Below are 42,936 nucleotides of genomic sequence, written 5' to 3'. Positions count from 1 at the left end.
CTGCGGAGCGAATGGTCTTCGACAACCACGTGCGTTCCGCAGAGGCGCCCCCATGTCAACACTCAGTTGCTGCGAGCAACCCACATAACGCGCCTGAGGGGTCCCGATAGGTCCCCTCCGACTCGACGCCCGACCGTCGCCGGCCGCCGGTGAGCGCGTCAGGGTCGGAAGCGTGTGCGTATGTTGCGAGTCGCCCCTCGGACACCGGGTTGACTCCCCGGGCCTCTCGGTCGGCGGGGGTTCTCCTGTTCCTGGGGTCGGCCTCGTGGGCAAGGCACGTGTCATGCTCCGGGGATCCTGCTTACCGAGGATCTTCGGGTGTTGGATGCAGCGATGCGTGTGCACGACCGGCTCCGGGACCTCGGCCTGCCCCTGCCAGCGTCGCCGGCGATGCCGGTCACCACGTCCTTCAGCTGGGTGCGGGTGCTCGGCAACCGGGTCCTGGTCTCCGGCCACGGCGCGCAGCAGCCGGACGGCGCTCCTGCCGGGCCCTTCGGCCGGGTCCCGGACGCTGTGTCGCTGGAGCAGGCCCAACAGTCGGCTCGACTGGCGGCCCTCGCGGTGATCGCCAGTGTCGAGCAAGCCGTCGGGGACCTCGACCGCATCGACGCCTGGCTCACCGTGACGGGCTTCGTCCAGGCCGAGGCGGGCTACCCGAAGACCACCGCCGTGCTCAACAGCTTCTCAGAGGTGGTGCTGGACGTCTTCGGGCCCTCGATCGGGCAGCACGCCCGTACGGCCATCGGCGCGGCCGCCCTTCCCCTGGACCTCCCCGTCATCGTCGCCGCCGAACTGCACCTCGCCGATCGTTGACCGAGCCGCCACCCGCAGGCGCCGTGTGGCCGGTCAAACGGCCGGTTCACTCTTGGGTTCGTGCAGCGCGTCGCGCCTCGGACACCGATGACGGCTCACCGGCACCCGACGAGTCGTGTGCGTATGTAGCGAGTCGCCCCTCGGACACAGGATCGCCCCAGTGTTCCTGCAGGCCAGGAGCCCGGGGCGGTCCTGCATCCGACCCTCGTGATGCCTGTTCGATACCTGTTCCTGGTCTCGGCCCTCGAGCAGGGCAGCGGAGCGGTCGGCGGCCTGGCAGCCCGTGTCGGAGTGCACGTGCTCGTAGATGGTGAGCCTGCGCGCGCCGTCAGGCGAGGATGCGGTGCGCGTCCGCGACCTCGGCTTTGAGCAGGATGCGCCGTGCCGGGAGATACCGGCCCTCGCGGAGGCTGCGGGCCTTGTCCGGGTCGGTCCCGGCCAGGACCAGCGTCTCGTCGAGGCAGCGCTTGTTGTTCAGCAGTGCGACCAAGCGGCCGAGCCGGTCCGCGGCGGAGCGCTGGATGACGCCGCCGAGGAAGCGTTCGCCAGGACGCTGGGTGACCGCGTCGACGGCTCGGACGACCTCCTCGGGCACGTCGAGGGCGCGCAGCCGCGCGAGGTCGTAGCGGCGGGTGATGTCGGGGTGGTCGCGGGTGTCCTCGACGATGCGGTGCAGGACCGCAGCCATCTCGGCGAGCGCTCCGTACGGCCGGGCCAATTCGGCGAGCGGGACGAGGTAGTGCAGGTAGAAGTCACCCTCCTGCGGCTGGACCTGGCCTGCGTGCGCCTCCATGGCGAGGAGGTGGGCCGAGGCCACCGTGAACAGCACGGGTCAAGGCTAGGTCGCGCAGCAGTCCGGGATCAGCCGCGATCCGGAGGACCGGGCCGACCGCTGCAGACGGCGCAGCCCGCGGCACAGCAGGCCGGCCACGACTGCGTGCCCGGAGGGCAGCGACCCGGCAGGGTCCGGGTCGCAGCGCCAGCGCGCCCACGCTGGCGCCTCGTGCGCTTGCGGGGTCAGGTACAGGCTGCCGGACAGGTGGTCCTCCCCAGCCGTGCGGTCGCGCGGTGACGGGGGCGGACAGGGTCGCGACCGACGCACCGGACGCCAGCACTCCTGCCGCCGACGCCGGGAGGCTCCACAGAGCGGCGAGTCACCGCAGCAGGTCAGGCTCCAGCGCGACCAACGCCGGGGCCGGGAACGCCAGGCCGGTGTACCGGTCGAGCGCCACCACCAGGAGGTCCGCACACGCACCTCCACCAGCGCGTCGAGGACCGCGCCGGGGGATCGCGTGACGGTGAGCCCGTCGGGTTCCTATCCGGGGGCGCGCCACGAGCGACGCGTTGCTGCGGCGGGATCACCAGCAGGCTTCCGCGGTCCGAGCGCCCAGCCCAGTCCCTCGCTCGCGGGGACAAGCAGTGGGGCGGACGCCTGCCCACCGGCCACAGCCCCGTGCGGTTGCACCGGTGGAACCCAGCAGGTCCTCGACGCGTGCCTCGCCCGCTCAGCAGAGGACTTGCCCGCGGATCGGCCGGTCGGTCGTTGGCCGCCCACCTCCCGCGCAGGGCGGCGTGCCGGACCGTGTCGGCGGCGACCGGCCGGCGGACGCGGTCGTGACCGGCCGGGTCAGGCCGGAGGCGGCCTCACCGGACTGCCGGGCGGCCGGACGACGGAGGGAGCTCCGCCCTCGCCAGCCGGGGGGCGAGGAACCGGGCGGTCTGGCTCCCCGGCGCGGTGGCCACCTGTTCCGGCGTGCCGGCGGCCACGATCCTGCCGCCCTGGTCACCGGCTCCAGGACCCAGGTCGATGACCCAGTCGGCGTCGGCGACGACGTCCATGTCGTGTTCCACCACCACCACGGTGTTGCCCGCGTCGACGAGCTGGTGGAGCTGGCGCACCAGCAGTTCCACGTCAGCGGGGTGCAGCCCGGTGGTCGGCTCGTCGAGGACGTACAGCGTGTGCCCCCGTCGGGCCCGTTGCAGCTCGCTGGCCAGCTTCACCCGCTGCGCCTCGCCGCCGGACAGCTCCGTCGCCGGTTGGCCGAGGCGCAGGTAGCCCAGACCGACCTCCTGCAGCACGCGCAGGCTCTTGGCCACCGGCGCGAGGTCGGCGAGGAAGTCCGTGGCCGCGTCGACGGTCAGGTCGAGCACCTCGGCGATGTTCTTGCCGCGGTGCGTGATCTCCAGCGTCTCGGGGTCGTACCGCGCACCGTGGCAGGTCGGGCAGGGCGAGTACGTCCCGGGGAGGAAGAGCAGCTCCACGGTCACGAAGCCCTCGCCCTGGCACGTCGGGCAGCGCCCCTCGGCCACGTTGAAGGAGAACCGTCCGGCGCCGTAGCCGCGCCTGCGGGCCTCGTCGGTGGCCGCGAAGAGCCTGCGCACCGCGTCGAAGAGCCCGGTGTAGGTGGCCAGGTTGGACCGGGGGGTCCGGCCGATGGCCTTCTGGTCGACACGCACGAGACGGTCGACGGCCGCAGGCCCCTCGACCTGCACCGTCACCCCCGCGGTGTCCTGGACGACGTCGTCCGGGTCGGCGGTCGGGTCGTCACCGGCGTCGTCGGGGCCGTCCGTGGCCGTCGCGGGTGAGCCGAGCCGCCGGGAGACGACATCGGCCAGCACCTGGCTGACCAGCGTCGACTTGCCCGAGCCCGAGACGCCGGTGACCGCGGTGAGGACCCCGAGCGGGAACCCCGCCACGACGTCGCGCAGGTTGTGCCGGTCGATGCCACCCAGGCGCAGCTGCCCCGCGGGCTGTCGCCGCGGCCGACCGATCGGCGGCTCCCGGTCGAAGAGGAAGCGCCGGGTCACCGATGTCTCCACGTGGGACAGGCCGGCGACGGGCCCGCTGTAGAGGACGCGGCCGCCCCGCTCCCCTGCCAGCGGGCCGACGTCGACGATCCAGTCGGCGCGGTGCGCCAGCGCCATGTCGTGCTCGATGACGAACAACGAGTTGCCGGCCGCGGTCAGCTGGTCCAGCACCCTCAGCAGCGGTTCGGCGTCGGCCGGGTGCAACCCCGCGGACGGCTCGTCCAGGACGTACACCACGCCGAACAGCCCCGACCGCAGCTGGGTCGCGATCCGCAGCCGTTGCAGCTCGCCCGGCGACAGGGTCGGGGTCGTCCGGTCCAGGCTGAGGTAACCGAGGCCCAACGCGGTGAGCACCTCGATCCGGCCGAGGAGGTCCGTCGTGATCCGCGCCGCGACGTCGGTCGCCTGCGGTACCTGGCGGAGCGTCTCGACGAGCGCGGTCAGCGGCTGGGCGGCCAGTTCGGCGATGTTCCGGCCGCCGACGGTGACGGCCAGGGACTCGGGCCGCAGCCGGCTGCCCGAGCAGACGGGGCAGATCGAGGTCTGCACGAACCGCAGGACCCGCTGCCGCATGGTCGGGCTCTTGGTGTTGGCCAGGGTGTGCAGCACGTAGGCCCGTGCGCCGGTGTACCGGCCCTGGTAGTCCCGCTGGACCTGACCCACCCCGCGGACGGGTCGCACGGTGACCTCGGGCTGCTCGTCGGTGAACAGGATCCAGTCGCGCTCGGCTTGCGGCAGGTCCCGCCACGGCCGGTCGATGTCGTGGCCGAGCTCGACCAGGATGTCGCGCAGGTTCTTGCCGTGCCAGGCGCCCGGCCAGGCGGCGATCGCGCCGTCCCGGATGCTGAGCGATGCGTCGGGGACCAGGCTGTCCTCGGTCACCAGGTGCACCCTGCCCAGACCGGAGCACTCGGGGCAGGCGCCGGCGGCGGTGTTGGGCGAGAAGGCGTCGGAGTCCAGCCGGCCGGACGACCCCGGCGGGTGGGTGCCGGTGCGCGAGAACAGCATCCGCAGCGAGTTGGACAGTGTCGTCACGGTGCCGACGGTGGACCGGCTGCTGGGGGTGCCCCGGCTCTGCTGCAGCGCCACCGCCGGCGGCAGCCCGGTGATCTCGTCGACGACGGGTGCGCCGACCTGGTGGATGAGCCGCCGGGCGTACGGGGCCACGGACTCGAAGTACCGGCGCTGCGCCTCCGCGTAGATCGTGCCGAAGGCCAACGAGGACTTCCCGGATCCGGAGACGCCGGTGAAGACGACCAGGGCGTCCCGCGGCACCTGGACGTCGACGTTGCGCAGGTTGTGCTCGCGGGCGCCGCGCACCCGGACGAACCGGTCCCTCGGCGAGGACGCGCGGCCCGGTTCGTCGATCACGGCTCCAGCCTGACCCGTGCCCGGGCCGGAGGGGTACGCGGGGCACACACCCGGTCACGCCGGCGTTGCCCGGACCGTCGATGCGGGCACCGAGCGGGACCCCACCCGAGTCAGCGTCGCCGGCCGGGCAGCGCGGGGTCACCCGCCGGCTCCTCACCCGTCGCTGGGAGCCGACCGCAGGATGGTGGAGGTGGCGCACCGTCCGGGGTGGGAGTCCGCCTGCGCCGTCCGCCCGGCCGGTCGCCTCCGGCTTGCGCATCCAGGTGTCGACCACCGGGCCGGTGGGTCGTGCGGACCGATGCGCTCCGAGGTACGGGTCGATGTGCAGCCGGGTGTCCTCCACGTACGACGCCCGCGGGGAAGGACCCAGACGTCGGGTGTGCACCCACTCGGCGAGGTAGGCGTCCAGGCGCTGCCGGCCGTGACGTGCCCTCCGGCCCGGCTGCGCCGGCGACCCGGTGACGGTCGGAGACCGCGAGCGGCCGGTCGGCCCGGACCCCCGCCCGGGGAGCGCCGGCTCTAGGGTGGCCGACGCGGGGCGCGAACCCCCGCGCGGCCGAACGCCCTCCGGCTGCCCGCCGACGACGTCGTGCCGCACCCCTCGACCCCGGGGAGCTGGTTCCGGTGCCGGCAGAGACGGCCGTCGTACGGGTCCTCGTGCTCGACGAGCAGGAGGTGGTCCGCCGCGGCGTGATCCAGGTGCTCGCGGGCGACCCGGGCATCACGGTCGTCGCCGAGGCGGCCTCGGTCGACCAGGCGCTGGTCCGCGGCCGGGCGGTGCGGCCGGACGTGGCCGTGCTCGGCATGCGGCTGCCCGACGGCACCGGGGCCGAGGCCTGCACCCGGCTGCGCGCGGACGTGCCCGGGGTGCGCTGCCTGGTGCTCAGCCAGTACGCCGACCCGCAGACGGTGGCAGCAGCCGTGCGGGCGGGGGTGTCCGGCTACCTGGTCAAGCACGTGCGCGGCCCGGCGCTGCGGGCGGCCGTGCGCCGGGTGGCCGCGGGCGGCACCGTGTTCGCGCCCGAGGTCACCGCGGTGCTCGACGCCGGCGACGCCAGCGGGCGGCCGGATCCGCTGGCCGGCCTCACCGAGCGGGAGCGCGCCGTGCTGCAACTGATCGGGGACGGGCTCACCAACCGCCAGATCGGCGACCGGCTCGGCCTGGCGGAGAAGACGGTGAAGAACTACGTCAGCAACCTGCTGCCCAAACTGGGCCTGCAACGCCGCACCCAGGTCGCCGTCCTCGTCACGAAGTTGCGCGGCCGCCGGGCCGACGGGATCCCGCCGTCCAGCGACGACAGGACTCCCTCCCGCACCCCGGCGAGCGGACAGCGCCCGACAGGTCCGCCCGACACCCACCGCGCCGCGACCGGGGGTCGTCGAACGAGCCGCTCAGGGACATCGACAGCGGGCACGGCGAGCATGGACCTGCCAGTCGATCTCGACGGTGTCGGCAGCGGCTGATCGGTGACGAACGGCCAGGTCAGCACACGTTCACGCGAGCGACCGGCGTCGGTCGTGGTCGGGGGTCGAGAGGGGGGCGTTGGTCGTGAGCTGGTTGCGTCGCCGCCGCCCTCCACTGCAGATCTGGCCCACGGGGGTCACGTCAGTCCTCGCGCAGAGCCGAGCCGTTGCAGGACGGCAGCCAGCCCGATGGGCGTTCGACGACCCAGCGGTGCCGGCTCGACCGACCCGACGAGGACGTGGCGCAGCCGGCACTGATCACGCCGTGGTCCGACCCGCAGGACCTCCGCGTGCTGCGAGCGACACCACCGGGCGGGACGTCATGCAGTGGACCCGCCCGATGCCGGCGCCGACGCGCTGCTCACACCCAGCCGCGCGGGAACCATCTGCACGCCGGCGAGCGGTTCGTCCGCCGGCCCATCGCCGGGCACCGCACCGACGACGTCGAGCTCGGCAGGTACGTCCGCGATCAGCAATCGGTTCTGCCGCCTCATCGAGTCCGGCCGGGTCTCCCGGACACCTCACGCCCGCTGACTGGTCGAACCCACCGGCGGAGAGGCCGGACGGTCACCGCCCTCGGGAGCCGCTTCGTCCCGGCGCCGGGTCGGCCGATCCCGTGCCCACTGGACCGGCACGACGTGGGGGGCGAGGATCGGACGGGACGAGAGGGGTGGCGCCGTGGACGGTCAGCAGCCGATCGAGCCGAGCGAGGTCTACCGGGCGGACGGGAGTCTGGTGCCCCAGCGGCGTACGGCCCTGGGCACGGTGCCGGCCGCGGTGCGGTCCCTGCTCCCGGTCCTGCTCCGCGGCACGACCGCCGGGCCGCTGATCACCGCCTCGGCGTTCGCCGTGGCGGCGGCGGTCACCGCTCGGGCCGCCGAGGCGGCACGCCAGGTGGCGGAGCAGGCGGTCCGGGAGGCGCTCGTCACGCGTCCCACCGGCTCGTGGATCGAGGTCTCGGTCACCCGGATCGAGGTGCGCTGGCCTCGCTGAGCGGCGTCCCGGAGCCGGAAGGGGCTCGACGGCCCACGTCCGCACCGTCTCCGGAGGAGCAGAACGCAGCTCGCCCTCGCTCCTGAGGAGCCGCCGCGGCCGGACGGCACGGACGGTGCCGGGAGGCGATGGCGGCGGCGTCGACAGCCCGGAGCTCGGCACCCCGAGGAGTGGTCGGCACCGGCGGCGCAGCGGCGGGAGCGCCGTCCGGCGGGCCGCGCCCGGTGACGTTCCGGTGACGCCGTCGGCCGACGATGCTGGCTCACCCCCAGTCAAGGGATGGCCTGCACATGGTCAAGGTCGGCACGTTCAACGTCCTCAACCTCGCCCGGCCCGGCGAGCCCTACTACCCCGACGAGAAGCCCTACAGCGCCGCCGAGTACGAGGAGAAGGCGGCGTGGATCGCCGGTCAGCTCGGCCGCATGGACGCCGACGTCGTCGGCTTCCAGGAGGTCTTCTCCGAGGACGCGCTGCGCGACGTCTGCGCCCGGTCAGAGGAGTTCGGCGAGGGCACCGTCGTGGCGCCGGGCGCGGACGGGGACAGCGGTCCGCGGCTCGGGCTGGCCAGCCGGTTGCCCCTCGACGGACCGGTCACCACCGTTGCCGACTTCCCGGCCGGGCTGGACGTCGCCGTCGACGGCATCGCCCTGCCGGTCGGCACGTTCAGCCGCCCGGTCCTGCGTGCCCGCGTGGTCCTCGACCCGCAGGCCGGCACGACCGCGACGGTCTTCGTCGCCCACCTGAAGTCCAAGCGACCCATCCGCGATCCGCAGGCCCCCGAGCACGACCCGCGCGAGGAGGCCCTCGGCAAGGCCCGGGCGCTCATCCGCCGCGCCGCCGAGGCGGCCGCCCTGCGCTTCCTGGTGCTCGATGAGGTCGTCGGCACCGCGCAGCCGACCATCGTCCTCGGCGACCTCAACGACGCCGCCCGCGCCGTCACCACCGACGTCATCACCGGCGACTCCCCCTCCCGCTTCTGGCCGGGCGACCCCGACGTCCGCCGGGCCTACTGGGATCGGCTGCTCTACTCGGCCCACGAGCTCACCGCCCGCCGGACCGGGCGGGACGTCAGCTACACGCACATCTTCAACGGGCACTACGAGAACCTCGACCACGTCCTGGTGAGCCAGGAGTTCTACGAGCGCAACCCGCAGCGCATCGGCGAGGTGCAGCTGCTGCGGTACTTCAACGACCACCTCGTCGACAGCCAGCTCAGCGACGACCGTCGCGACCGCATCGTCTCCGACCACGCGCAACTGGTCGCCGAGATCCGCCTGCGGTGACTCCCGACAGCGGGCCGGACGTCGCGATCCCCGGCGATCGCGACGTCCGGGTCGCGCACCCCGGCACACCGCAGGGTGCGCGCCAGCCCGCCGGCCGCCCGTCCAGGCGTCTCCCGCCGCGCCACTCGACGGGACGGGGACAGCCGCGCCCGGTGCCGGACCGCTCCGCGGACGCCGACGACGAGTGACCGACCGCCCGCTCGCGACCCGGCTTCCTCATCCGGTCGGACACGGGACGAGGACGAGGTGTGCCTCTCCGACCGCCACGGGGCCCACCATCTCGCGCAGGCGCGCCGACTCCTCGGCCGGGAACCCCTCTGCCTGCCACGACGCCAGCCGCTCGAGGACCTGTCGTGCGTACCCCTGCTCGAGCAGGGACGGCGGGCCCTCGGCCGGTGCCAGGCAGGACGGCCCCGTGGCCGCCGGCGCCGGGGCGAGGCCGGCCAACGCACGGAACAGCGCCAGCCGAGTGGCGGCGGCGTACCGGGGGTCGAGGCCCTGGCCGCTCAGCAGGAGGTCGAGCACCTGCACCGCTGCCCGTTGCCGCACCGCCTGGTCCGCCGACTGCAGGTCCTGGAGTCCGTCGAGCAGGAGCGGTCCCGCCGGTCCGGCCACGTCCGGTCGCGCTGTCAGGTCGGCGATCAGCCCCGGGATCGTCTCGGGCGGAGGAGACGGCGACTGCGGAGCGGCGGACGTCGACCGCGGTGCGACGGAGGAGGACGTCGCTGCGGTCGGGGCCGAGCCCGCCGTCGTCCTCCCGTCCTCCCCCCCGGGGAGCAGCAGGAGGGCTGTCACGGCCGCGGCCGTGACAGCGGCGACCGCGAGCCCCGCCAGACGCCACCGACGCCGGGAGGCGCTCCTGACCGGCCGGCCGGCGTCCGGCCGTGCGTGCCGATGGGGGGACCGGACCGCACCGCCCGACGGGCCCGTCGGGGCCAGGCCCGGTCCCGGGGTGAGCCGTCCCGGGGCGGGCACGTGCCGGCCACGGGCCCGGCGGTGGGAACCCCTCGCGCCGTGGCCGTCCCGGGCGCCGTGACCACCCGGCGAGCCGTGTGCCCGCTCAGCGCCCTCGGGGTCCCCGTCGCGACGGCCCCCGGCGGCCGCCCGCTCCAGGAAGCCGGCGAGGCTGGCGGACAGCACGGCCTCCTCCATGCCCACCTTGGGCACGCGGTGGAGCAACGCTCGGAAGAAGGCGGCCGCGGCACCGACGTCGTCCGCCGGGCCGGGCTCCGCCGGCGGCCGGGGTGGGACGGGCGCCCAGGGCGCCGGCTCGTCCGCCGGGCCGGCCGACGCGGGCACCGGGAGCAGCAGGACGCCGGGGTCCTCGACACCGGCCCGCGGGGACAGGAGCAGGGAGCGTTCCCCCACCGCGCCGTGGACGACGCCCGCCTGGTGCAGCGCCCTCAGGGCGTCCAGCACGTCCGTCGCCATCCGCTGCACCGCCCGCACGGTCAGCGGGGTGCGCTGCGGGTGGAGGGTGAGCAGCTCCCCCTCGAGCGACCGGCAGACGACGACCAGCGTGTCGGCCTGCAGGTCGACCGCCAGCACCTCGGCCAGGTGCGGGTGGTGGACGTGCGCGAACCGCTGCAGGCGGTCCAGCTCACGCGCGGCTGCGCCGGCATCGACCGGTGCGGGCACACGCAGGAGGCTGACGAGCTCCCCGGTCCGGGTGTCGCGAGCCGGGTCCACCACGGGTCCACCCTCGGGGAGGGCAGCCGGTCCGTCGTCGTACCGGTCAGTGATCAACGGCACGCTGCCTCCTCGGTGACTGAGGTCGTCCCCCCGGACACGCGTGGCCACCCGCTGACGCCGTCCTCCGGGTGGCCCGTCGCCGCCGGCTGCCCGCCCGTGCGGCGAGCAGCGGAGCCGCACGTCCGGCGTCGGGCTCCGTGTCCGTCATGCACTCCCCCTCCCGTCACCGGTGCTGCAAAGGGTCGTCGGCCCGGTACCGCGGCGACAAGTACCCGCGCCGCACCTCGCACCGGCAGGAGCGGCCCGGACGGAGACGCGGGTCCGTCGTGACCGGGTCTGCGGTACTGCACCGCCCTGAGCGACCGGACCCTTGAGACGAGGCGTCGTCGCCCGGCTCGATCCGTCCCCGGCGCCTGGGACGTCCCTCCCGCTCGGAGGTCCGCTGACCACCCCGGCACGCGGGAGCGGCCTTAGGGTCGTCCGTGGACTTCGCCGACCTGAGCCGGCCGTTCGTCATCGCCCACCGCGGCGGCTCCCTGCAGGTGCCCGAGCACACGATGGAGGGCTACCGGGTCGCGGTGGGCCAGGGCCTGGCGGTCATCGAGCAGGACGTGGCGACGCTCGCCGACGGCGGTCTCGGCGTCATGCACGACGGCACCGTGGACCGCATGACCACCTCCAGCGGCAACGTCGCCGACCACACGTCGGTGTCCTGGAAGCAGCTCGACATCGACGCCTCGGTCACCCTCGGCGGAGGCTGGCCCGACGGGTTGCGTCCTCCGCTGTTCGAGGAGGTGCTCGTCGAGTTCGGCAACCGCGTCCTCCTCTGCGCCGAGGCCAAGAGCGTCGATGCGATGGGCCCGATGATCGACGCGCTCGAGCGACGCGGTGTCCGCCCGACGTCCGTGCTGCTCCAGTCCTTCACCCTCGCCGACTGCCGGCTGGCGCGGTCACGGGGGTGGGGGGTCATCTGGCTCGGCAGCACCGACGTCGCCCGGGCCTCCGCCGAGGGCATCGGCTGGATCGGCCCGGAGGCGGGCCACGTCACCCCGACGGTCTGCACGGCGGCACACGCGGCGGGGATCGAGGTGGCCTGCTACACGGTGAACCGCCGACACCAGCGGGACGCCCTCGTCGCCGACGGCGTGGACGCCATCTTCTCCGACGATCCCGTCTACGTCGCGGGGGACGCGGGCCGGCGCGCCTCGGACCTGTTCGCCCGTCAGGTCTGGCTGCCCGGCATGCTGCCGGACACCAGCCGCGGCCGGTTCCACCCGGACGACTCCTCCTGGGGCCTCGACGTCTCCGACACCGTCGCGTCCACGCTCATGGGTTTCCTCGCACCACCGGATCCGGAGGCGTTCACGCTGCACCTCCGCGTGCGGGTGGACCCGTCGTGCGCGGACAGCCGGAGGTGCTGGGGGTCGGTCTTCCTGAGCACCGACGACCACCCGTACCGACCGTCGTCCGGCTCGTCACCCGGCGCCGACGGCTACCTCTTCCTCCTGCGCGGAGACGGCTCCCTGGGCGTCCATCGGGTCGTCGAGGGTGTCGCCACCACCCTGGCGTCCTCCACGGAGGGCCCCGCGCCGACGCCGGGCACCTACGTCCGGCTGCGGATCACCGTCACCGGGTCGGGACTCGCCTTCTCCCGCACGGACGCCCCGACCGGAACCCTGACGGTGGCGGACGCCACCTACCGACCCGTGCCCGTCGTGCACCTCGGCAGCGCCTTCGCCGGTGTGCGCTTCAAGGAGGTGGTGTTCACGTGACCGACCCGCACGAGCGCCCGGGCCACGGCCCCGCCGACCCGGACGGCTACCTCGTCGAGCAGACCCGGGGTGGCTACCGGTGGACCTGCCGGGCCGACGGCCGCACCGCAGGGCCGTTCGCCAGTCGCGAGGAAGCCGTCGCCTCCGCCGAGGCGGACCGGACCGGCTGATGCACCGGGGAGTGGGCTCCGCGGCACCGGTCGACACCCGGGTCCTCCCCCCCCCCCCCCCCCCCCCCCCCCCCGGCACGGCGCTGCGGGGTGTCAGGCCCCCGGGTCGTCGTCCCCGGGCTCCCGGCCCGCGTCAGCGGGCGGGGTCGACGACGGTCATCCCGGCGACCGTCGTCCGGTCGAACACCGGCAGCAGGGCGGCCGCCTCCTCCAGGCCGATGGTGCGTTCGACCAGCCGCTGCGGCTGCAGCGTGCCCTGCTCGACGAGCGCCATCATCGCCGGGTAGTCGGCCGCGGCCATCCCGTGGCTGCCCAGCAGGTCCAGCTCCCAGCCGATCACCCGCGCCATCGGGACCCGCGGATGACCGGCGACCGGCGGCAGCAGCCCGACCTGCACGTGCCGCCCCCGCCGGCGCAGGCTCAGGATCGCGTCGGCGCAGGTCTGCTCGCTGCCCACCGCGTCGACGGCGACGTGGCTGCCCCCACCGGTCAGGTCCACGACGGCCGCCGGGACGGCGCGGCCGTCGGCGTGCACCGTGTGCTCCGCGCCCAGTGCGGCGGCCACGGCGAGGGCCTCGGGGTTGCGGTCCACCGCCACCACCCGCGCCCCCAGCGAGCGGGCGACGGCGACCGCGCTCAGCCCCACACCGCCCGTCCCCACCACGGTGACCCACTCCCCCTCGCCGACCCGCGCGCGGCCGACCAGGGCGCGGTAGGCCGTGGCGAACCGGCACCCCAGCGCGGCCGCGGCGGTGGCGTCGACCCCGTCGGGGATGCGCACCAGGTTGGGATCGGCCGCGTGCAGGGCGACGTACTCGGCGAAGGACCCCCAGTGGGTGAAGCCGGGCTGCTGCTGGTCCGGACAGACCTGGGCCTCCCCGGCCCGGCACCACTCGCAGCGCCCGCAGCCGCAGACGAACGGGACGGTCACCCGGTCACCGGGGCGCCAGCGGGCGACGCCGGCACCGACCTCGACCACCACCCCGGCGAGCTCGTGGCCCGGCACGTGCGGGAACACGACCTCGTCGTGCCCCGCCCAGGCGTGCCAGTCGCTGCGGCACACGCCGGTGGCCGTCACCCGCAGCACCACCCCGCCGGACGGAGCCGTGGGCTCGGCCACCTCCCGGACCCGGGGCAGGGCTCGGACCGAGTCGACGACCACCGCGCGCACCGCCACATGCTGCCAGCCCGGCGCCGCCCCACCGGCCGGGGAACCGGGGACCGGCGGTGCCCGCCGCCTCCGACGGTGCGTCGGGGGCGCCGTCAGTCGCCGACGAGGACGCCGTCGGGCGTCCGGTAGACGCCGACCGAGTCCGGGACGTCGCCCTCGCAGACCGGGATGCCGTCCACGCCCATGTCACAGGCGAAGGGCGGGTAGTCGACCTCGTCCTCCGCGGGCGCCTGACTCGCCGGGTCGACCCGGAACGCCACCAGGACCTCGCCGTCCGGGTCGAGGTAGGAGATCAGCACCGCGCCCTCCGGGACGTCGAAGGCGATCCCGTCCGCCACCCGACGGCCGACCACGCCGTCCCCGGGGTCGACGGTGGCACCCTCCACGGTCTGCGCCCGGAAGCGCAGCGGGTCCACGGGCACGGCGCCGTCGGCGGCGGCGACCGTGACCTCGGCGACGAGCTGGGAACTGTCCGCCCGGTCGACGCGGCGGACCCCGTCCAGGGTGATCGTGGCCCCCCCGCCCGCGGGGTCGGTGAACGCCACGGTGTCCCCCACGCCCACGACGGGCGCCGGCGTGCTGGTGCCGGCGGCGACCGCGCGCGGCGCGGCGTCGACGCCTCCCGGACCGCAACCGGCCAGCAGGGTGAGGCAGGCAGCGAGCAGAACGGTGCGGCGCATGACGATCCCCCGGACGGCTGTGTCCCCACGCTAGCCGCGCAGCGGGCTCCCGGGAGCGGCTCCCGGCGCGCCCTGACGGACTCCGGCTGCCACCATCACGTCATGGGTCACGGCCACGCCGTCCAGGAGGAACTCCGCGAACCGGCCCGCGCGCTGCGCCGCGCGATCCCCGAGGTCTACGACGGCTACCGCCGGCTGCACGCCGCCGCGTACGCCGCCGGTGCGCTGGACGAGAAGACGAAGGAGCTGATGGCCCTCGCGATCGCGGTCAGCAAGGAGTGCGACGGCTGCATCGCGTCGCACGCGCGGGGCGCCGTCCGCACCGGCGCCACCGAGGCGGAGGTCGCCGAAGCGCTCGGCGTCGCCATCGCGATGAACGGCGGACCCGGCACGGTGTACGGCCCCCGCGCCTTCGCGGCCTACCGGGAGTTCGCCGCGGAGGGGGACCGCCGGCCGGGGTGACCCCGGTGCTGCCCGCACCGGGGTGCGGACGCGTGTGCGCTCGGACCGTGTCCGCTCAGCCGGGCCGGCCCCGCTCCTCACCACGGCGCGCGTTGTCCGCGATGGCGCGGACCAGTCGCGGCCACGCGCCGGGAGGCAGGTCGTGCCCCATCCCCTCGACGACCTCCAGGCGGGCACCGGGGACGGCGGCGGCCGTCGCCCGACCGCCCGACGGATGACACATCCGGTCGTCCGTCCCGTGCACCACCACGGTCGGGACGGCGACCCGCCGCAGCGCCGTCGTCCGGTCGGGCGCCGTCCGCACCGCACGGTGCTGGCGGCGCCGCCCTCCACGTGCGTCGGGATCGCGCGCCATCGCCAGTGCCGTGACCCGCCGGAGCTCGTCGAGGTCCTGGTCGAACCCGGTGGAACCGATCGTGGCGAACACCCGGACGCGGCGCTCGACCGCCTCCTCCACGGTCCTCGGCGGGCGCGAGAGGAGGTGGCGGAGGACGCGCGGGGAGGTCCGCCCCACGCCGCGGCGGCCCGTCGTGGACATCAGCGACGCCAGCGAGCGCACCCGCCGGGGGTGCCGGATCGCCGTCGTCTGGACAACCATGCCGCCGAGGGAGGCGCCCACGAGGTGCGCGGAGTCGACCCCGAGCGCGTCCAGGAGGCCGACCACGTCGTCGGCCATGTCCTCGAGGGAGTACCGCCGACCGGGCAGGTGGGTGGAGGAGCCCGCGTCACGGTTGTCGAAGCGGACCACGCGGAAGCCCTCGGCGGCCAGCTGCCGGCAGAACCCCTCCGGCCAGTGGACGAGCTGAAAGCCCATGCCCATCACCAGCAGCACCGTCGGGGAGGTCGGTTCCCCGAACGCGTCGAAGCAGAGGTCGACGTCGCCGGCGTCCGCGAGCTGCGGACCGTCGTACCGGACGTCGCTCACCGCGCCCCCCGCACGCCGGCGCGCTCGTCGTCGAGCCGGCGACGGGCGTCCTCCCACCGGACCGGCACCCCGTCCGCGGGGACCGTCCAGAACGTGAACGTGGACTCCGCCATGGCGGGACGGTGCCGGCGCATCGCGCCGACGTGGGGCTGGGTCCGGACCAGGGCGTCGAGCGCGCTCCGGTCGCGCCACGCGCTGAGCGTGAGGAACTCCCGGCGCAGGGGACGGGCGACCAGCGAGACACCGAGCGCGCCGTCGGCGCCACGGACCTGGCGGTGGACGCGCAGCGAGTCGACGAGGAAGCGCGGGACGTCCCGCCCGCGTCGCAACCGGAAGCGCGAGGCCATGACCAGCGCGGTCGCGCCGGGCTCCACGGAGCGGAGGGTGGTCCAGGGCAGAGTCGGCACGGTGACTCCTCCAGCCTCGGTGGCGGTGTCGACACCGACGGGTCCACGCCCTCGCGGGACCTCGCCGACGACGGATCGGGGCCACCGTGGCGGCCGACCCACGGGCGTGGCGCACGGATATCGGGTGGCCCGTCCCCCGCGTGGCTCCGCGCCGAGCGGGGCGGTGTCCGGTACAGGGACGTCATCCTCCTCCGGCCCGCGGGACGCCGACAGGGGGAGAAGTACGTACAGACGCCCCGGTCCGGCCCTCCCTAGCGTGCTGACCGTCGACGTCGGACGCGGTCACCCGGGGGAACGTCATGTCGCTGCTCGTCATCCACCTCTGCTGGACCGACGCCGGCCCCGAGGAGCTGGCCCGCCTGCAGCGGCTGCTCCCGCCGGTCCGGCTCGTCCCCGAGGGCCCGTGCCTGCACCGCCGCGCGTGGCCGTCCGGGTCCCGGGTGCTCGGCGTCGAGGTGTGGGGGGACGACGACGCGGCGCGCCGGTACCTCGACGAGCTGCCGCTGGACTCGGCCGCGGCGGGCCTCGAGGCACCGACCGTGATCGTCCTCGTGTACCCGGACGTCTACCGGTCGGTGCTGCCGACCGTCATCGCGACGACGGACCGGGGAACGCACCCGCTCGGCGACCTGGCCGCCACGACCACGGGGCAGTAGGCCCGGACCCGGCACCCGCCCGGGTGACGGCCTCGACCATCGACGTCATCACCGAGCCGAGCGCTCCGACGGCGAGAGCGCCGATGGCGGCACGGAGCAGCCGGCGGTCGCCGGTCACGGCACACCCCCGGGGTGACCGAGGATCAGGTCCCCCTCGAGGTCACGTCGGCAGGGACCCGGGACAGCCCCGCCTGGAGGTCGCCGAGGTCCATGCACGGCGTGAGGGTCACCCGAGCCCGCGCGCCGTGGAACAGGGGCTCCGAGATGACCGGGATCTGCGAGGAGTCGGCCATGTCGAACACCACGAGGCAGGACCGCTGCCCGTCGTCCGATGCCGTGAAGTAGGTGGCCTCGGGGTGGAGCTCCTGCACCATCTGCTCGATCGCCTTGATCATGGAGCCGTTGCGGAACGCCTCGTTGCCTGCCTCGGTGTCCACGACGGCCTTGAGCATCATCCGCATGACGAACCTCCGGTTCCGCAGGGGTGCCCACCCTTAACCCGGCCGAGGCGGACAGGGAGAAGCCTCGTCCCGGGAGCCGCTCCCCCGTCCGACGCCCCGGGGCGGCGCTACGGGGCGGAGCCGCCCGGTTGCCGCGGTCCCCGGTGACGACGGCGGGGTGCGCTCGCCGGCAGCCGGGGATGCCTTGAAAACACGGAACGTGGGCCCGACCATGCGTGCGGAACGGGGGCGGAGCGAGGGAGGCGAGCCGTGCTCACGACCGCGTACTGGCCTGCCGAGCACCCCGAGTCGGTGCGCGAGCAGACCGTCGGCGACCTGCTGCGCAGCGCTGCCGAGCGGGCCCCGGACGCCGTGGCGCTGGTCGAGGGAGTGGCCGACGGGGACCGCCGTCGGTGGTCCTATGCGCAGCTGCTGTCCGACGCCGAGCGAGCCGCGCGGGCCCTGCTCGGCCGGTTCGCCCCGGGCGAGCGGGTGGCGGTCTGGGCCAACAACGTCCCCGAGTGGATCGTCCTGGAGATGGCCGCGGCCCTGGCCGGGCTGACCCTCGTGACGGTGAACCCGGCGCTGCGCGCCGACGAGCTGCGACACGTGCTGCGGCAGTCCCGCGCGTCCGGCGTGTTCCTGCTGCGTGAGTACCGGGGCAACCCGATGGCCGACACCCTCGCCGCCGTGCAGCCGGACCTGCCGGACCTGCGCGAGAGCGTCCTGTTCGAGGAGTGGGACGCCTACTGCCGGTCGGGGAGCCCCACCGAGGCGTTGCCGGCGGTGTCCCCGGACGACCCGGCGCAGGTCCAGTACACCTCCGGCACGACCGGGCTGCCCAAGGGCGCGGTGCTCCACCACCGCGGCCTGACCAACAACGCGCGGCTGTCCTACGTCGAGGTCCTCGGGATGCGCGAGGGTGAGGCGGTCGTCAACCCGATGCCGCTGTTCCACACCGCGGGCTGCGTGCTGGCCACCCTGTCCTCGATCGCCAGTCTCGGCACCCAGGTCCTCCCGCCGTTCTTCGACCCGGGCCTGCAACTGCACCTGATCGAGCAGGAACGCAGCGTCGGGTTCGTCGGCGTCCCGACCATGGTCGTCGCGCTGCTGGCGCACCCCGACTTCTCCCCCACCCGCACCTCGTCCGTGCGCTGGGCGCTGTCCGGCGGTGCTCCCGTCCCGCCACACCTGCAGCGCCGCGTCGAACAGCTCCTCGGGGTGCCGATGCACATCATCTACGCCCAGACCGAGGCCTCCCCCGGCATCACCATGACCCGAGCCGACGACAGCCCGGACGACCGGGCGGAGACCCTGGGCCGTCCCCTGCCGGCGACCGAGGTGGCGATCGTCGACCCGACGGACGGCAGCACCGTGGCCCCGGGCGCAGTCGGGGAGCTGTGCACCCGGGGGTACCACGTGATGGCCGGGTACTTCGACGCGCCCGAGCAGACTGCCGCCGCGATCGACGCCGACGGCTGGCTGCACACCGGCGACCTCGCGACCATGGACGAGCGCGGCTACTGCCGGATCACCGGCCGGCTGAAGGACATGATCATCCGCGGGGGCGAGAACGTCTACCCGCGCGAGATCGAGGACGTGTTGTCCGCCCATCCCGGCGTGGCCGAGGTCGCCGTCGTCGGGGTCCCGGACCCGGTGTGGGGTGAGCAGGTCGCCGCCTTCGTCCGGCCGGCCCCCGGGGCCAGGCCCACGGAGGCCGAGCTGGAGGCCTTCTGCCGGCAGCGGTTGGCCCCGCACAAGACGCCGCGGCACTGGCGGTTCCCCGAGGCGTTCCCGCTGACCGGGTCGGGCAAGATCCAGAAGTACCGACTGCGGGAGGAGTTCGTCCCGCTCGAGGAGCACGGCGGTGGTCGTCGCTGACCGACCGGCTCACGACGGGGCTCGAGGCGCCTCCGCACCCACCGGCCCCGGCGGCACCGCGGCGCCCGGGAGGCCGGACGCCCGGGATGCGGCCCGGTGCGGTCGCAGGCGGGCCACCTCCTCCGCACAGGCCGCGTCGTGCTGGTAGTCGGAGTGTCCCCGGATCGCGTCCGGGGTCGGCTGACCCGGCCGGCGGTCGAAGGACCAGGGGTCGTGCGGCAGCCGTCGGTCCACCGTTCCGCCCTCCTCGACGACGCAGCCGCCGATGGGATCGGTCGGTCGGTACAGGTTGCGCCACCTCCCCGGGCCGAGCGCCGTGCGGAGGGCGTCGAGCTGGGCGGGGCCGAAGTACGCCGGGAACCAGCGTCCGTAAAGCCTGCTCAGCGGCGATCCGAAGGTGAGCAGGCTCGCGCCCGCGAGGGAGTCGGGAGGCAGCTGCAGGACGGCCGCCGCCGCGAGCACCGAGCCCTGGCTGTGAGCCGCGACGACCACCCCGTCGCCCGTCCCGTCGGCGCCACACGTCGGACCGGCCGAGCATGTCGGGCGCCGTCGGCGGCGTACCGCTCACCCCGTGCACCCGGAGCTCCGTGCTCGGCGGTCCGTCGGGCCGCTGCGCCACCTCGCCGGACGTCGGGCGCTCCGCTCCTCCCGGCAGCGGCGCGTCCAGGGACTCGTGGCTGCCCGACCCCTGGTGGGGGATGGCCGCTCGTGACGGTCGGCTCCCGCTCACACCGCGCCCTCCCGACGACGTCCCCGGTGCAGCCTGTGCCCAGGAGCCTGACCACGCCGACCCGACGACGCCACAGCCCGAAGTCCCGCGCCTGCACCGCGCGACCTGCCCGTCCTCCTGGGTGCAGAGCCGCTCAGGACGAGAGGTAGCGGATCACCGCCAGCACCCGCCGGTGGTCGTCGTCGCTGGGCGCCAGGCCCAGCTCGTCGTAGATGTGGGACGTGTGCTGCACGACCGCCCGCTCGGTGATCGACAGGGTGCGGGCGATCGACGCGTTGGTCCGGCCCTCCGACATCAGGGCCAGCACCTGCTGCTGGCGCGGGGTCAGCCGGTCGAGCGCGCGGTGGTGCCCCCGCGCCCGGGCGACCACGAGGCCCACCACCTCGGGGTCGAGGACGGTGCCCCCGGCGGCGACGCGGCGGAGGTCCTCCGTGAACGCGTCGACGTCGGCGATCCGCTGCTTGAGGAGGTACCCGACGCCCGCCGAGCGGTCGCCCAGCAGCTCGACGGCGTAGGCGCGCTGGAGGTGCTGCGACAGCACGAGGACGGCGATCCCGGGGTGCTCCCGCCGGATCCGCACCGCCGCCCGCAGGCCGGCGTCCCTGCGGTCGGGCGGCATCCGGATGTCGGTGACGACGAGGTCGGGCACGTGCTCCGCCGCGCTGCGGACCAGCTCGTCCGCGTCCCCGACGGCAGCGACGACGTCGAACCCGCCCGCCTGGACCACGTGCGTGAGCCCGCTGCGCAACAGCGCCTCGTCCTCGCCGATCACGACCCGCACGGCAGCTCCACGAGCAGGTGGGTGCCCCCGCCGGCCGGGCTCTCGATGGTGAACCGGCCACCGAGGGCGTCGACCCGGTCGGCGAGGCCGTGCAGCCCCACACCGCCCTCCGGGGTCGCGCCGCCGACGCCGTCGTCGGTCACGCCGATGACGAGCCGCGTCGCCGCGTGCTCGAGCGTGACGGTCAGCGTGTCGGCCGCGGCGTGCTTGACCGCGTTGGTCAGCGCCTCCGCGACCACGAAGTAGGCCGTCCGCTCGACCGTCGCCGGCAGGCGCCCGTCGACCTCGGCCACCGCCAGCCGGGTGGGCAGCGGCACGCGGTCGACCAGGTCCTCGATCGCCGCGGTCAGGCCCCGCTCCACGAGGGCGGCCGGCATCAGGGCGTGCACGATCCCCCGGAGGTGCCGGGCGGCACCGTCGATGCCGACACGGAGGCGCGTCGCCGCGTCGGGGAGACCGGCCGACCCGTCGAGGGAAGCCAGTCGCTGTGCCTCCAGCGCCAGCAGGACGAGCTCCACCTGCAGACCGTCGTGCAGGTCCTGGGCGATGCGCTGCCGCACCCGGTCGCCCGCCTCGACGAGGCGGGCACGCGACTGCCGCAGGTCGGCGTGGCTGGCCCGCAGCTCGGCCGTCAACCGGTCGTGGTCGATCGCGAGGGCGGCCACCTGGCCCGCCCCCCGGACCAGCTCGGCGTCGTCGACGACCGTCGCGTCGTAGACGATCGCGCCGATCCGTCGCGACCCGAGCTCGATGCCGACCAGGCCGCGGTGCTCGCCCAGTGCCGACGGATCGAGCCAGGCGCCGTTCCCGTCGAGGAAGCCGCGCCCGTCCCGCGACGCGTAGACGACCTGCACCGACGCGTCCCCGAGGGCGCGCCCGAGGGCGCCGGCCAGCCGCTCCGGGGTGGCGGCGGACGACGCCAGCCAGGCGGCGAGCTCCTGGACCCCGGCCGTCCTCGCGAACCCGCCGCGCAGCATCGCCGCCGCGAACGCCACGGGCACCCCGGCCAGCAGCGCGATCTGGAGCACGGCCACCTGGGTGGCCGAGAGACCGGCGGACGGGCCCAGGAGGGGACCCAGCGGCATCACCAGGACCGCCAGGACCCCGTAGGCGTACAGCGGCAGCAGGACCCTCCGCTGGCCGGGCGTCGCGGTCCGGAGCCGGCTGACGAGGACGCCCGCGGTCGTGAGCACGACGACCATCCCGGCGCCCCGCTGGAGCCACGTGCCGGCCTGCAGCAGGTCCGCCCGGGAACCGACGGAGAGCACCCCGCCCGGGCTGGCAGCCGGGTCGAAGAGGTAACCCGGGACCTGCAGGACGAGGGACACCCCGAAGGCCCCCAGCACCGTCAGGCGGGAGGTGCGCGAGCGGAGGCGGCCGGACGGGAAGGCGTGCAGCAGCCACACCACGACGGCGAGCGGGGTGGTGGCGAGGACGATCCCGACCGCCACCAGGACGGGCGTCGCGGTGTTGGCGAGAGCCGCCACGAACCACGACAGCGCCCCGATCACCATGATCGGGCCCGTCCGGTTGCTCGGCCGGCGCCGCCACGCCTCCAGACCCGCGGCCAGCCAGACGAGCCCCCCGGCCGGGAACAGCGCGAGCAGCTCCCACGGCACGACGCGCTGGTCGGCGAACAGGGCGATCTCGATGCCGGCGACGACGGCACCGCACGCGCCGATCAGCGCCAGGCCCACCCGCAGCGCCCGGACCAGCGGCGATCGGACACCTCCCCGTCGGGCCACCGGTGCAGCATGGCACCGGCGGCGTGCGCTCGGTGCCTCGTCGCACCGGCGACGACCCCGGCCCGACCCTGTACCCAGGTCCAGGTGAGCGGGCCACCCCGGTCCCTTGCCCGGCCGTCCCGACGTCGCCAGGGTCGCCTCCGTGACTCGCCGAGCGGCTGCCCTCCCGTTGCGCTGGAACACCGGCGGGGGCCCCCGCCGGACACCCGGTCCGCTGGCCGCCTGGGTCGCGACGACGGCGGCCGCGGTGCTGGTCGTGGCCCCCGCCCCGGCGCACGCGTCGCCGGGCGGCGCGACGGCGGCGTCGGCGGCGGCGTCGGCGGCGGCGGAGGTCCCGGCGTACGCCGCGGCGGTCCAGCCCGAGCTCGACCGGCTCGTGGCGGACCTGGCGGTCACCGGCGCCGTCGTCCTCGTGCGGTCCCCCGAGCTCGGCGACTGGGCCACCACGATGGGCACCCGGACCTGGCACGGCACCGAGCCGGTCACGCTCGCCGACCACGTCCGGGTCGGCAGCAACACCAAGACCTGGACCGCCACGGTGGTCCTGCAGCTGGTCGACGAGGGCAGGATCGGCCTGGACGACCCGGTGTCGCGGTACCGCCCGGACGTGCCCAACGGGGAGCACATCACCATCGCCCAGCTGCTCGACATGACCAGCGGCCTGGCCAACTACACCGAAGACCTCGAACTCAACGAGCAGATGGACAGCAACCCCGGCCGGGTGTGGGACCCGGAGGAACTGCTCGCGATCGGCCTCGCCGAGCCCCCCGCCTTCCCCCCGGGCGAGGGGTTCCTGTACTCCAACACCAACTACGTGCTGCTGGGCCTGATCATCGAGCAGCTCACCGGGGTCCCGGTGGAGCAGGCCTTCCAGGAGCGGCTCTTCGACCCGCTGGGGCTGGGCGAGACCTCCTTCCCGGCGGTCACCGACGCCGCGATCCCCGAGCCGCACCCGCAGATGTACACCTTCGGCACGAACGTGGAGACCATCGACAGCCTGGTGCTCCCACCGGAGGTCCAGGCCGCGGCCCGCGCCGGCACCCTCGAGCCCCTGGACGTCACCGACACCAACCCCTCCTGGGGGTGGACCGCGGGCGCCGGGATCTCCACCGCGCCGGACCTCGCCGACTACGTCGAGGCACTGGTCGACGGGGACCTGCTCAGCCCGCGGCTGCAGCAGCAGCGGCTCGCCAGCGTCCGGCCGGTGGACCCCGACGACCCGGCCGGCCCCGGCTACGGGCTCGGCCTGGCCCGGTTCGGGCCCGTGTACGGGCACACCGGTGAGCTGCCCGGGACCAACTCCTTCATGGGTCACGACCCGGTCCGGGACATCACCGTCGTCACCTGGACCTCCACCGCCCCGGCACCCGACGGCGAGGACCCGGCCGTCGAGCTGGCCCGGGCGGTGATCGACGAGCTCTACGCCGGATGACCACACCGTTCCCCCACGGGAGGAGCTGTTCCTCGTGCGCCGATGGATGCGCCCCGCCGCCCTGGCACTCGCCCTGCTCGCCGGAGCCGGGACGACCGGCTTCACCGCCACCCCCGCTCCCCCGGCCGCGGCCGCCGATCCCCCGGCCGCGGCCCTCGACCCGGGTCTCGCCGCCCAGGTCGACGAGCTGGCCCGGGCCGCGCTGACCGACGGCGTCACCGGTGCGGTGGTGGGCATCTCCGACCCGGTCCGGGGGAGCTACCTGCGGGCCTACGGGACCGCGGACACCGCGGGCACCCCGATGACTCCCGACGTGCACTACCGCATCGCCAGCGTGACCAAGACGTTCACCGCCCAGGCCGTGCTGCGCCTCGTGGACCAGGGGAGGCTGTCCCTCGACGACCGCCTGGCCGAGTACGTCCCCGACGTCCCCCACGGCGACGAGATCACCGTCGCGCACCTGCTGGGCATGCGCGGCGGCGTGTACGACTTCGTCGCGGACGAGGAGTTCCTGGCGCGGTACGCCGCCGATCCGCTCCTGCCGGGGTGGTCCCCGTACGACGTCCTGGAGATCATCCGCGCGCACGCCGACGAGGCCACCCCACCCGGCCGGGCGACCGTGTACTCCAACTCGGAGTACGTCCTGCTCGGACTGGTCCTCGAGCGGGTCACCGGCCGCTCGGCGCAGCAGGTCACCACGTCGGTGATCGAGGAGCTCGGCCTCCCGGAGACGTCGTACCCCACGACCGCCGCCCTGCCGGAGCCCTTCGCCCGCGGCTACGTGAACACCGACAGCGAGCTGGCACCGACGCCCCCGGGAGCGGAGCCGCGCGACGTCACGCTCAGCAGCCCTGAGGTCCCGTACACCGCCGGTGCGGTCGTCTCCACCGTGCCGGACATGGTCCGCTACGCCGAGCAGCTGGCGACCGGGGCCGGCCTCGCCCCGGAGACCGCCCGGCTGCGCCAGGAGTGGACGCCGCTCACCTCGACCGGCGTCCGGGTGCAGTACGGCCTCGGCGTCCTCCGGCTCGGGGACTGGGTCGGCCACAACGGCTCGATCTTCGGCTACAGCGACGTGGTCACCCACCTGCCGGATCAGGAGGCGAGCGTGGTGGTCATGGTCAACGCGGCCGACGGCGAGGCCGTCCCCGCGGACGACCTCTGGGCCGGCGTCGTCAGGCTGCTGTACCCCGACAGCCTGCCGACCTGGTGACCGCCGGGGCGCCGCGGCGCACGGCGTCCCGGGTCCTCGGCCCGCCGACGATGCCGGACGCTGCGCCCTCGACGTCGTCCCGGCGCCCGCTCGCTCCGGAACGGCCCCGGGATCCCCGGACCGTCACGGAGCCGTCGTCAGGCCGCGCCGCAGCTCGTCGAGGGCCTGCGCGAGGCCCACCCGCGGGGTCCAGCCCCACGCCCGCGCGCGGTCGGTGCGCAGCTGCCCGGTCCACACGGGCTCGTCGGTCCACTCGGGCGTGACACCCAGCGCGTCGGTCACCGCGCCCAGGTAGTCGCGCCACGTCGCGGGCTCGCCCGCGACGATCACCGGGGTCGTGCCGCCGGCGACGGGGCCGCGCTCCGGGTCGTCGGCGGTCGCGACGGCACCCGTGGCCACGTCCGCGACGAAGGCCGCCAGGTCGTCGACGTGCACCCAGGCCCAGGTGGCCGTCGGGTTCGCCCGGCGCTCGCCGTCGCGGACCTCCCGCGGCCGCAGCGTGTTCCACACCGACGTGTCGCCGGCGCCCAGGACCGCCGGCGGGCGGACCAGCACGGTCGTGAGCCCGCCGACCCGCGCCAGCGCGGCGTCGGTGGCGTTCTTGGTGTCGGGGTAGTCGCCGCTGCCCCCGGGCAGGAGGGCACCGTCCTCGGCGACGTCCCCCACACCGGCGGAGCGGTCGTAGACCCCGGCCGTGGACAGGTGCACGAGGCGGGCGACGCCGGCGTCCCGGGCCGCCCGGGCGAGGACCGGTGTCCCCTCCGCGCCCACCCGGTGCTGCACCTCGCGGGACGAGCCCATCGGGTGCACCGTCGTGACGACCGCGTCGGCGCCCCGGGTCACCGCGCGGGCGAGGGCCTCGTCGGCGAAGTCGCCGACGTGCTCGGTGACCCCGTCGAGCGCGGGCGCGCTGCCGGCGCGCCGGACGACGGCGCGCACCCGGGCCGACCGCTCGACGAGCGCCCGGCAGACCGCGGCGCCCACCAGCCCGTTCGCACCGGTCACCACGACGACGGGAGAGGAGGCGGCCATGCCGTCCACCCTGCCAGCGACCACCCGACGGCGCCCGCGACCGCACCGCGCCGTCCCTGGGCCCGAGGGACGACCGATGAGCCGGAGGGGACCGACCTAGCCTGAGGGCGTGTCCGCCCGTCCCCGGTCCCGCCGCTCGGCCTACGCGCGCATCCCGGAGCGGGCGTGGCGGGCCATCGCGGGGAGCTCCCCGCCCACCGCGCCGATCGGCCTGCGGGCGCAGCCCAGCCGGATGGACGACCTCACCGCGCACGCCGCGCTCGGCCTGGCGCTGCGCATCGGGGCGGCGATGCTGGCCGTCGGCGCCGGCGCGGCCGACGTGACCGCGACGGTGCTGCGGGTGGCCGCGGGCTACGGGCTGACGAACTGCCAGGTCGACGTCACCTTCACGTCGATCACGGTCAGCTACGACCGGGAGAACGCGGTGCCGCTCACCGCGATGCGGACCGTGCGCACGAGCCGGCTGGACTACACGCGGCTGCAGGGGATCACCGACCTGGCCCGTGCGGTCGGCACGGGCCAGCTCGACGTCGAGGAGGCGCACCGCCGGCTGGACGGGACCGTGTCGGCGCCGCCCACGTACCGCCGCAGCGTCAGCACGCTGGGCTGGGCCGGTGTCGCCGGTTCGCTCGCGGTCCTGCTCGGCGGCGGGTGGGCGGAGGCCCTCGTCGGTGCGCTGACCACCGCGCTGATCGAGCAGGTCATGCGGGTGCTCAACCGGCGCAGCCTGCCGCTGTTCTTCCAGCAGGCGGCCGGCGCCGCGCTCGCGACGGGTGTCGCCGTCCTCCTCCTCGCCGGGGACGTCGACGTGCGCAGCTCACTGGTGGTCGCGGCCGGCATCGTCGTGCTGCTCGCCGGGTTGTCCCTGGTGGGTGCCGCGGAGGACGCGATCAGCGGGTTCCCGGTGACCGCCGCGGCCCGGGCCTTCGAGGTGCTGACGCTGACCGCCGGCATCGTCGTGGGCATCGCCGGCGTGCTGGACGTCGCCCGGCGCGCGGACCTCCCGCTCACCGTCGTGGACCCCTCGCCGGGCGCCGTGCCGTTCGGCGTCGCGCTGGCCGCGTCGGCCGGGATCGCCGGCTCCTGGGCACTGGGCTGCCACGCCCGGCCGCGCGCCGTCGTCCTCGCCGCGGTCGCCGGGGCGCTCGCGTGGGCGACGACGTGGGCGGCCGGGGACCTGGGGACCGGTCCCGCGGTGGCCAGCGGGGTCGCGGCCGTCGTCCTCGGGTTCTGCGGGGAGGTGCTGACCGACCGGCTCCGCGTCCCGCCGCTGCTCGTCGCGGTGTGCGGCATCGTCCCGCTGCTGCCGGGCCTGACGATCTACCAGGGCCTGTTCGCGATCGTCGTGGACTCCGACGTCCAGGGCGGGCTCGCCGCCCTCGTCGGGGCCGCGGCGGTCGGGCTCGCCCTGGCCGCCGGCGTCACGCTGGGCGAGTACCTCGGCCGGCCCGTCGGTGCGCGGCGGGACCGCTACGACCTCCGCGTCCGCCGCCGGGCGATGACCACCGACTGACCACGCCGGTCAGGGCGCCTCGTTGGGATAGCCCTCCTCGTCCATCCGCCGGATGACGCGGGGGTCGAGCCGGCCCTCCCCCACGGCGGCGTCCACCTCGGCGTCGACGACGGCGCCGTGCTCGTGCATCCACCGGTCGGCGCGGGTCTCCGCGGCGATCCCCTCCTCGGTCAGGTGGGCCGCACCGATGACCCTGCGCCGGACGGCGTAGGCGACGAGCACCAGCGCCCAGGCGAGCAGGCTGAGCAGGAGCTGCGAGCGGGTGCTGTCCCGGACGCCCATCTGCACGAGGATCGCGACGATCGCGGCCGCGGTGAGCAGGGTCAGCACGGGGTAGGCCCACATCTTCACCCGCAGCCGCTCCGGCGGGATCGTCGGCCGCATCCGCAGCTGCGAGAGGGTGATCAGCAGGTAGACGAACAGGATGATCGCGCCGGAGGAGTTGAGCAGGAACAGGAACACGGTGTCCGGCGAGACGTAGGCGGCGATCACGCAGAGGAACCCGACGACGCTGGACGCGAGGATCGCCCACGCGGGGACGCCCCGCCGGTTGATCCTGAGCATCCGGCCCGGTGCCTCGTGCCGGGCGGCGAGCACGAACAGCATCCGCGAGGCCGTGTACAGGCCGGAGTTCAGGCAGGACAGGACGGCGGTGAGCACGACCGCGTTCATGATGTCGGCCGCCGCCGGGATCCCCATCTCCTCCATCGCGGACACGTACGGCGAGTCCCCGAGCTCCGTGGAGTTCCACGGCAGGATGGTGGCCAGCAGGAAGATCGAGCCGACGTAGAAGATCAGGATCCGGAAGACCACGGAGTTCGTCGCCCGCGCGATGCCGCGCTCCGGCTCGGCGGACTCGGCGGCGGCGATGGTGGCGATCTCGGCGCCGACCATCGAGAAGACCACGATGACGATGCCCGAGACGAGCGTGCCGGCGCCGTTGGGGAACAGGCCGCCGTGCTCGGTGAGGTTGGAGAAGTCCAGGTCGCGGCCCGGCCACAGCCCCAGGACGAACAGCGAGCCGAGGGCGATGAACGCGACGATCGCGGCGACCTTGACGCCGGCGAACCAGTACTCGAACTCCCCGTAGGAGGCCACGGAGAACAGGTTGGTGGCCGTCATGAGCACCATCAGGACGAGCGCCATCACCCACAGCGGGACGTCGGGCAGCCAGCGCTGCAGGATCGCCGCCCCGGCCACGGCCTCGAAGCCGACGACGATGACCCAGAAGTACCAGTACAGCCAGCCCACGCTGAAGCCGGCCCAGCCGCCGAGCGACTGCCGGGCGTAGTCGGCGAAGGACCCGGTCGAGGGGTTGGCCACCGCCATCTCCCCGAGCATCCGCATGACCATGACGATCAGGACGCCGGTGAGGGCGTAGGTGAGGAACGCCGCCGGTCCGACCTCGCCGATGATCGCCCCCGAGCCGACGAACAGGCCCGCGCCGATGACACCGCCGATCGCGATCATCGTGAGGTGGCGCTGCTTGAGTCCCTTGTGGAGGTCGCCGCTGTCGGCGGGGCCGTGTGCCATGTCCGCTCCCTCGTGGAACGACGAGTGGGTGAGGCCGGGCGCGCGACCAGGATCGGACGGCTCCCGGGGCCACGCCACTGGAACGACTGCGCTCGGTGAGGTCGCGTGCGCGGCAGCGACCCGGCGCGCGGGAGGGCCGGCGGAGACGCCGGGGTCCCCGGCTCAGCCGGCGGCGTGCGTCAGTCCGACCAGGCCGTCGTCTCGTCGAGGACGACCAGGGCGCCGGCCTGCGGCCCGGTGAGGTCGCCGGAGCGGGTCCACTGGTCCCGCAGGTGGCGGCGGGCGGCCCGCGGGGAGCTCAGGTGGGCGAGGTCCGGGGACCAGGAGTCGAGGAGCGCCAGGTGGCGCACCAGGCGCCCGGGCCAGGTCCGTGCCGGTGCCGGCCCGCGGCCCGCCTGGCGGCCGAGGGCGCGGTGGCCCGGCTCGAGGGGGTCGGGTCGGCGGGACACCGGTGCTCTCCTGTGTTCCTCGGTGGCGGGCGGGGAGGGCGCTGTCTCGGCGCCGCTCCCACCGTACGACCGGGCCACCGGCGCGGGTCGCACGTCGGGGGTGATGGTCCGCACGCCCGGCGGGTGTCAGGCGGGGTCCGGACTGCTGTCGGGGTCGGGTCGCGGGGGGACCGCGTGCCGGTGCAGGTCCTCGGTGAGGTACCCACGGACGAGCTGCTCGGCGGTCGAGGAGGTCGCGGAGAAGCCGGTGACCGCCGCGACGAACTGGGGACCGCTCAGGGCGGCGAGCTCGGTGTCGACGAGCGCGCGCACGGTCGCCGTCCGCGGGACCGAGCGCAGCAGCGCGATCTCGCCGAACGCGTCGCCGGGCCCCAACCGGCGGATCTCCCGCCCGTCGGCGACCACGGCCACGGAGCCGGACTCCACGACGTAGAAGTCGTCGCCGGGGTCCCCCGCCCGGAACACGTCGGTCCGCGCCGGGACACGGATCCGGCGCAGCCGCAGCGCCAGGCCCTCGATGGCCGGCACCGGCAGCAGCCGGAGCATGCCCACCCGGCGCAGCAGCAGGATCCGGTCGCGCCGCGTGCCGATGTCCGCGTCGATCGCCCGCAGTGCCGCCCACCGCGCGGCGACCGCCACCGGGAGGAGGCAGCCGGTGACGGCGAGGGCGCCGGTGTCGCCCAGCGCGGAGACGAGGAGCGGGACCACCAGCGAGCCGAGCGCCACCGTCAGGGAGAACACCGCCTCGGTCAGGGCCAGCACCCGCGCCAGCGTCCGGTCGGGGACGAGCCGCTGCAGCAGCGTGAACCCGGTGACGTCGACGAGTGCGTTGGCGGCGCCGACGACCAGGAACGCGCCGACCGCCACGGAGCTGCTCGTCACCAGCCCGACGACGACGAGCGGCACCCCCCACAGCGCGATCCCGGCGCCGAACAGCGTGCCCAGCCGGGCGCTGCCCGCGGCGCCGATCGACGCCGTCGCCGCCACGAGGCCGCCCACCCCGAACGCCGCCCACAGCAGCCCGACGCCCGGGCGGCCCAGGTCCGTGACGTCCACCGCGACCACCACGGCCAGCACCGTCAGCGCGCCCCGGACGACGCACTGCACGCCCCCCAGGACGATCACCTCGGCGGCCCGGGGGTGCCGGCGCAGCTCGCGCAGCCCGTCGACGACGTCCGCGACCACCCGGGTCCGCTCGGCGGGCGCGCCGGCCGCCGGTCGCCCCGACTCGTAGCGCAGCCCGGCCGCCAGCACCCCCGCGACGCCGGAGAGCAGGGCCACCGCGGCGAACGCGGCGGCCGGGCTGGCCTGCGCGAGCAGCGCGGCGGCGAGCAGCGGGCCGACCAGCGCCGCCAGGCCGTCGAGGACGGCGCGGACCGCGTTCACCCCGGCCAGCTCCTCCGGCGTGGTGCACAGCGTGGGGAGCAGCGCGCCGAGCACCGGCCGGTAGGCGGCGTGGCAGACCGTGGAGACGGTGAGCAGCGCGTACACCGCGGTCGGCTGGTCGGCGGCGGCCGCGAGCCCCGCTCCCGCGGCGGTGGCCGCCCGGAGGCCGCACGTCCCCACGAGCAGCCGGCGGCGCGGCACCCGGTCGGCCAGCGCGCCCAGCCAGGGCAGCGCGACCGTCGCCGGCAGCACCCGCAGGAACCCGACCACGCCGACGCCGACCGCCCCGTCGGTGTCGAAGGCGTAGACCGTCATCGCGGTGAGGAACAGGAACTCGCCCGTCCACGCCGAGAACGACGAGGACTGCGCGAGCCGGAGGTTGCGGTTGCGGGTCACCGATGCCAACGCCTCGCGGTAGGCACCGGGCACGGCGTGGACGCTAGCAGCGCAGACGCGGTCCCCGGGTGAGCCGCGGCCGCCGACCGGAGGCGGTGCAGCCGGCCGCGCACCGGACCGGCCCGTCGCCTCCCGGGACCGGTACGGTGCGCCCCCGACCGGAGGCCGGTCCGCAGGTCCCGGCCACGTCCCCGAGCAGCAGAGTCGGCGGTGGTGCATGGCTCCCGACCCCCTGGTCCGGGCTCCCGGTCGGCAGCGTCCGCGCGTGCTCGGCGTCTTCGCCCACCCCGACGACGAGACCATCTGTGCCGGCGGCACCTTCGCCAAGTACGCCGGTGCCGGCGCCGACGTCCGCGTGGTCTCGCTGACCCGGGGCGGGGCCGGCCAGATCCGGGACGCCGGCGTGGCGACCCGGGCCACCCTCGAGGCGGTCCGCGAGGCGGAGCTCGCCGCGGCCGGAGCGGAACTCGGGCTCACCGCGGCACGGTGTCTCGACCACCCGGACGGCGGCCTCGCCGACATCGACGGCCCGGTCCTGGTGGACCTGGTACGGGACCTCATCCGGGACGCCGACCCCGACGTGGTGGTCACGTTCGGCCCGGACGGGTTCTCCGGTCACCCGGACCACGTCGCCGTCGGCGCGGCGGTCACCGCGGCCTGCCGGGAGCTGCGGCCGGCCACGCCGGTGCGGCTGTTCCACTGCCACCTGCCGCGCAGCGGCATGCTGCTGCGCGACCGGCTGGCCACCTGGGTCGTCGAGCTGACGACCCGCTTCACGGGTACGAGGGACTTCGTCCGCGCGCTGTCCGTCTTCTCGCGCGAGACGACGGCGCTCGGGTACGCGGCCGACTTCGTCACCGTCGAGTGGTTCCCCTCCGGCACCTACCTCATCGAGCAGGGCGAGGCCGCGACCGCGATGTACTTCCTGCTGTCCGGTTCCGTCGAGATCCGGCGGGAGGGCGAGGACGGCCGGGTCCGGGTGGTCGACCGGTCGGGCCCGGGGGAGTTCGTCGGGGAGCAGGGCATCGCCACCGGCCGGCCGCGCAACGCGCACGTCGTCGCCGTCGACGACGTCACGAGCCTGACGTTCCTGGCGACCGACCCCGCCGTCCTCGGCGGAGGGGAGGAGCAGGTCCACCTGCGGACCAGGTCGCTCCCCTCGGGGGACCGGATCGACGCCCGGGTGAGCACGTGCATCGACGTCTCGGACTTCGTCGGCCACAAGATCCGGGCCACCGCCGCGCACCGGTCGCAGTACCCCATCGACCCGGAGATGTTCCCCGAGTCGATCCTCCGGGAGATGTTCGGCGTCGAGTACTTCATCCAGGTCCTGCCGGAGCGGGAGCTCAAGACCTCCCTGTTCGACGACTAGTCCGGGCCGTGCGACGACGCCGCCGTCGGGGCCGCACGCGCTGTTAGGGTCCGGCATGGCGACCCGGCGTGCGCTGCTCCTGATCGCCGACATCGGCGGGTACACGCAGTACATGCAGTACCACCGCAGCGTCCTCGGGCACGCGGAGGCGGCCACGCGGCGCATGCTCGACCGGGTCGTCGGTGCGGCACGGGACTTCGACCTGATCGAGATCGAGGGCGACGCGGCGTTCCTCTCCCGGGACGTCGACGGGCTGGACGGCCCGGCGACGCTGTCGGCCACCACCCGCGCCGTCGTCGCCATGCACCGCGCCTTCCACGTGGAGCGCCGGTTCGTCGAGCTCAACATGTGCCCGTGCGGGAGCTGCACGCGGACCAGCGACCTGACGCTGAAGTTCGTCGCGCACGTCGGGGAGGTCGCGACCCAGACGATCCGGCGCCGGAAGAAGCTCGTCGGCCTGGACGTCATCTACGTCCACCGGCTGCTCAAGAACCCCGTCGAGGTCCCGGAGTACCTGCTCGTCTCCGACGACCTGTTCCGCAGCGGGGGCACCGCCGCCGCCGAGCTGCCGGTGCGGGAGGTCCCCCAGGACCTCGAGGGCATCGGCGCGGTGCAGACGTTCGTCGTGGACGTCGCGGACATGGCCGTGCCGGCCCCGCTGCCCGACCCCTCCTGGCCCCAGCGCCTCGGCAGCACGCTCGGCATGGTCGGCCGCGGCCTCCCGCACGTGCTCCCCCGCCGGCGTCCCCGGCAGCTCGTCCCCGCCGGCTGACCCCGACGGTCCGGCCGGCCCCGACCCACCGCCGTCGTGTCCCTCGGACGGGCGCCGTCGGCCGGACGCGCGCCGGCCCGTTGACCCCCGCACGGGGCCCGAGGACAGTGCGCTCAGCCGGACACCGTCGCCCGACGGGCGGGTGTGCTCGACCGGCCGTCAGCACCGCGGGCCGGTCGCCGGATGGGCACTCCCACGTCCGGCGGGATGGAGGACCGCCCGATGGCCAGCATCGAGACCAGGAGCCTGGACCGCCCCGACGAGTCCCGGACCCCGGAGAAGACCGCCGTCGACGTCGTGCACCTGGGTGACGCCACCGTCGCCCGGCTGACCGTGCAGCCGGGGTGGCGGTGGTCGGAGTGCATCAAGCCGCTCGCCGGCACCGAGCACTGCGAGGCCGCGCACCTGGGGTACGTGGTGTCGGGCAGGATCCACATCGCCGCCACCGACGGCACCGAGGCGGACCTGGGCCCCGGTGACGGCTACCGGCTCGCTCCGGGCCACGACGCCTGGGTGGTGGGCGACGAGCCGGTCGTGGCGCTGGAGTTCGAGAGCAAGACCGCTGAGACCTACGCCAAGACCTGATCCCGCTCGCAGGTGGGCCGTCGACGGGGCGCCGCCGTGCTCCCGCACCGGGGCCGGACGGTGACGTGCCCGGCGCCGGTGGACGCCTCGATCGACCCGGGGGCGGAGGGCGCCACGTCCACGGGGGCGTCCTCCGTGCCCGTGCCGGACCTCCTCGGGAGCGGCGACGGACGACGCGGTGCCCGTGGCGGCGCCGGCGGGCACCGGGCCACCCCGGCACCGGGGCAGGATCGCCCCCCGTCGTGGCGGCCCGCCGGTCCGTCGGCGTCCCGCTCACCGCCGGAGGAACGCCAGCACCGCGAGCACCCGCCGGTTGTCGTCGACCCCCTGGTGCAGGCCCAGCTTGGTGAACACCGACCGCACGTAGGCCTCGACCGTCTTCGGGCTGAGGAACAGCCGCTCCCCGATCGCCTGGTTCGAGCGCCCCTCCGCCATCACGGCGAGCACCTCGCGCTCCCGCTCCGACAGCGCGTCGAGGGGGCTGTGCACCCGGCGGCGGCCGACGAGCGTGGCGACCACGCCCGGGTCGACCACCAGCCCACCCGCGGCGACCCGGCGGACGGCGTCGCTGAGCTCGGTCACGTCGGCGACCCGCTCCTTGAGCAGGTACCCCGCGCCGGTCGCCCCGTTCTCGATGAGCTGCAGCGCGTAGCCGGTCTCGACGTGCGCCGACAGCACCAGCACCCCCGTCCCCGGGTGCCGGGCGCGCAGCGTGCGCGCCGCCTCCAGGCCCTCGGTCGTGTGCGTGGGCGGCATGCGGATGTCGACGAGCGCGACGTCCGGGGGGTCGGCGGCCACGTGGGCCAGCAGCGCGCCGGCGTCCCCCACGGCGGCCGTGACGGCGAAGCCCGCCTCGGCGAGCAGCCGGGACAGGCCCTCCCGGAACAGTGCCGCGTCGTCGGCGACGACGACCCGCAGGGCAGGCGCCGGGGCCGGCCGGGTGGACGACACGCGCACAACGTCGAGCTGCTCGCGGGGGCTGTCAAGGAGCCCGCGTCCCGCGACGGGTACGGGGCTGGCCCTGTATCCCCGCGACCGGCGCGTCGCGACCATGAGGAGGTGCCGATCCGGGTCCTCATCGTCGACGACCACCCGTCGTTCCGGTCGCTCGCGCGCCGGCTGCTGGTCGACGAGGGCTTCGACGTCGTCGGGGAGGCGGGGGACGGCCGCGGCGCGCTGCAGGCGGCCGGGGAGCTGCGCCCCGACCTGGTGCTGCTCGACGTGCAGCTGCCCGACGTCGACGGGTTCGGCGTCGCGGCGGCGCTGGCCGGTCAGCCCTCCCCGCCGGAGGTCGTGCTGGTGTCCAGCCGGTCGCGCGCCGACTACGGGCAGCGGGTCGGGAGCAGCGGCACCCGCGGGTTCATCGCCAAGGCCGAGCTGAGCGGAGCGCTGCTGCGGCAGCTGCTGACCGGCGGGCGGACGGCGTCGTGAGGCCGCCGGGCCGCCGGGGCCGGGCCGCGGTCGCCGCTGCCGGGCTGGCCGCCGGCGCCGGCGCCGGGGTGGCCCTCCTCTGGGGCGGGTACGACGTGCCGGCCGCGCTGGCGGCGCCGACCCTCGTGCTCAACCTCGCCGTCGGCTGGTCCTTCATCGGGATCGGGCTGCTCGCCTGGTCGCGGCACCCCGACAACCGCACCGGCCCGCTGATGGTCGTGCTGGGCTTCGCCGTGCTCGGCCGGTTCGCCGTGGCGGTCGCCTCGGACGTCGGCTTCGCCGTCGGGGTGCTGCTGGGGTCGCTCTACCTGAGCGTCTTCGTCCACCTGCTGGTCACCTTCCCCACCGGTCGCGCGGGGACCCGCCTGCAGCGCGGGACCGTCGTCGCCGGCTACCTGCTCGCCACGCCGCTGGACGCGGTGTTCCTGCTGCTCGGCGCGACGCGCGGCGCCCCGGCCGGGCTCCCGCCCAACGGGCTGGTGATCGTGCCGGCCACCGCGGGCAGCCCGGACCCCGTGGACGTCGTGGTCCAGGTCGTCGTGCTGGCGCTGTGCGGAGCGGTCCTCGCGATCGTGTGGGGCCGGTGGCGGCGGGCGGGCACCGCTGAGCGGCGCGCCATCGGCCCCGGGCTGCTGGGCGGCGTGCTGGTGGTCCTCGCGCTGATGGCGCAGCGCAGCGCGTTCGTGGTCGGCATCCACCCCGACGTCCGGGTGGTGTTCACCTGGGCCGCCCGCGTCGTGCTGGTCGTCTGGCCGCTGGCCCTGCTGTTCGGGCTGGTCCGCAGCCGGCTGGACCGCTCGGCGGTGAGCCGGATGATCGTCGAGCTGGGCGCGGGCCCGCCCGGGTCCGAGCGGCTGCGCGAGGTGCTCGTGGCGACGCTGCACGACCCGACCGTGCAGGTCGCCTACTGGCTGTCCGAGCGCGGCAGGTTCGTCGACGCCGCCGGCGACCCGGTCCCGGTGGAGCCGCCCGGCCCCGGCCGGGCGGTGACGTACCTGGAGCGGGCCGGGTCCCGGATCGCCGCGCTCACCCACGACGCGGCGCTGGCGGGCGAGCCGGAGCTGGTGGAGGCCGTCGCGGCCGGCGCCGGGATGGCGCTGGAGAACGAGCGGCTGCACGCCGAGGTGCGGGCCCGGCTGCGCGAGGTGCAGGCCTCGCGGGCGCGCATCGTCGAGTCGGCCGACGCCGCGCGCCGCCGCGTCGAGCGCGACCTGCACGACGGCGCCCAGCAGCGGCTCGTGAACGTGGCCCTCCTGCTCAGGATGGCCCAGGGGCGGCTGTCCTCCCGGGCGCTCGACGAGGTGGACGCGCTGCTGCGCGAGACCGCCGACGAGCTGGCCGGGGCGCTGGAGGAGCTGCGCGAGCTCGCCCGCGGCATCTACCCGGCGCTGCTGACCGACTGCGGGCTCGGCCCCGCCCTGACCGCGCTCGCCGAGCGCTCGTCGGTGCCGGCCGTGGTCACCGCGGCACCGCCCGGGCGGCTGCCCGCCGCCCTCGAGCACGCCGCCTACTTCGTGGTGTCGGAGGGCCTGGCCAACGCCGCGAAGCACTCGGCGGCCGGGGAGGTGCGCATCGACGTCCGGGTCGCCGACGGGGTGCTCGTCGTCGAGATCGCCGACGACGGCGTCGGCGGCGCGAACCTCGACGGGGGCGGGCTGCGCGGCCTCGTCGACCGCCTGGCGGCCGCGGGGGGTCGGCTGCGCCTCACCAGCCCGGCGGGCGGCGGGACGCGGCTGATCGCCGAGCTGCCGATCGGTGCGACGGGTGCGGGCGCGCCCGCCCCGCTCCCCCGCGCGGCGGCCGACCCGACCCGGGCGGCCGCCGCGGCCACCTGACCCGGCGGCGGGCACCGGGCGCTACCGGGTCAGCCCTGGGTGCACACCCGGGTCAGCCCGCTGGTGGGCGGACCTGCCCGGCGAGGAGCCTCGGCGACGTCGACCCGAGTCCCCGGGAGGCCGTCGTGTCCCGCACCGCGCACCCGACCGCCCGCGGCCCGGCCGTCGCCGGAGCAGCCGCCGCCGACGCGGCGGCACCGAACAGGAGGGCACCGACATGACGCTGGACGCGACGATGGCCCGGGCCTTCGGCCTGGACGAGGACACCTGGCAGCGCCACGCGAACCCGTGGAGCGTCTACACCCGCATCCCCGTCCCGTCGCTGCTGGTCGGCGCGATCTGGTCGCGCACCCGGATCGGCCGGTGGTGCCTCGTGCCGGTGGGCGCGGTGTGCGCCTGGACCGCGGTCAACCCGCGGGCGTTCCCCCCGCCGCGCTCGCTGGACCACTGGGCGTCCCGGGCGGTGCTGGGCGAGACCGACTGGGCGCGGCGCAGGACGGTCCCGGTCCCGCCGCGGCACCGGGCCGCGCCGAACGTGCTGGGCGCCGTCAGCGCGCTGGGCGTGCCCTTCGTGGTGCGGGGACTGGTCGTGCGGAACGGCTGGATGGTGCTGTTCGGACTCGGCGTGCAGACGGCCGGCAAGCTCTGGTTCCTCGACCGGATGGCCCTCCTGCACGACGACGTCGCGCCGGCCGGCTCCTCGCCCGCCGAGCGGCCGGCGTGACGGCCGCGACACCCGGACCGACCACGGGGACAGCCCTCGGCGGGGTCGAGGGCTGTCCTGCTGCCCCGGCCCCGCCGCACGGCGAACGCTCGACCCGTCCCGCTCCACCCCCCTCGGAGGTCCTCGTGTCCGGCACCGCGTCGTGGGTGCGACAGCACCGACTCACCAGCTTCTTCGTCCTCGCCTACGTGGTGTCGTGGACACCCTGGCTCGTCCACACCGCAGGGCTGTCCCTCGGCACCCCGTTCTTCCCCGGCGGTCCCCTCGTCGCCGCCCTCGTGGTCATCGCGGTCGCCGAGGGCCGGCCGGGGTTCCGGGAGCTCGGCGCGCGGCTGCTCCGGTGGCGGGTCGGCTGGGTCTGGTACGTCGTCGCGCTCGGGCTGCCGGTGGTGCTGGTGCTCGTGACCGGCCTGCTCACCGACTGGCTCGGTGCGCCCGCGCCGGACTGGTCGTCGATCGTCTGGGCGGACGTGGCGCTGACCCTCGCGCTGCGCCTGGTGAACCCGACGGACAGCCCGCTGGGTGAGGAGCCCGGCTTCCGCGGCTACGCGCTGCCCCTGCTGCAGCGCCGGCGGTCCCCGCTCGCGGCGGCCGCGGTGCTGGGCCTGCTGACGGCGGGGTGGCACGTGCCGCTGGTGCCGCTGGGCAACCTCGGCTGGATCGGCCTGCCCTCGACCGTGGTGATCGCCTTCCTCTACGTCTGGCTGGTCAACCGCACCGGCGGCAGCCTCCTCATGGCGGTCCTCTTCCACGCCAGCCAGGGCGCGTTCACCTTCGGCATGCTCGGCTACACGGGCGCCGCGGCCGACCGCGCGGCCCACGTCTACTTCGGCGTCCTCGTCGTCACCGTGGCCCTCGTGGTCGTCGGGGACCGCGCGGCCTGGCGGCGGGCGCCGGCGTCGGCCGTCGCCGCGGAGCCGGGGACGGACGTCGACCGCGTGCCCGCCCGGCGCTGACCCCGACGCGCCCGCGGAGCGGCCTCCGGTCAGTCCGACCAGACCGGGGGCCGCCGCGCCAGGAAGGCGTCCAGCCCCTCGCGGAAGTCCGCCGTCGCGCCGAGGGCCACCGCCTCCTCCCGCTCGACGGCCAGGCCCTCGTCGAAGGGCAGGTCGGCGCCCTCGGTGACGCAGCGCCGGATCGCCGCCAGCGCCCGCGCGGGCTTGCGGGCCAGCCCCTCGGCGTAGGCCTGCACCTCCTCGCGGAGCCGCTCGGGGGCCACCACGACGTCGACCAGGCCGATGGCGGAGGCCTCCTCGGCGCTCAGCAGCGTGCCGTCGTAGAGCAGGCGCAGGGCCCGGGGCCGGCCCAGCAGGCGGGCCAGCGCCTGCGTGGCGCCGACCGGCGGGATGAAGCCGATGCCGATCTCCGGCTGCCCGAGCCGGGCCGTGCTCGCCGCGAAGCGGACGTCGCAGTGCAGCACGATCTCCAGCCCGCCGCCGACCGCGGTGCCGTGGACCGCCGCCAGCAGCGGCTTGGGCGACGCGCGCATCCTCCGCACCAGGTCGTGGCACAGGTCGACCCAGCGGCGCATGCCCTCGTCGTCGGTGTCGGCGAAGACCCGCAGGTCGGCGCCCACGCTGAAGTGGGCGTCCAGGGCGCTGCCGACCACCACCACCCGGACGGCGGGGTCGGCGAGGTGCCGCTCCAGCGCCTCCGGGACCTCCCGGAGCATCTCCCAGTGGAACGCGTTGACCGGTGGGCGGTCGTACTCGATCCACCCCACCCGGTCGTGCACCGTGACCCGCAGGAACTCGGCCATCCGCCCTCCCTCGTGCCGGTCCACCGGGCTCGCCGTCGACGCGGGAGCAGGTGGTCGGTGCGGCATGGTCAGTGCGGCATGGTCAGGATGGGCTTGACCACCGCGCCGCTGTAGGAGGCCTCGACGGCGTCCTCGATGCGGTCCAGCGGGAAGTACTGCACCAGCTGGTCGAACGGGAACCGCCCCTGGGCGTGCAGGTCCATGAGGGCGGCGATCAGCCGCTGGCCGTGGCCGCTGCCGCCGAGGGTGCCGCGGACGGTCTTGCCCCACAGCGTGGTCAGGTGGTCGGCGCTGAACTCGGCCCCCGCGGGGGCACCGCCGATGAGCAGGGCGGTGCCGAGCATGCCCACCGAGTCGATCGCCTGCCGGACGACCGTGGTGTTGCCGGTGCAGTCCATCGACGCGTCGGCGGGGCCGCCGCAGATGTCGGTCACCGCCTGCACCGGGTCGGTGTCGGTGGCGTCGACGGTGTGCGTGGCGCCCAGCCCCTCGGCCAGCCGCAGCCGGCCGGCGTGCCGGTCGACCGCGATGATCGTCGTCGCCGCGGAGTTGCGGGCCGCCATCACCGCGGCCAGCCCGACGGTGCCGGCGCCGTAGACGACGATCGAGCTGCCCGGCTCGGGTCGCAGCGTGTTGAACACCGCGCCGGCGCCGGTGGCCAGCCCGCAGGCCAGCGGACCCAGGAGCTCCACCGGCAGCCCGGCGGGGACGGGGACCAGCGAGGAGACGGTGGTCATGGCGTAGGTGCCGAACGACGACTGCCCGAAGAAGTGGCTGGCCAGCGGCGACCCGTCGGTGTCGCGCAGCGCCGACGCCCCGTCGAGGCGGCGCCCCCCGGCGACCAGCTCCCCCGTGCGCAGGCAGTAGCGCGGCTCCCCTGCCTGGCAGTTGCGGCAGGCTCCGCACCACGGCCAGCCGAGGACGACGTCCTGGCCCTCGCGGACGCCGGTGACCCCCTCCCCCACCGCCACCACCGTGCCGGCGCCCTCGTGGCCCAGCACGCCGGGCAGCGGGAAGGGCAGGTCGCCGTCGCGGGCGATGCCGTCGGTGTGGCAGAAGCCGGTGGCGGCCACCCGGACCAGCACGTCCCCCGGGCCGGGCTCGTCGAGCTCGACCTCCCGGACGACGAAGGGGCCGTGCAGCTCGTCGACGACGGCGGCGGTGATCCTCATGCGGGCCCTCTCTCGGGGATCGGGGCACTGGGTCCTGGGGAGCGCGGCGACTCGACGGCGACCCTACGAGGATCTGCCCACCGGCTCGACCCGAGCCGCCCGCGACCGGCGGCGCCCCCGACCGGGTCCGCTCACAGACCGAGCCGGGCCGACGCCGGGTCCGCCCAGCGGCTGCTGGAGTCGTAGCCCCGCATGGTGGTCACCGAGGCCCACCGGCCGGTGCGGGCCAGTTCCCGCTCGCTGACCCCGGCCCGGTAGCCCTCGGTCGCGAACGACCGGCGCAGGCTGTGCGGGCTCAGCCCCTCGAGCGGGACGCCGGCCCGCTCGGCGGCCCGGCGCAGGACCAGCCGCACCGACGAGCGGGCCATCCGGGTCCGGCCGATGCGGGGCTGCGCGCCCCGTCCGACGCTGCGGAACAGCGGCCCCGAGCCGCCGAGGTCGGCCGCCTCGACCCAGGCGTGCAGCGCGCGCACCGGGCACGTCCGCGCCCGCACGCCGGGCGCCAGGGCCAGCACCTCACCGGCGCCCTCCTGGTCGGTCTTCGACCAGCGGATGGTGACGTCCAGGCCGCCGTGCCCGGAGGGGGCCAGGTCGCCCACGTCCAGCCCGCAGACGTCCGAGGCCCGCAGCCCGAGCGCGAAGGAGGTGAGGATGATCGCCCGGTCGCGCAGGCCGGCCACGCCGTCCGGGAGGTCCTCGACCAGTGCCCGGATGGTCTGGGTGTCCAGCGCCCGGGCCTTCTTGGGACGGCGGCCGTCGCGGGCGGCGGTGCGCCGGATGCCCCGGAGGACCGCGCGCGTGCCCGGGTGCTCCGACGGGCTGGGGTGCCCGGCCTCGCGGTGGGCGTGCCCGATGCCGGACAGCCGGCGGGCGATCGTGCGCGGGCTCGCCCCCGCGTCGCTCAGCGCCGCCAGGTACGCCGCCACCGCCGCGTCGGCCGCGGGCAGCGGGGAGAAGCCGCGCTGCCGGGCCCAGGTGGACCAGGCGCGGAAGTCCGCGTCGTAGGCCCGGCGGGTGGCCTCGGACCTCGCGGCGGTGAGGTAGCGCCCCACCGCCGCGACGTCCCCGGGCAGCACCAGGCCTCCTGCCGCGGGGTCGACGTCGCCCTCCCCCGGTCGCGTCGGCCCGGCGACGACCGCTCCCGACGGATGGGGGCCGACCGCTCCGCCGCCGTTCCACGAGGACTCCATAACAGCTGATTATGGAGTGTTCCGTGCAACTCCGCGGACTTGCGCCGTCGTACGGTCGTTCGTCCGCTCGTGCGTCACGACACGAACGACGAGAGACTCGGCCGCATGACCGAGGCCTCGGCGATCTGCGCGTATCCGGACTGCGACCGCCCGGTGGCCCCGCCCCCACCCACCGGCGGGCGGTCGTCGTACTGCGCCCGCCCCGACCACAACCGCACGACCGCCTTCGCCGCCCGCCGCGCGGAGGCCGCCGGGCGCGCGCCGGCCGCCGCGGAGGCGCCCGCCGCCCCGCAGCCCGGAGCGCCGGCCGCCGCGACGCTGACCGAGGTCGCCGACCGGCTCCGCCAGACGCTGGCGGCGATCGAGGACCAGGTGGGCCGGGCCCGGGAGGCGCTGACCCGGGCCGCCGACGCGGAGCTGCTCGAGGCCGAGCGGGCCGCCGTCCGCACCGACGCGCGCCGCGAGGTCGCCGAGGCCGAGCAGCGCGCGTCCCGCGCCGACCGACGGCGCGCGGTCGCCGAGAAGGCGACCCGGGAGGCCCTCGAGGTCGCGGCGCGCGCCGATGCAGACGCCGCCGGCGCCCGCGAGGAGGCGGCTGCCGCCCGGGACCGGGCGGCGGCGGCCCGGGACGAGGCGGCCACCGCCCGGGAGACCGCCGGCGCCGCCCAGGCGGCCGCGGAGCAGGCGCGCGCCGATGCAGACGCCGCCGGGGCGGCCGCCGCGCGGGCCGAGGCGGGGCGGCGCGACGCCGAGGCTCGACGCGCGGCGGCCGAGCGCGACGCGGAGTCGGCCCGTGACGGGACCGCGCGGGCGGAGGAGGTCCGGGACCGCGCGCTGGCCGACGCCGCGTCGGCGCAGGAGCGGGCGGCGTCCGCGGAGGCGGCGCGCGACCGGGCGC

At 75.7% G+C, this 42,936-nt stretch carries 39 protein-coding genes (1 of these 39 only partly in view); 20 read left to right on the top strand and 19 right to left on the bottom strand.

Going from position 1 to position 42,936, the window contains the following annotated elements; genetic code table 11:
- Nucleotides 1-390: 390 nt before the first annotated feature.
- Nucleotides 391-813 carry a RidA family protein gene (locus LY71_RS08380; protein ID WP_245887764.1) on the top strand — a complete coding sequence of 141 codons (423 nt, stop codon included), beginning with the start codon at nucleotides 391-393 and terminating at the stop codon, nucleotides 811-813.
- Between the two features lie 328 nt (nucleotides 814-1,141).
- Here the strand turns inward: LY71_RS08380 and LY71_RS08375 are convergent, their stop codons facing one another.
- Both LY71_RS08375 and LY71_RS08370 read right to left on the bottom strand, forming a co-directional pair.
- Nucleotides 1,142-1,642: a phosphohydrolase gene (locus LY71_RS08375; RefSeq protein ID WP_106276483.1), complete on the bottom strand. Its 501-nt coding sequence runs from the start codon at nucleotides 1,640-1,642 to the stop codon at nucleotides 1,142-1,144.
- A gap of 815 nt (nucleotides 1,643-2,457) precedes the next feature.
- Complete coding sequence (locus LY71_RS08370) at nucleotides 2,458-4,992, bottom strand: excinuclease ABC subunit UvrA (protein WP_170121274.1); 2,535 nt, start codon at nucleotides 4,990-4,992, stop codon at nucleotides 2,458-2,460.
- A gap of 624 nt (nucleotides 4,993-5,616) precedes the next feature.
- On the opposite strand from LY71_RS08370, the gene LY71_RS08365 reads away from it, so the two are divergent.
- The 3 genes from LY71_RS08365 (at nucleotide 5,617) to LY71_RS08355 (ending at nucleotide 8,732) form a co-directional block, all read left to right on the top strand.
- On the top strand, nucleotides 5,617-6,456 hold the full coding sequence (locus tag LY71_RS08365) for a response regulator (RefSeq protein WP_211297204.1): 840 nt from the start codon (nucleotides 5,617-5,619) through the stop codon (nucleotides 6,454-6,456).
- A 678-nt stretch (nucleotides 6,457-7,134) separates the two neighbouring features.
- Complete coding sequence (locus LY71_RS08360; protein WP_106276481.1) at nucleotides 7,135-7,449, top strand: hypothetical protein; 315 nt, start codon at nucleotides 7,135-7,137, stop codon at nucleotides 7,447-7,449.
- A gap of 290 nt (nucleotides 7,450-7,739) precedes the next feature.
- Nucleotides 7,740-8,732: an endonuclease/exonuclease/phosphatase family protein gene (locus tag LY71_RS08355; protein ID WP_170121273.1), complete on the top strand. Its 993-nt coding sequence runs from the start codon at nucleotides 7,740-7,742 to the stop codon at nucleotides 8,730-8,732.
- 216 nt (nucleotides 8,733-8,948) lie between these two features.
- Here LY71_RS08355 and LY71_RS24015 read toward each other — a convergent pair whose 3' ends face one another.
- Complete coding sequence (locus LY71_RS24015) at nucleotides 8,949-10,370, bottom strand: protein kinase family protein (RefSeq protein WP_146146082.1); 1,422 nt, start codon at nucleotides 10,368-10,370, stop codon at nucleotides 8,949-8,951.
- Nucleotides 10,371-10,906: 536 nt separating this feature from the next.
- On the opposite strand from LY71_RS24015, the gene LY71_RS08345 reads away from it, so the two are divergent.
- Both LY71_RS08345 and LY71_RS23390 read left to right on the top strand, forming a co-directional pair.
- Nucleotides 10,907-12,196: a glycerophosphodiester phosphodiesterase gene (locus LY71_RS08345; RefSeq protein ID WP_106276478.1), complete on the top strand. Its 1,290-nt coding sequence runs from the start codon at nucleotides 10,907-10,909 to the stop codon at nucleotides 12,194-12,196.
- Complete coding sequence (locus LY71_RS23390; RefSeq protein ID WP_170121272.1) at nucleotides 12,193-12,366, top strand: hypothetical protein; 174 nt, start codon at nucleotides 12,193-12,195, stop codon at nucleotides 12,364-12,366. The genes LY71_RS08345 and LY71_RS23390 overlap by 4 nt, the downstream gene beginning before the upstream one ends.
- A 133-nt stretch (nucleotides 12,367-12,499) precedes the next feature.
- Here the strand turns inward: LY71_RS23390 and LY71_RS08340 are convergent, their stop codons facing one another.
- Together LY71_RS08340 and LY71_RS08335 are read right to left on the bottom strand one after the other, a co-directional pair.
- Nucleotides 12,500-13,537 carry an alcohol dehydrogenase catalytic domain-containing protein gene (locus LY71_RS08340; RefSeq protein ID WP_106276530.1) on the bottom strand — a complete coding sequence of 346 codons (1,038 nt, stop codon included), beginning with the start codon at nucleotides 13,535-13,537 and terminating at the stop codon, nucleotides 12,500-12,502.
- A gap of 92 nt (nucleotides 13,538-13,629) precedes the next feature.
- Complete coding sequence (locus LY71_RS08335) at nucleotides 13,630-14,217, bottom strand: hypothetical protein (protein ID WP_106276477.1); 588 nt, start codon at nucleotides 14,215-14,217, stop codon at nucleotides 13,630-13,632.
- A gap of 102 nt (nucleotides 14,218-14,319) precedes the next feature.
- On the opposite strand from LY71_RS08335, the gene LY71_RS08330 reads away from it, so the two are divergent.
- Nucleotides 14,320-14,679, top strand: coding sequence for a carboxymuconolactone decarboxylase family protein (locus tag LY71_RS08330; protein WP_106276476.1), 360 nt, complete (start codon nucleotides 14,320-14,322; stop codon nucleotides 14,677-14,679).
- A gap of 55 nt (nucleotides 14,680-14,734) precedes the next feature.
- Here the strand turns inward: LY71_RS08330 and LY71_RS08325 are convergent, their stop codons facing one another.
- The gene (locus LY71_RS08325; protein ID WP_245887763.1) at nucleotides 14,735-15,604 is read right to left on the bottom strand and encodes an alpha/beta fold hydrolase; all 870 of its coding nucleotides are present in this window, start codon (nucleotides 15,602-15,604) and stop codon (nucleotides 14,735-14,737) included.
- Entirely contained in the window at nucleotides 15,601-16,011 is a 411-nt protein-coding gene (locus tag LY71_RS08320; protein ID WP_211297203.1) for a DUF3291 domain-containing protein, read from the bottom strand. The genes LY71_RS08325 and LY71_RS08320 overlap by 4 nt, the downstream gene beginning before the upstream one ends.
- 299 nt (nucleotides 16,012-16,310) lie before the next feature.
- Here LY71_RS08320 and LY71_RS08315 point away from each other — a divergent pair, with 299 nt between their 5' ends.
- Nucleotides 16,311-16,667 (top strand): hypothetical protein, encoded by a 357-nt coding sequence (locus LY71_RS08315; RefSeq protein ID WP_106276475.1) that lies wholly within the window; start codon nucleotides 16,311-16,313, stop codon nucleotides 16,665-16,667.
- A gap of 143 nt (nucleotides 16,668-16,810) precedes the next feature.
- On the opposite strand, the gene LY71_RS08310 is transcribed toward LY71_RS08315, so the two are convergent.
- Nucleotides 16,811-17,128: a hypothetical protein gene (locus LY71_RS08310; protein WP_106276474.1), complete on the bottom strand. Its 318-nt coding sequence runs from the start codon at nucleotides 17,126-17,128 to the stop codon at nucleotides 16,811-16,813.
- Nucleotides 17,129-17,377: 249 nt separating this feature from the next.
- Here LY71_RS08310 and LY71_RS08305 point away from each other — a divergent pair, with 249 nt between their 5' ends.
- Nucleotides 17,378-18,988, top strand: coding sequence for an AMP-binding protein (locus LY71_RS08305; RefSeq protein WP_106276473.1), 1,611 nt, complete (start codon nucleotides 17,378-17,380; stop codon nucleotides 18,986-18,988).
- Nucleotides 18,989-18,997: 9 nt separating this feature from the next.
- Here LY71_RS08305 and LY71_RS23075 read toward each other — a convergent pair whose 3' ends face one another.
- From LY71_RS23075 to LY71_RS08290, 3 genes are all read right to left on the bottom strand, one after another.
- Entirely contained in the window at nucleotides 18,998-19,480 is a 483-nt protein-coding gene (locus LY71_RS23075; RefSeq protein WP_146146081.1) for a hypothetical protein, read from the bottom strand.
- A 371-nt stretch (nucleotides 19,481-19,851) separates the two neighbouring features.
- The gene (locus LY71_RS08295; protein ID WP_106276471.1) at nucleotides 19,852-20,499 is read right to left on the bottom strand and encodes a response regulator transcription factor; all 648 of its coding nucleotides are present in this window, start codon (nucleotides 20,497-20,499) and stop codon (nucleotides 19,852-19,854) included.
- Nucleotides 20,487-22,244, bottom strand: a complete 1,758-nt coding sequence (locus tag LY71_RS08290; RefSeq protein ID WP_245887762.1) for a sensor histidine kinase — start codon at nucleotides 22,242-22,244, stop codon at nucleotides 20,487-20,489. Before LY71_RS08290 ends, LY71_RS08295 begins: the two co-directional genes overlap by 13 nt.
- A 142-nt stretch (nucleotides 22,245-22,386) precedes the next feature.
- On the opposite strand from LY71_RS08290, the gene LY71_RS08285 reads away from it, so the two are divergent.
- Together LY71_RS08285 and LY71_RS08280 are read left to right on the top strand one after the other, a co-directional pair.
- Nucleotides 22,387-23,676 (top strand): serine hydrolase domain-containing protein, encoded by a 1,290-nt coding sequence (locus tag LY71_RS08285; protein WP_245887761.1) that lies wholly within the window; start codon nucleotides 22,387-22,389, stop codon nucleotides 23,674-23,676.
- 34 nt (nucleotides 23,677-23,710) lie between these two features.
- Nucleotides 23,711-24,889, top strand: coding sequence for a serine hydrolase domain-containing protein (locus LY71_RS08280; protein WP_106276468.1), 1,179 nt, complete (start codon nucleotides 23,711-23,713; stop codon nucleotides 24,887-24,889).
- A 123-nt stretch (nucleotides 24,890-25,012) separates the two neighbouring features.
- Here LY71_RS08280 and LY71_RS08275 read toward each other — a convergent pair whose 3' ends face one another.
- Entirely contained in the window at nucleotides 25,013-25,921 is a 909-nt protein-coding gene (locus LY71_RS08275) for an NAD-dependent epimerase/dehydratase family protein (RefSeq protein ID WP_106276527.1), read from the bottom strand.
- Nucleotides 25,922-26,030: 109 nt separating this feature from the next.
- Here LY71_RS08275 and LY71_RS08270 point away from each other — a divergent pair, with 109 nt between their 5' ends.
- A complete protein-coding gene (locus tag LY71_RS08270; RefSeq protein ID WP_106276467.1) occupies nucleotides 26,031-27,434 on the top strand; it encodes a threonine/serine exporter family protein in 1,404 nt (467 codons plus the stop codon).
- Between the two features lie 9 nt (nucleotides 27,435-27,443).
- Here the strand turns inward: LY71_RS08270 and LY71_RS08265 are convergent, their stop codons facing one another.
- The 3 genes from LY71_RS08265 to LY71_RS08255 all read right to left on the bottom strand — a co-directional run bounded on the left by LY71_RS08265 (nucleotide 27,444) and on the right by LY71_RS08255 (nucleotide 31,231).
- Nucleotides 27,444-28,967 (bottom strand): amino acid permease, encoded by a 1,524-nt coding sequence (locus LY71_RS08265; protein WP_106276466.1) that lies wholly within the window; start codon nucleotides 28,965-28,967, stop codon nucleotides 27,444-27,446.
- Nucleotides 28,968-29,146: 179 nt separating this feature from the next.
- Nucleotides 29,147-29,416 carry a hypothetical protein gene (locus LY71_RS08260; protein ID WP_106276465.1) on the bottom strand — a complete coding sequence of 90 codons (270 nt, stop codon included), beginning with the start codon at nucleotides 29,414-29,416 and terminating at the stop codon, nucleotides 29,147-29,149.
- A 126-nt stretch (nucleotides 29,417-29,542) separates the two neighbouring features.
- Entirely contained in the window at nucleotides 29,543-31,231 is a 1,689-nt protein-coding gene (locus LY71_RS08255; RefSeq protein WP_170121271.1) for a cyclic nucleotide-binding domain-containing protein, read from the bottom strand.
- A 232-nt stretch (nucleotides 31,232-31,463) separates the two neighbouring features.
- Between LY71_RS08255 and LY71_RS08250 the strand changes: the two genes are divergently transcribed.
- From LY71_RS08250 to LY71_RS08240, 3 genes are all read left to right on the top strand, one after another.
- Entirely contained in the window at nucleotides 31,464-32,570 is a 1,107-nt protein-coding gene (locus LY71_RS08250; RefSeq protein WP_170121270.1) for a PIG-L family deacetylase, read from the top strand.
- Nucleotides 32,571-32,625: 55 nt separating this feature from the next.
- Complete coding sequence (locus LY71_RS08245) at nucleotides 32,626-33,342, top strand: DUF2652 domain-containing protein (protein ID WP_106276462.1); 717 nt, start codon at nucleotides 32,626-32,628, stop codon at nucleotides 33,340-33,342.
- Nucleotides 33,343-33,564: 222 nt separating this feature from the next.
- Nucleotides 33,565-33,927, top strand: a complete 363-nt coding sequence (locus LY71_RS08240; protein ID WP_106276461.1) for a cupin domain-containing protein — start codon at nucleotides 33,565-33,567, stop codon at nucleotides 33,925-33,927.
- A 273-nt stretch (nucleotides 33,928-34,200) separates the two neighbouring features.
- Here the strand turns inward: LY71_RS08240 and LY71_RS08235 are convergent, their stop codons facing one another.
- Nucleotides 34,201-34,878: a response regulator transcription factor gene (locus LY71_RS08235; RefSeq protein WP_245887760.1), complete on the bottom strand. Its 678-nt coding sequence runs from the start codon at nucleotides 34,876-34,878 to the stop codon at nucleotides 34,201-34,203.
- A gap of 108 nt (nucleotides 34,879-34,986) precedes the next feature.
- Between LY71_RS08235 and LY71_RS08230 the strand changes: the two genes are divergently transcribed.
- From LY71_RS08230 to LY71_RS23385, 4 genes are all read left to right on the top strand, one after another.
- Entirely contained in the window at nucleotides 34,987-35,358 is a 372-nt protein-coding gene (locus LY71_RS08230) for a response regulator (protein WP_106276459.1), read from the top strand.
- The gene (locus LY71_RS08225) at nucleotides 35,355-37,193 is read left to right on the top strand and encodes an ATP-binding protein (RefSeq protein WP_106276458.1); all 1,839 of its coding nucleotides are present in this window, start codon (nucleotides 35,355-35,357) and stop codon (nucleotides 37,191-37,193) included. The genes LY71_RS08230 and LY71_RS08225 overlap by 4 nt, the downstream gene beginning before the upstream one ends.
- Nucleotides 37,194-37,410: 217 nt before the next feature.
- Nucleotides 37,411-37,917, top strand: a complete 507-nt coding sequence (locus LY71_RS08220; protein ID WP_106276526.1) for a DUF6653 family protein — start codon at nucleotides 37,411-37,413, stop codon at nucleotides 37,915-37,917.
- A 146-nt stretch (nucleotides 37,918-38,063) separates the two neighbouring features.
- Nucleotides 38,064-38,873 (top strand): CPBP family intramembrane glutamic endopeptidase, encoded by an 810-nt coding sequence (locus tag LY71_RS23385; protein WP_170121269.1) that lies wholly within the window; start codon nucleotides 38,064-38,066, stop codon nucleotides 38,871-38,873.
- Nucleotides 38,874-38,902: 29 nt separating this feature from the next.
- On the opposite strand, the gene LY71_RS08210 is transcribed toward LY71_RS23385, so the two are convergent.
- The 3 genes from LY71_RS08210 to LY71_RS08200 all read right to left on the bottom strand — a co-directional run bounded on the left by LY71_RS08210 (nucleotide 38,903) and on the right by LY71_RS08200 (nucleotide 41,924).
- Nucleotides 38,903-39,676: an enoyl-CoA hydratase/isomerase family protein gene (locus LY71_RS08210; protein ID WP_170121268.1), complete on the bottom strand. Its 774-nt coding sequence runs from the start codon at nucleotides 39,674-39,676 to the stop codon at nucleotides 38,903-38,905.
- A gap of 68 nt (nucleotides 39,677-39,744) precedes the next feature.
- Nucleotides 39,745-40,848: an NAD(P)-dependent alcohol dehydrogenase gene (locus LY71_RS08205; protein ID WP_106276455.1), complete on the bottom strand. Its 1,104-nt coding sequence runs from the start codon at nucleotides 40,846-40,848 to the stop codon at nucleotides 39,745-39,747.
- 131 nt (nucleotides 40,849-40,979) lie between these two features.
- On the bottom strand, nucleotides 40,980-41,924 hold the full coding sequence (locus tag LY71_RS08200; RefSeq protein ID WP_245887759.1) for a site-specific integrase: 945 nt from the start codon (nucleotides 41,922-41,924) through the stop codon (nucleotides 40,980-40,982).
- Between the two features lie 219 nt (nucleotides 41,925-42,143).
- Between LY71_RS08200 and LY71_RS23070 the strand changes: the two genes are divergently transcribed.
- On the top strand, nucleotides 42,144-42,936 hold the 5' portion of the coding sequence (locus LY71_RS23070) for a hypothetical protein (RefSeq protein ID WP_146146079.1). It continues 413 nt past the right edge of the window; 793 of the gene's 1,206 nt are visible here — the first part of the coding sequence; the start codon lies at nucleotides 42,144-42,146; the stop codon falls past the right edge of the window.

It is taken from the genome of Geodermatophilus tzadiensis (assembly GCF_003002915.1).
GTDB classification, from domain to species: domain Bacteria; phylum Actinomycetota; class Actinomycetes; order Mycobacteriales; family Geodermatophilaceae; genus Geodermatophilus; species Geodermatophilus tzadiensis.
Note: the sequence above shows the minus strand (reverse complement) of the source record. Positions and strands in the feature narration are given on the sequence as shown.

Excerpts from the sequence above, each read along its gene's own strand:
- LY71_RS08310 (WP_106276474.1), bottom strand. The coding sequence starts at position 17,128 with ATGCGGATGATGCTCAAGGCCGTCGTGGACACCGAGGCAGGCAACGAG.
- LY71_RS08265 (WP_106276466.1), bottom strand. The coding sequence starts at position 28,967 with ATGGCACACGGCCCCGCCGACAGCGGCGACCTCCACAAGGGACTCAAG.
- LY71_RS08330 (WP_106276476.1), top strand. The coding sequence starts at position 14,320 with ATGGGTCACGGCCACGCCGTCCAGGAGGAACTCCGCGAACCGGCCCGC.
- LY71_RS08275 (WP_106276527.1), bottom strand. The coding sequence starts at position 25,921 with ATGGCCGCCTCCTCTCCCGTCGTCGTGGTGACCGGTGCGAACGGGCTG.
- LY71_RS08240 (WP_106276461.1), top strand. The coding sequence starts at position 33,565 with ATGGCCAGCATCGAGACCAGGAGCCTGGACCGCCCCGACGAGTCCCGG.
- LY71_RS08220 (WP_106276526.1), top strand. The coding sequence starts at position 37,411 with ATGACGCTGGACGCGACGATGGCCCGGGCCTTCGGCCTGGACGAGGAC.
- LY71_RS08380 (WP_245887764.1), top strand. The coding sequence starts at position 391 with ATGCCGGTCACCACGTCCTTCAGCTGGGTGCGGGTGCTCGGCAACCGG.
- LY71_RS08245 (WP_106276462.1), top strand. The coding sequence starts at position 32,626 with ATGGCGACCCGGCGTGCGCTGCTCCTGATCGCCGACATCGGCGGGTAC.
- LY71_RS08210 (WP_170121268.1), bottom strand. The coding sequence starts at position 39,676 with ATGGCCGAGTTCCTGCGGGTCACGGTGCACGACCGGGTGGGGTGGATC.
- LY71_RS08355 (WP_170121273.1), top strand. The coding sequence starts at position 7,740 with ATGGTCAAGGTCGGCACGTTCAACGTCCTCAACCTCGCCCGGCCCGGC.
- LY71_RS08315 (WP_106276475.1), top strand. The coding sequence starts at position 16,311 with ATGTCGCTGCTCGTCATCCACCTCTGCTGGACCGACGCCGGCCCCGAG.
- LY71_RS08335 (WP_106276477.1), bottom strand. The coding sequence starts at position 14,217 with ATGCGCCGCACCGTTCTGCTCGCTGCCTGCCTCACCCTGCTGGCCGGT.
- LY71_RS08205 (WP_106276455.1), bottom strand. The coding sequence starts at position 40,848 with ATGAGGATCACCGCCGCCGTCGTCGACGAGCTGCACGGCCCCTTCGTC.